Origin of the sequence: Stutzerimonas stutzeri (assembly GCF_002890915.1) — a bacterium.
GTDB classification, from domain to species: domain Bacteria; phylum Pseudomonadota; class Gammaproteobacteria; order Pseudomonadales; family Pseudomonadaceae; genus Stutzerimonas; species Stutzerimonas stutzeri_AF.
The window spans coordinates 1-52,098 of sequence record NZ_POUT01000019.1; the positions used below are offsets into that span (position 1 = coordinate 1).

Annotated in this window: 46 protein-coding genes; 28 read left to right on the plus strand and 18 right to left on the minus strand. The window is 66.5% G+C overall.

The window, feature by feature from the left end:
- Positions 1-225: 225 nt before the first annotated feature.
- Together CXK94_RS20970 and CXK94_RS20975 are read left to right on the plus strand one after the other, a co-directional pair.
- Complete coding sequence (locus tag CXK94_RS20970) at positions 226-1,491, plus strand: Hsp70 family protein (protein ID WP_102895756.1); 1,266 nt, start codon at positions 226-228, stop codon at positions 1,489-1,491.
- A 108-nt stretch (positions 1,492-1,599) separates the two neighbouring features.
- The gene (locus CXK94_RS20975; RefSeq protein ID WP_102895757.1) at positions 1,600-2,508 is read left to right on the plus strand and encodes a CHAD domain-containing protein; all 909 of its coding nucleotides are present in this window, start codon (positions 1,600-1,602) and stop codon (positions 2,506-2,508) included.
- A 248-nt stretch (positions 2,509-2,756) separates the two neighbouring features.
- On the opposite strand, the gene rapA is transcribed toward CXK94_RS20975, so the two are convergent.
- Positions 2,757-5,606, minus strand: a complete 2,850-nt coding sequence (gene rapA / locus CXK94_RS20980; protein ID WP_102895758.1) for an RNA polymerase-associated protein RapA — start codon at positions 5,604-5,606, stop codon at positions 2,757-2,759.
- 145 nt (positions 5,607-5,751) lie between these two features.
- On the opposite strand from rapA, the gene CXK94_RS20985 reads away from it, so the two are divergent.
- From CXK94_RS20985 to ccoM, 4 genes are all read left to right on the plus strand, one after another.
- Complete coding sequence (locus CXK94_RS20985) at positions 5,752-6,048, plus strand: hypothetical protein (RefSeq protein WP_037040395.1); 297 nt, start codon at positions 5,752-5,754, stop codon at positions 6,046-6,048.
- Positions 6,035-6,673 carry an alpha-ketoglutarate-dependent dioxygenase AlkB family protein gene (locus tag CXK94_RS20990; protein ID WP_102895759.1) on the plus strand — a complete coding sequence of 213 codons (639 nt, stop codon included), beginning with the start codon at positions 6,035-6,037 and terminating at the stop codon, positions 6,671-6,673. Before CXK94_RS20985 ends, CXK94_RS20990 begins: the two co-directional genes overlap by 14 nt.
- Positions 6,670-6,831, plus strand: coding sequence for a hypothetical protein (locus CXK94_RS22500; RefSeq protein WP_164838448.1), 162 nt, complete (start codon positions 6,670-6,672; stop codon positions 6,829-6,831). Before CXK94_RS20990 ends, CXK94_RS22500 begins: the two co-directional genes overlap by 4 nt.
- Positions 6,832-7,106: 275 nt before the next feature.
- The gene (ccoM, locus tag CXK94_RS22825; protein WP_037040421.1) at positions 7,107-7,220 is read left to right on the plus strand and encodes a cytochrome c oxidase subunit CcoM; all 114 of its coding nucleotides are present in this window, start codon (positions 7,107-7,109) and stop codon (positions 7,218-7,220) included.
- Positions 7,221-7,354: 134 nt separating this feature from the next.
- Here ccoM and CXK94_RS20995 read toward each other — a convergent pair whose 3' ends face one another.
- Entirely contained in the window at positions 7,355-7,825 is a 471-nt protein-coding gene (locus tag CXK94_RS20995; protein ID WP_037040401.1) for a MaoC family dehydratase, read from the minus strand.
- A gap of 286 nt (positions 7,826-8,111) precedes the next feature.
- Here CXK94_RS20995 and fadD2 point away from each other — a divergent pair, with 286 nt between their 5' ends.
- The 6 genes from fadD2 (at position 8,112) to rarD (ending at position 20,620) form a co-directional block, all read left to right on the plus strand.
- Positions 8,112-9,800 carry a long-chain-fatty-acid--CoA ligase FadD2 gene (fadD2, locus tag CXK94_RS21000; RefSeq protein WP_102895760.1) on the plus strand — a complete coding sequence of 563 codons (1,689 nt, stop codon included), beginning with the start codon at positions 8,112-8,114 and terminating at the stop codon, positions 9,798-9,800.
- 223 nt (positions 9,801-10,023) lie between these two features.
- A complete protein-coding gene (fadD1, locus tag CXK94_RS21005) occupies positions 10,024-11,715 on the plus strand; it encodes a long-chain-fatty-acid--CoA ligase FadD1 (protein WP_102895761.1) in 1,692 nt (563 codons plus the stop codon).
- Between the two features lie 193 nt (positions 11,716-11,908).
- Positions 11,909-13,594, plus strand: a complete 1,686-nt coding sequence (locus CXK94_RS21010; RefSeq protein WP_102895790.1) for a methyl-accepting chemotaxis protein — start codon at positions 11,909-11,911, stop codon at positions 13,592-13,594.
- Positions 13,595-13,779: 185 nt separating this feature from the next.
- Complete coding sequence (locus CXK94_RS21015; RefSeq protein ID WP_102895762.1) at positions 13,780-15,465, plus strand: methyl-accepting chemotaxis protein; 1,686 nt, start codon at positions 13,780-13,782, stop codon at positions 15,463-15,465.
- A gap of 127 nt (positions 15,466-15,592) precedes the next feature.
- Entirely contained in the window at positions 15,593-19,693 is a 4,101-nt protein-coding gene (gene hrpA, locus CXK94_RS21020) for an ATP-dependent RNA helicase HrpA (protein WP_102895763.1), read from the plus strand.
- A 39-nt stretch (positions 19,694-19,732) separates the two neighbouring features.
- Positions 19,733-20,620 carry an EamA family transporter RarD gene (rarD, locus tag CXK94_RS21025; protein WP_102895764.1) on the plus strand — a complete coding sequence of 296 codons (888 nt, stop codon included), beginning with the start codon at positions 19,733-19,735 and terminating at the stop codon, positions 20,618-20,620.
- Positions 20,621-20,639: 19 nt separating this feature from the next.
- Here the strand turns inward: rarD and CXK94_RS21030 are convergent, their stop codons facing one another.
- Positions 20,640-21,608, minus strand: coding sequence for a ribonuclease Z (locus tag CXK94_RS21030; protein ID WP_102895765.1), 969 nt, complete (start codon positions 21,606-21,608; stop codon positions 20,640-20,642).
- A gap of 106 nt (positions 21,609-21,714) precedes the next feature.
- On the opposite strand from CXK94_RS21030, the gene CXK94_RS21035 reads away from it, so the two are divergent.
- Positions 21,715-22,458: a Mut7-C RNAse domain-containing protein gene (locus CXK94_RS21035; protein WP_102895791.1), complete on the plus strand. Its 744-nt coding sequence runs from the start codon at positions 21,715-21,717 to the stop codon at positions 22,456-22,458.
- Positions 22,459-22,465: 7 nt separating this feature from the next.
- On the opposite strand, the gene CXK94_RS21040 is transcribed toward CXK94_RS21035, so the two are convergent.
- Positions 22,466-22,888 carry a VOC family protein gene (locus CXK94_RS21040; protein ID WP_102895766.1) on the minus strand — a complete coding sequence of 141 codons (423 nt, stop codon included), beginning with the start codon at positions 22,886-22,888 and terminating at the stop codon, positions 22,466-22,468.
- A gap of 247 nt (positions 22,889-23,135) precedes the next feature.
- Entirely contained in the window at positions 23,136-23,690 is a 555-nt protein-coding gene (locus CXK94_RS21045; protein ID WP_102895767.1) for a hypothetical protein, read from the minus strand.
- 201 nt (positions 23,691-23,891) lie between these two features.
- On the opposite strand from CXK94_RS21045, the gene CXK94_RS21050 reads away from it, so the two are divergent.
- Positions 23,892-25,259, plus strand: coding sequence for a GntP family permease (locus CXK94_RS21050; RefSeq protein ID WP_102895792.1), 1,368 nt, complete (start codon positions 23,892-23,894; stop codon positions 25,257-25,259).
- An 11-nt stretch (positions 25,260-25,270) separates the two neighbouring features.
- Here the strand turns inward: CXK94_RS21050 and CXK94_RS21055 are convergent, their stop codons facing one another.
- The 3 genes from CXK94_RS21055 to ccoN form a co-directional block, all read right to left on the minus strand.
- Entirely contained in the window at positions 25,271-25,966 is a 696-nt protein-coding gene (locus tag CXK94_RS21055; RefSeq protein ID WP_102895768.1) for an MOSC domain-containing protein, read from the minus strand.
- Positions 25,967-26,037: 71 nt separating this feature from the next.
- Positions 26,038-26,250: a hypothetical protein gene (locus CXK94_RS21060; protein WP_180984463.1), complete on the minus strand. Its 213-nt coding sequence runs from the start codon at positions 26,248-26,250 to the stop codon at positions 26,038-26,040.
- Between the two features lie 2 nt (positions 26,251-26,252).
- On the minus strand, positions 26,253-27,701 hold the full coding sequence (gene ccoN, locus CXK94_RS21065; protein WP_102895770.1) for a cytochrome-c oxidase, cbb3-type subunit I: 1,449 nt from the start codon (positions 27,699-27,701) through the stop codon (positions 26,253-26,255).
- A gap of 389 nt (positions 27,702-28,090) precedes the next feature.
- Here ccoN and CXK94_RS21070 point away from each other — a divergent pair, with 389 nt between their 5' ends.
- The 5 genes from CXK94_RS21070 to CXK94_RS21090 all read left to right on the plus strand — a co-directional run bounded on the left by CXK94_RS21070 (position 28,091) and on the right by CXK94_RS21090 (position 31,758).
- Positions 28,091-28,528 (plus strand): DUF6306 domain-containing protein, encoded by a 438-nt coding sequence (locus CXK94_RS21070; RefSeq protein WP_102895771.1) that lies wholly within the window; start codon positions 28,091-28,093, stop codon positions 28,526-28,528.
- 303 nt (positions 28,529-28,831) lie between these two features.
- Positions 28,832-29,275 carry an HIT family protein gene (locus CXK94_RS21075; RefSeq protein ID WP_037042504.1) on the plus strand — a complete coding sequence of 148 codons (444 nt, stop codon included), beginning with the start codon at positions 28,832-28,834 and terminating at the stop codon, positions 29,273-29,275.
- A gap of 98 nt (positions 29,276-29,373) precedes the next feature.
- Positions 29,374-30,384 carry an ABC transporter substrate-binding protein gene (locus tag CXK94_RS21080; protein ID WP_256046253.1) on the plus strand — a complete coding sequence of 337 codons (1,011 nt, stop codon included), beginning with the start codon at positions 29,374-29,376 and terminating at the stop codon, positions 30,382-30,384.
- Positions 30,381-31,142, plus strand: coding sequence for an ABC transporter permease (locus tag CXK94_RS21085; RefSeq protein WP_102895773.1), 762 nt, complete (start codon positions 30,381-30,383; stop codon positions 31,140-31,142). Before CXK94_RS21080 ends, CXK94_RS21085 begins: the two co-directional genes overlap by 4 nt.
- On the plus strand, positions 31,135-31,758 hold the full coding sequence (locus tag CXK94_RS21090; protein WP_102895774.1) for an ABC transporter ATP-binding protein: 624 nt from the start codon (positions 31,135-31,137) through the stop codon (positions 31,756-31,758). The genes CXK94_RS21085 and CXK94_RS21090 overlap by 8 nt, the downstream gene beginning before the upstream one ends.
- A gap of 9 nt (positions 31,759-31,767) precedes the next feature.
- Here CXK94_RS21090 and CXK94_RS21095 read toward each other — a convergent pair whose 3' ends face one another.
- Positions 31,768-33,033, minus strand: coding sequence for a DUF445 domain-containing protein (locus CXK94_RS21095; RefSeq protein ID WP_102895775.1), 1,266 nt, complete (start codon positions 33,031-33,033; stop codon positions 31,768-31,770).
- Between the two features lie 209 nt (positions 33,034-33,242).
- Positions 33,243-33,641, minus strand: a complete 399-nt coding sequence (locus CXK94_RS21100) for a hypothetical protein (RefSeq protein ID WP_102895776.1) — start codon at positions 33,639-33,641, stop codon at positions 33,243-33,245.
- Positions 33,642-33,969: 328 nt separating this feature from the next.
- On the opposite strand from CXK94_RS21100, the gene CXK94_RS21105 reads away from it, so the two are divergent.
- Entirely contained in the window at positions 33,970-34,557 is a 588-nt protein-coding gene (locus tag CXK94_RS21105) for a LysE family translocator (RefSeq protein ID WP_102895777.1), read from the plus strand.
- Here the strand turns inward: CXK94_RS21105 and CXK94_RS21110 are convergent.
- Positions 34,543-35,388 (minus strand): helix-turn-helix transcriptional regulator, encoded by an 846-nt coding sequence (locus CXK94_RS21110; protein WP_256046250.1) that lies wholly within the window; start codon positions 35,386-35,388, stop codon positions 34,543-34,545. The two genes, CXK94_RS21105 and CXK94_RS21110, sit on opposite strands and share 15 nt — an antisense overlap.
- Before the next feature lie 427 nt (positions 35,389-35,815).
- Here CXK94_RS21110 and CXK94_RS21115 point away from each other — a divergent pair, with 427 nt between their 5' ends.
- The 6 genes from CXK94_RS21115 (at position 35,816) to CXK94_RS21140 (ending at position 41,432) form a co-directional block, all read left to right on the plus strand.
- A complete protein-coding gene (locus CXK94_RS21115; protein WP_102895779.1) occupies positions 35,816-37,261 on the plus strand; it encodes a COG3014 family protein in 1,446 nt (481 codons plus the stop codon).
- Positions 37,262-37,276: 15 nt separating this feature from the next.
- Positions 37,277-37,693, plus strand: coding sequence for a DUF1425 domain-containing protein (locus CXK94_RS21120; protein ID WP_051497170.1), 417 nt, complete (start codon positions 37,277-37,279; stop codon positions 37,691-37,693).
- Positions 37,690-38,313, plus strand: coding sequence for a penicillin-binding protein activator LpoB (lpoB, locus tag CXK94_RS21125; RefSeq protein WP_218186678.1), 624 nt, complete (start codon positions 37,690-37,692; stop codon positions 38,311-38,313). The genes CXK94_RS21120 and lpoB overlap by 4 nt, the downstream gene beginning before the upstream one ends.
- A gap of 12 nt (positions 38,314-38,325) precedes the next feature.
- Entirely contained in the window at positions 38,326-39,744 is a 1,419-nt protein-coding gene (locus CXK94_RS21130; protein WP_102895780.1) for a DUF6844 domain-containing protein, read from the plus strand.
- Positions 39,745-39,754: 10 nt separating this feature from the next.
- Complete coding sequence (locus CXK94_RS21135) at positions 39,755-40,945, plus strand: hypothetical protein (protein WP_146032323.1); 1,191 nt, start codon at positions 39,755-39,757, stop codon at positions 40,943-40,945.
- A gap of 61 nt (positions 40,946-41,006) precedes the next feature.
- Positions 41,007-41,432, plus strand: a complete 426-nt coding sequence (locus CXK94_RS21140; protein ID WP_102895782.1) for a 3-isopropylmalate dehydratase — start codon at positions 41,007-41,009, stop codon at positions 41,430-41,432.
- Between the two features lie 53 nt (positions 41,433-41,485).
- Here CXK94_RS21140 and CXK94_RS21145 read toward each other — a convergent pair whose 3' ends face one another.
- Together CXK94_RS21145 and CXK94_RS21150 are read right to left on the minus strand one after the other, a co-directional pair.
- On the minus strand, positions 41,486-41,836 hold the full coding sequence (locus CXK94_RS21145) for a DUF6746 family protein (RefSeq protein WP_102895783.1): 351 nt from the start codon (positions 41,834-41,836) through the stop codon (positions 41,486-41,488).
- Positions 41,837-41,951: 115 nt separating this feature from the next.
- Positions 41,952-42,656, minus strand: coding sequence for a glutathione S-transferase N-terminal domain-containing protein (locus CXK94_RS21150; RefSeq protein ID WP_102895784.1), 705 nt, complete (start codon positions 42,654-42,656; stop codon positions 41,952-41,954).
- Between the two features lie 347 nt (positions 42,657-43,003).
- On the opposite strand from CXK94_RS21150, the gene CXK94_RS21155 reads away from it, so the two are divergent.
- Complete coding sequence (locus CXK94_RS21155; protein ID WP_102895785.1) at positions 43,004-44,623, plus strand: methyl-accepting chemotaxis protein; 1,620 nt, start codon at positions 43,004-43,006, stop codon at positions 44,621-44,623.
- Between the two features lie 115 nt (positions 44,624-44,738).
- Positions 44,739-45,746, plus strand: a complete 1,008-nt coding sequence (locus CXK94_RS21160) for an alpha/beta fold hydrolase (RefSeq protein WP_049326055.1) — start codon at positions 44,739-44,741, stop codon at positions 45,744-45,746.
- 26 nt (positions 45,747-45,772) lie between these two features.
- On the opposite strand, the gene chrA is transcribed toward CXK94_RS21160, so the two are convergent.
- The 5 genes from chrA to CXK94_RS21185 form a co-directional block, all read right to left on the minus strand.
- Positions 45,773-47,116: a chromate efflux transporter gene (chrA, locus tag CXK94_RS21165; protein ID WP_423835251.1), complete on the minus strand. Its 1,344-nt coding sequence runs from the start codon at positions 47,114-47,116 to the stop codon at positions 45,773-45,775.
- A gap of 7 nt (positions 47,117-47,123) precedes the next feature.
- Complete coding sequence (locus tag CXK94_RS21170; RefSeq protein ID WP_258005977.1) at positions 47,124-48,068, minus strand: chromate resistance protein; 945 nt, start codon at positions 48,066-48,068, stop codon at positions 47,124-47,126.
- Positions 48,069-48,137: 69 nt separating this feature from the next.
- Complete coding sequence (locus CXK94_RS21175; protein ID WP_102895788.1) at positions 48,138-49,064, minus strand: alpha/beta hydrolase; 927 nt, start codon at positions 49,062-49,064, stop codon at positions 48,138-48,140.
- A 302-nt stretch (positions 49,065-49,366) separates the two neighbouring features.
- Positions 49,367-51,049, minus strand: coding sequence for a methyl-accepting chemotaxis protein (locus CXK94_RS21180; RefSeq protein WP_102895789.1), 1,683 nt, complete (start codon positions 51,047-51,049; stop codon positions 49,367-49,369).
- Between the two features lie 76 nt (positions 51,050-51,125).
- Positions 51,126-52,098, minus strand: a 973-nt coding sequence (locus CXK94_RS21185) for an MFS transporter (protein WP_258005978.1), incomplete at its 5' end; no start/stop codon positions are given.

The following is a 52,098-nucleotide window of genomic DNA, read 5'->3' on the forward strand; positions in this document are numbered from 1 at the left end:
GTGCTGAAACCTGTCAAAAAGGCCTGAAGTCAGGCCTTGTTTGGACTCCGTTAGGCCAAAGCGCTTGAAAAAGCGCCAAACCGGACGGGTTGGGGCAGTTGAAGCCGAGTTTTTCAACGGCCTGCTAAGACCCACTTATCTCACCGGCAATACGACAACTGGCCTGCATCCGCGCGCGACCTCCATTACACTGCGCGGCCGTTTTTCGGCAGTCCGGTACCCTCCATGCAAAACGTCTCTCCCGCCCGCGCCTGCGGCATCGACTTCGGCACCTCCAATTCCACGGTCGGCTGGTGGCGGCCGGGCGTCGATCCGCTGATCGTGCTGGAAGGCGAACAGCCGACGTTGCCCTCGGTGGTGTTCTTCAATACCGAGGAGCGCCGGCCGGTCTATGGCCGCCAGGCGCTGGACGAATATCTGGAGGGCTACGAAGGCCGGCTGATGCGCTCGCTCAAGAGCCTGCTGGGTTCCAAGCTGCTGAAGAGCGAGACCACCGTGCTCGGCAGCGCCATGCCGTTCAAGGACATCCTCGGGCTGTTCCTCGGCACCCTCAAGCAACGCGCCGAGGCCGCAGCCGGGCGACCGTTCGAAGAGGTGGTGTTGGGACGGCCGGTGTTCTTCGTCGACGACGACCCGCAGGCCGACCGCGAGGCGGCCGATACTCTGGCTGCCGCGGCACGCAAGATCGGTTTCCGGGACGTCTCTTTCCAGTTCGAACCGATCGCCGCGGCGTTCGACTACGAGTCGCGCATCGAGCGGGAAGAGCGGGTGCTGATCGTCGACATCGGCGGCGGTACCTCGGATTTCTCGTTGGTGCGGCTGTCGCCCGAGCGGCGTAGCGTCGACGACCGCCAGGCGGACATCCTCGCGACCACCGGCGTGCACATCGGCGGCACCGATTTCGACAAGCAGCTCAGCCTCCAGGGCGTGATGCCGCTGTTCGGCTACGGCAGCCGGATGAAGAGCGATGCGCCGATGCCCACCAGCACCCACCTCAACCTGGCTACCTGGCACACCATCAACGCGGTCTACGCACCGGCTTCGCAGCGGGCGCTGCAGAGCATGCGCTACGACATCGTCGATCCCACCGGCATCGACCGGCTGTTCCGCCTGATCGAGCAGCGCGCCGGGCACTGGCTGGCGATGCAGGTGGAGCAGGGCAAGATCGAGTTGACCGAGCAGAGGTGCTATCCCATCGACTTCCAGCGCATCGAGCCGGGACTGCGCGTCGAGCTGAGCCGCAGCGCCTTCGAGGGCGCCATCGCGCCGCTGCTCGAGCGTATCGGGATCAGCGTCGGACAGCTGCTGGCCGATGCCGGCGTGCGCCACGACGCGGTCGACACGGTGTTCTTCACCGGCGGCTCGAGCGCCATCCCGGCGCTGCGTCAGAGTGTCGCCAGGCTGTTGCCACGGGCGCGGCATGTCGAGGGCAACCGCTTCGGCAGCATCGGTAGCGGCCTGGCCATCGAGGCGCGCAAGCGCTACGGTTGAGACGGCCAGCGGCGAAATCCGCTGTCACAAAGACTTCACATTGTCCCGTCGAAGGCGGGCTTAGCCTGTGAATCCCGGGCCGCAGCGACCTTCGTGCAGGGAGTCATCATGGCCTATCGAATTCGTCCCCGTCGCAACGCCGCCAAGGAGGTGCGCAAGGCGGCGCTGGACCGCATCAGCGAAGCGATGCGGGCCCTGGCGCTACCGGCTGCGGAGCGGGCCGAGGGTGTGCATCAGGCGCGCAAACGCTTCAAGGAACTGCGTGCGCTCTTGCGGCTGGTGCGCGAGCCGCTGGGCGCTACCTTCGTGCGCGAGAACCGCTGCGTGCGCGATCTTGGCCGTGCGCTGGCCGAATCGCGCGAAGCCGCTGCCATGCTGGAAAGCTGGGATGCGCTGGCCGAGGTGCACCACGGCTTCTTCGCCCGCGATCCGCTACAGCAGGCGCGCCAGCGTCTGGCCCAGCGAGCCGAGCCGGTCGTGGGCGGCTCGCTCGAAACGGACATCGAGCAGGTGCTGCTACGACTGCGCGAACTGGCCGTGCGGGTGGATGACTGGCCGCTCGATGGCAAGGGTTTCGCGCTGCTGGAGGCAGGGCTCGGGCGCAGCTATCGCGAGGGGCGCCGGGATCTCGCCCGAGCACAGCGCGAGCCCAGCGACGAATGCCTGCACGAATGGCGCAAGCGCGTGAAGGACCAGTGGTATCACAGCCAGTTGCTCGCGTCGTGCTGGCCGGGGATGTTCGACTGCCGCTGCAGGCTGCTCAAGCGCCTGGCCGACGACCTGGGCGACGATCACGACCTGGCGATGATGCACCGGCTGCTCGAAACCGAGCCGGCATTGTTCGGCGAGCCGGCGACGTGCGAACGGATCGCGTCGCTGATCGAGGCGCGTCGCGCCGAGCTGCAGGCGTCCGCCTTCGCCGGCGGCTGGCGGCTCTATGCCGAGCCGCCGAAGGCGCTGGTGGTGCGTATCGAGGCCTACTGGCGCATCGCCCGCGCCGAGCGGGGCTGCTTTTAAGCTCCGGGCTTCGGGCAGTCCTTCGGCCTGCAATCGCCGCGAGGGCGCGCCTCCCACAGGAGGGGCGGTATGCAGGCGCTGCTTTTGTGGGAGGCTCGCTCCCGGGGCAATGCTTTTTGAGCTTCAGGCTTCAAGCTAGCAGTCCTTCGGCCTGCATCGCCGCGGGGGCGCGCCCGCTGGGTTCGGTGTGCACCTGCCGCTTTTGTGGGAGGCCCGACCTCGGGGCGATGCTTTTGGGCTTTTTGGTGTCAGCCGGCGACCAGTACGCGGATCGCCTCCAGGCGCAGGGCCGCCTTGTCCAGCGCTGCCAGGCCTTCCTCACGCTGTTTGCGCAGGGCGTCGATCTCGCTGTCGCGCACGCTCGGGTTGACCGCCTGCAGGGCCACCAGGCGCGTCAGCTCTTCGTCCAGGTCGGCCTCGAGCCGGCGCTGGGCCTCGGCGACACGCTGGGCATGGCGCGGCGCGATCTTGGCTTCGGCGGCGGCAATCTGTGCCGTCAGCACGTCGCGCTGGGCCTGGACGAACTTGTTGGCGCTGGCGCGCGGCACGCTTTCGAGCTGGTCGTTGAGGGTCTCGAAGGCGACCTTGGCCGCCAGGTCGTTGCCGTTGCCGTCCAGCAGGCAACGCAGCGCCAGCGGCGGCAGGAAGCGGCTCAACTGCAGCGCGCGCGGGGCCACCACCTCGCTGACGAACAACAGTTCGAGCAGCACGGTGCCGGGCTTGAGCGCCTTGTTCTTGATCAGCGCCACCGCGGTGTTGCCCATCGAGCCGGACAGCACCAGGTCCATGCCGCCCTGCACCATGGGGTGTTCCCAGGTGAGGAACTGCATGTCTTCGCGGGCCAGGGCCTGCTCGCGGTCGTAGGTGATGGTCACCGCCTCGTCGTCGCCCAGCGGGAAGCTGGCGTCCAGCATCTTTTCGCTGGGGCGTAGCACCAGGGCGTTTTCCGAATGGTCCTCGCTGTCGATGCCGAAGGCGTCGAACAGTTGTTCCATATAGATCGGCAGGGCGAACTGGTCGTCCTGCTCCTCGATGGCGGCGACCAGCGCCTTGCCCTGCTCGCCACCGCCGGAATTGAGCTCCAGCAGGCGGTCGCGGCCGCTGTGCAACTCGCTCTCCAGGCGCTCGCGCTCGGCGCGGGCTTCGTCGATCAGCAGTTGGAAGGCGTCGTCGTCGCCTTCTTCCAGCTGCGCCAGCAGGCGTGGGCCGAACTGGTGCTGCAAGGCATTGCCGGTGGGGCAGGTGGCGAGGAAGGCATTCAGCGCCTGGTGGTACCACTGGAACAGGCGTTCCTGCGGGCTGGTTTCCAGATACGGTACGTGCAGCTGGATGCGGTGCTGCTGGCCGATGCGGTCGAGGCGGCCGATGCGCTGTTCGAGCAGGTCCGGGTGGGCCGGCAGGTCGAACAGGACCAAGTGGTGGCTGAACTGGAAGTTGCGCCCTTCGCTGCCGATCTCGGAGCAGATCAGCACCTGGGCGCCGAATTCCTCGTCGGCGAAGTAGGCGGCGGCGCGGTCGCGCTCGAGGATGCTCATGCCTTCGTGGAACACCGTGGCGGGGATGCCGGAGCGCACGCGCAGGGCGTCCTCGAGGTCCAGCGCGGTCTCGGCGTGGGCGCAGATCACCAGCACCTTGTACTTCTTCAGCATCTTCAGGGTGTCGATCAGCCATTCGACGCGTGGGTCGAACTGCCACCAGCGGTTGCCCGCCTCGCCGTCGTCCTGCTGGCTCTGGAAGGCCACTTCCGGATACAGCTCGGCATGCTCGCCCAGCGGCAGCTCGAGGTATTCGGCCGGGCAGGGCAGCGGGTAGGGATGCAGCTGGCGCTCAGGGAAGCCCTGCACGGCGGCGCGGGTGTTGCGAAACAGCAGGCGCCCGGTGCCGTGGCGGTCGAGCAGCTCGCGGATCAGCCGGCCGCTGGCCGCGGTGTCGCCGTCGGTGGCGGCGGCGAGCAGGGCTTCGCCTTCGGCGCCGAGGAAGCCGTGGATGATCTGGTGCGCTTCCTGCGACAGGCGGCCGTCGTCGAGCAGCTCCTGCACTGCGCGGGCCACCGGCTGGTAGCTGCTGCTCTCGGCACGGAAGGCTTCCAGGTCATGGAAACGGTTGGGATCGAGCAGGCGCAGGCGGGCGAAGTGGCTGTCCTGGCCGAGCTGCTCGGGCGTGGCGGTGAGCAGCAGCACGCCGGGGATGACCTCGGCCAGTTGCTCGACCAGGCGGTATTCGGCGCTGGCGTTTTCCGGATGCCAGACCAGATGATGCGCCTCGTCCACCACCAGCAGGTCCCAGCCGGCGGCGAAGGCGGCGTCCTGGGCGCGCTCGTCGTCCTTCAGCCAGTCCAGCGAGACCAGGGCGAGCTGGGCATCCTCGAAGGGGTTGCTGGCGTCGCTCTCGATGAAGCGTTCATCATCGAACAGCGCTACCTGCAGGTTGAAACGGCGGCGCATCTCCACCAGCCACTGGTGCTGGAGATTCTCCGGGACCAGGATCAGCACGCGGCTGGCACGGCCGGAAAGCAGCTGGCGGTGGATGATCAGGCCGGCCTCGATGGTCTTGCCCAGGCCCACTTCGTCGGCCAGCAGCACGCGCGGGGCGATGCGGTCGGCGACTTCCTTGGCGATGTGCAATTGATGGGAGATCGGTTGCGCCCGCGCCCCGCCCAGGCCCCACAGCATGGACTGCAGCTGGGCGCTCTGGTGCTGCAGGGTGTAGTAGCGCAGGCTGAACCAGTTGAGCGGATCGATCTGCCCGGCGAACAGGCGGTCGCTGGCCAGGCGGAACTGGATGAAGTTGGAAAGCTGGGTTTCCGGCAGGCTGCGGGCTTCGTTCTGCGCGGCCAGGCCGTGGTAGACCAGCAGGCCGTCGACGTCCTCGACCTCGCGCACGGTCATCTTCCAGCCTTCGAAGTGGGTGATCTCGTCGCCGGGGACGAAACGTACGCGGGTCAGCGGGGCGCTGCGCGTCGCGTATTGGCGGGTTTCACCGGTGGCGGGATAGAGCACGGTGAGCATTCGCCCATCCTGGGTCAGGATGGTTCCGAGGCCGAGTTCCGCCTCGCTGTCGCTGATCCAGCGTTGCCCCGGTAGATACTGCTGCGCCATGCTGCCTCCCGCTGTGAAAAAAGCCGGCTATGTTAACGGAACGTCGTGGCGAGAGCGACGTCCGATACGGGCCCGCTTGAAGTGTAGCGGCCCTGCTAAAGTTGAACGGTGTCCGGCCGATCAAGCGCTCAAGAGGGAAACGCGCATGCTGCCACCCATTCCATCAGGCGTTATCCAGGTCACTGCCCAGCAGGACGTGGTCAAGCCGCGCCCGGACATCGCCCCCGTGACGCCGGTGCAGCCGAGCTCCGGCGAAAGTGCCGTCAGCCTCGATCGACGCCACCCGCAGGAGGCCGAGCAGATGCTGCGCGACGAGCAGCGGCGGCGGCAGCGTCGCGGTTATACGCCCGAGGAGCTGGCCACGGGCGAGACGGCCGAGGACGATCAGGCGGAGCTGGACGAGCTGCCGCGCCAGGGGCTTTGGGTGGATGTCGAAGTCTGAGTCGTCGTTGCCCTCCAGGCTCACCGCGCAACCCGTTGCGATCGACCTGCCCGATGCCTGCCTGCGTTACCTGCCGCACTGGCTGGATCGCGCAACGGCCGACGTCTGGCTGCACCGCCTGATCGCCGAAACCCCCTGGGAGCAGCCGCAGGTGCGGGTCTACGGCCGTACCCTGGCGGTGCCGCGGCTGGTGGCCTGGTATGGCGATGCCGAGGCCCGTTATCGCTATTCCGGCCTGCTGCACGAGCCGCTGCCGTGGACGCCGCTGTTGGAGGAAATCCGCCGGCGCCTGCAGGCCGAAGTCGACGGGCGGTTCAATGGCGCGTTGCTCAATCTGTACCGTGACGGGCAGGATGCCATGGGCTGGCACAGCGATGACGAGCCGGAACTGGGGTGCGAACCGTTGCTGGCCTCGCTGAGCCTGGGGGCGGTGCGGCGTTTCGATCTGCGCCGCAAGGGCAGCAGCCGCATTGAGCATTCCCTCGCACTCGGCCATGGTTCGCTGCTGGTCATGGGCGGGGCGACCCAGCATCATTGGCAGCACCAGATCGCCCGCACGCGCCAGGTGCTGACGCCACGGCTGAACCTGACCTTTCGCCTGATCCACCCGAGTCCGAAACCATGAGCAGTGACGAAAAGCTGATCGACTTCAACGCCGAACGCAGCAAGCGCATCCACGACCTGAACGACAAGCGCCTCGACGAGATGCGCCAGGCCTTCGAGCAGGCGTTGCCATTGGGCAAGCCGAAGAAGAAAGGCAAGGGCAAGTCCAAGAAGCGCTGAATCCAGGCCTTATCGCGGTGAGCGGAGCACCCTTGCGGCGCCGCTTCATTCCTTTTCGCGATTGTTTTCTTTTCCCGTGAAGCGTTCTGCTTCTGAGCAGGCCGGCCCGCCTGCGTCAAACTGCCCCGAACAGCCCTGTTTCCTTGATCCAGATCAGTCGTTGGATGCCCTTGCAGCCGGCATTTTCCGGCCATTGACCCCGGTCAATTTTTTCAGGGCCGAGCAGGTTTAACTTGCAGCCATCGGACATTGAAATGGTTACGGAGGTAGGTCTCATGTTTGTCGATAGTGTAGTGCTCGCTGGGGTGGTCACGGTCGGCCTGATGATCGCCTTCTTCGGTGGTGTCGGTTATTTCATCTGGCGGGATTCGCACAAGAAGAAGGGTTGATCCCGACAGATACAAAGAGCACGCAAGGCATTTGGGCGACCTCTGGTCGCCTTTTTTTTGCCTTTTGTACAACTGTTTTGCCTTGTTCCTTCCTCGGACCGCCATGCCGGAAGGCATGGCGAGCGCACAGGGAATCAGCCGATGCTGATCGGTGGCAATTCCTTCAGTTCCACGGTTTCCTGCTTGCGCGGGGCGAGCACTTCCGCCTCGCCATCGACCACTTGCTCATCGTTCTGGTTGAACACCTGCGTGGCGATGCGCAGGCGATTCTTCGGCAGCTTCTCGAGGATTTCCAGGCGTACGGTGAGGGTGTCGCCGATCTTGACCGGGCGGGTGAACTTCATGGTCTGTCCCAGGTAGATGGTGCCCGGGCCCGGCAGGGTGCAGGCCACGGCGGCGCTTATCAGGGCTCCGCTGAACATGCCGTGGGCGATACGCTCCTTGAACAGGGTGCCGGCGGCGAACTCGGCATCCAGGTGCACCGGGTTGCGGTCGCCGGACATCGCTGCGAAAAGCTGGATGTCGCGCTCGCCGACGGTCTTCTCGAAGCTCGCTTTCTGGCCGACTTCCAGTGCGGAGTAGGGCGTATTGCTGATGGTGCTCATGGAGTTTCCTCGGGGCTGGTGCCGGATCGCTGGGCTGTGCGCCCGGCTGGTTCGAATGCGTGGTGCGCGGACATCCGTATCGCTTTGCCTGCGCGTTGCGGCTGCATTGTAGGGGCTGTTGCCGTTTCGCTGCGAGCGCATGCGGGCGGCGAGCCCCAACGGCGGACGCGGGCAGGCGTGGTGGAAGATTCACGTCAGTGATTACGCCGCCTCGCTGTTGCGCGGTAACGCCGAACTGATAAGTTCGTGACAGCCCGCCACTCTCAGGTAAAAGAGGCCAATAACAATGCAGCCTGAATTCTGGAACGACAAACGCCCCGCCGGCGTGCCCAACGATATCGACCTGGGCGCGTATCGCTCGGTGATCGAGGTGTTCGAGCGCGCCTGCAAGACCCACGCGGACCGGCCCGCCTTCAGCAACATGGGGGTCACCCTCAGCTACGCTGACCTGGAACGCTACTCCGCGGCGTTCGCCGCCTGGCTGCAGCATCATACCGACCTGCAGCCGGGCGATCGCATCGCGATCCAGATGCCCAATCTGCTGCAGTACCCCATCGCGGTGTTCGGCGCGCTGCGTGCCGGCCTCGTCGTGGTCAACACCAACCCGCTGTACACCGCCCGGGAGATGCGCCACCAGTTCCAGGATTCGGGCGCCCGCGCGCTGGTCTACCTCAATACCTTCGGGCATCACGTGCAGCAGGTGCTGGCCGATACCGAGATCGAACACCTGATCGAGGTCCGCATCGGCGACATGCTGCCGTCGCTCAAGGGGCTGCTGGTGAATGCGGCCGTCAAGCACGTGAAGAAGATGGTCCCGTCGTACAGCCTGCCGCAGGCGACCGCCTTCAGGGACCTGCTGCGCGAGGGCGCACGTTTCAGCCACCGGCCCGCCCCGCTGGGGCTCGATAACGTGGCGGTGCTGCAGTACACCGGCGGCACCACTGGCGTGGCCAAGGGCGCGATGCTGACCCACGGCAACCTGGTGGCGAACATGCTGCAGGTCCGCGCCAACATGCAGCAGCTCGACGAGCACGGCCACCCGATCATCCGTGAAGGGCAGGAGGTGATGATCGCGCCGCTGCCGCTGTATCACATCTATGCCTTCACGGTGAACTGCATGTGCATGCTGGCCACCGGCAACCACAACGTGCTGATCACCAACCCGCGTGACATCGACGGTTTCGTCAAGGAGCTGCAGCGCTGGCAGTTCTCCGCCTTCCTCGGCCTCAACACCCTGTTCGTCGCGTTGATGTCGCACCCGGACTTCAGGAAAATCGATTTTTCCCGGCTCAAGGGCACCAACTCCGGCGGCACGGCGCTGGTCTCGGCGGTGGCCGAGCGCTGGAAGAGCCTGACCGGTTGCACGGTGGTGGAGGGTTATGGCTTGACCGAAACCTCGCCGGTGGTCTGCGCCAACCCGCATGGCGAGCATTCGCGCCTGGGCACCGTCGGCCTGCCGGTGCCGGGCACCACGGTGAAGATCGTCGACGACGCCGGCAACGCCTTGCCGATCGGCGAGCGCGGCGAGCTGTGCGTCAAGGGGCCGCAGGTGATGAAGGGCTACTGGCAGCGTCCCGAGGCCACTGTCGAGGTGCTGGACGAGGATGGCTGGCTGAAGACCGGCGACATCGCGGTGATCGACGAGGACGGCTTCGTGCGGATCGTCGATCGCAAGAAGGACCTGATCATCGTCTCCGGTTTCAACGTCTATCCCAACGAGATCGAGGATGTCGTGATGGCGCACCCGAAGGTCGCCAGCTGCGCGGCCATCGGCGTGGCGGACGAGAAGTCCGGCGAGGCGGTCAAGCTCTTCGTCGTCGCGCGCGACCCGAGCCTGACCCAGGAAGAGCTGCAGGCCTACTGCCGGGAGAATTTCACCGGCTACAAGCTGCCCAGGCACTACGTGTTCAGGGATTCGCTGCCCATGACCCCGGTCGGCAAGATCCTGCGTCGAGAGCTGCGCGACATTGCCTGATGGCGCCGCCGCGTGGCCCTCGGCCGGGTGAAGGCATGGGGTGACCGCAAGTTTTATTTTGGTCACTTTATGTCGATTATTGCCTGTTCGGACTCTATTCGCTCCGGTGCAAAGCTGCTAACCTCGGATCGCTTTCTGCCCGGATAGCCGTACAAAAGTTAACAAATCACAACAAAACAGCTGCCATTTGCGCAGTAAAAGCTGTCGTTTAGGAGTGGGGTTCATGACCGATAACTTCTGGAAGGATAAATATCCTGTCGGGGTCGCACGCGAGATCGATCCCGACGAGTACCAGAACATCCAGGCTGTGTTGAAACAATCCTGCGAGCGTTTCGCGGACAAGCCGGCCTTCAGCAATCTCGGCAAGACCCTGACCTACGGTGAGCTGTACAAGCTTTCCGGCGATTTCGCGGCCTACCTGCAGCACAACACCGATCTTCAGCCCGGCGACCGTATCGCCGTGCAACTGCCCAACCTGATCCAGTACCCGATCGTGGTCTTCGGCGCCATGCGTGCCGGGCTCATCGTGGTCAACACCAACCCGCTGTACACCGCGCGGGAGATGGAGCACCAGTTCAACGATGCCGGCGCCAAGGCGCTGGTCTGCCTGGCCAACATGGCGCACCTGGCCGAGGAGGTGCTGCCCAGGACCGGCATCCGGCACGTGGTGGTCACCGAGGTCGGCGACATGCTGCCGCCGCTCAAGCGCATGCTGGTCAACGCCGTGGTCAAGCACGTGAAGAAGATGGTGCCGGCCTATAGCCTGCCGAAAGCCGTCGGCTTCAACGATGCCATGGCCCTGGGGCGTGGCAAGGCGGTACGGGAGGCGACGCCGAACGGCAGCGACGTCGCCGTGCTGCAATACACCGGTGGCACCACCGGCGTGGCCAAGGGCGCCATGCTGACCCACCGCAACATCGTCGCCAACATGCTGCAGAATCGTGCGCTGATGGGCAGCACCCTGAGCGAAGGCTCCGAGGTGATGGTGGCGCCGTTGCCGCTGTACCACATCTACGCCTTCACCTTTCATTGCATGGCGATGATGCTGATCGGCGCGCACAACGTACTGATCAGCAATCCGCGCGACCTGCCGGCCTTCATCAAGGACCTGGGCAAGTACCGCTTCACCGGCTTCGTCGGCCTCAACACCCTGTTTGTCGCCCTGTGCAACAACGAGGACTTCCGCAAGCTGGATTTCTCCGCACTGAAGCTCACCGTTTCCGGTGGCATGGCGTTGCAGCTGGCCACCGCCGAGCGCTGGAAGGCGGTTACCGGGTGCGACATCTGTGAAGGGTTCGGTATGACCGAAACCAGCCCGGTGGTCTCGGTGAACCCGGTCGGCAGGATCCAGATCGGCACCATCGGCATCCCGCTGCCTTCCACCGACTGCAAGGTCATCGACGATGACGGCAACGACCTGCCGATCGGCTCTATCGGCGAGCTGTGTGTGCGTGGCCCGCAGGTGATGAAAGGCTACTGGCAGCGCCCGGAAGCCACCGACGAGATTCTCAGCGCCGATGGCTGGCTGAAGACCGGCGACATCGGGGTGATCCAGGAGGATGGCTACCTGCGCATCGTCGATCGCAAGAAGGACATGATCCTGGTCTCCGGCTTCAATGTTTATCCGAACGAGCTGGAGGACGTGCTCGCCACGCTGCCCGGCGTGCTGCAGTGCGCGGCCATCGGCATCCCCGACGAGAAGTCCGGCGAGGCGATCAAGCTGTTCGTGGTGGTCAAGCCGGGCGAGAGCCTGACCAAGGAACAGGTGATGCAGCACATGCATGACAACCTGACCGGCTACAAGCGGCCGAAAACCGTCGAATTTCGCGACAGCCTGCCGACCACCAACGTCGGCAAGATCCTGCGGCGCGAGCTGCGTGACGAAGAGCTGCGCAAGCTGGGCCACAAGTCGTAAGCCATCCGCGTTCGTACCGCATGCGAAAAGCCCCGCTTCGGCGGGGCTTTTTCGTGGTGTCGAGTTCGTGGTGTCGAGCGGCTGGAGCGCGCTTCGCACCAGACTTTCGTCAGTGGGCTTAGCCTTTTAGGATTATGTAGTCAATGGCACAATGGCACTACTTATCCATGCATTAACAGGGGTTATGTCCATCATGTTGTCCTCCTTACGCCTGCGCGTGAAGCTGCTGTTGCTTGCTCTCGGACCGATTCTCTTGTTGGCCATCGTGCTCAGCAGCGTTGCGGTCGTCGAGTTGCAGGACCTGGCCGACCAGCAGGAAGCGCAGACACGGGCAAGCCTGATCCAGGACCGGCGCGCGGAGCTCGCGCACTACGTCGAACTGGCACGCAACGCGATTGCCCCCATCTACGAGCGCTCCGCAGCCAACGACAGCGACGCCCGCGACGAGGCGGTGGGGATTCTCGAGCGCTTGGCCTACGGTCGCGAAGGTTATTTCTGGGGCTATGACGACAGGTCGGTGCGCGTGTTCCAGGGCGATACCCGTGAGCGGATCGGCGAAAGCTTCGCCGACTTCCGCGACCCCGAGGGCGTCTATGCGATCCGCGAGCTGGTCAAGGCGGGGCAGAACGGCAGTCATTTCGTCGACTACAGCTTCGCCGTGCCCGGCAGCGACGCGCTGGTGCCCAAGGTCGGCTATGCCGAGTACCTGCCGAAGTGGAACCTGGCGTTCGGCACCTCGCTGAACCTGGACGACGTCGAGCGCGACGTGCAGGCAGCCCGCGTGGTCTTCCAGCAGCGCATCGACGGCCTCACCATGATCATGCTTGGCGCTGCGCTGTTGTTGCTGCTGCTCATGGCCGGCCTCGCCGTGTTGTTCAGCAACGCCATCCTGCGTCCGTTGCTGCGGATCAAGCACAATCTAGACGACATGGCCGAGGGCGACGGCGACCTGACCCAGCGCCTGCCGGTCACCAGCCGGGACGAGCTGGGCGAGCTGGCCGCCTCCTTCAACCGTTTCGTCGAGAAGATCCATTCGCTGGTACAGCAGGTCGCCGGCACCACCACCCAGCTCACCGGGTTGGTCGGCGCGGTAGCCAGCCAGGCGCAGCGTTCCGAGCAGGCCATGGCCGACCAGCGCCATGAGACCGACCAGGTCGCCACCGCGATCAACGAGATGTCCGCCGCCGCCAACGAGGTAGCGATGAGTGCCCAGCGTGCCGCCGAAGCCGCGCGGGAAACCGACCAGCAGGGGCTGGCCGCCAAGCAGGTGGTGGACCGTAGCATCGAGCAGATCCACGGGCTGGTGGGCGAGCTGCGCGACAGCGGCGAGTCGCTGGAGGGGCTGCAGCAGGACGTGCAGGGCATCGTCGGCGTGCTCGACGTAATCCGCGCCATCGCCGAGCAGACCAACCTGCTGGCGCTCAACGCGGCGATCGAGGCGGCGCGCGCCGGCGAGGCGGGGCGCGGCTTCGCCGTGGTCGCCGACGAGGTGCGCGCGCTGGCCAGCCGCACCCAGCAGAGCACCGGTGAGATCCAGAGCATGATCGATCGCCTGCAGAACGCCACCAGCCATACGGTCAGCACCATGCGCCGTGCCGGCGAGAAGGGCGAGAGCACCCGCGAGCAGGCCAACCAGGCCGGCGAATCGCTGGACGCCATCGCCGCGCTGATCGGCACCATCAATTCGATGAACGCGCAGATCGCCGCCGCCGCCGAGGAACAGACCGCGGTGGCCGAGGAGATCAACCGCAGCGTGCATCACATCGCCGATGCGGTGGATGGCGTCGCCAGCGATGCCGCCGAGGGCGCGCAGACCGCGCGCGAACTCAATGGCCTGGCCGAACGCCTGCAGCGCTTGGTGGGGCAGTTCCGCGTCTGAATCATTACCTGCGCTGACGGATGACAGGCCCCGCTTCGGCGGGGCCTTGTGTTTTCCGCAGGAAGTTTGCGGATGGCGGGTAAAGAAACCCCGCGAGCAGCCGAAATAGCTGTAACGATAAATTGACGCTGTAAAGGCGTCATCTGCCCTTGCTGCCCTCCAGTCTGCCCTTGAGGTATGAACACATGCTTGCGAATCTGCGTCTGCGATCCAAACTCCTGCTGCTTGCGTTGGGGCCGATCCTGCTTCTGGCCATCCTGCTGAGCGGAATCACCGTCTACAAGCTGCAAAACCTCGCCGAAGAACAGGAAGAGCAGACCCGACAGAGCCTGATCCGGGACCGCCGCGCCGAACTCCAGCATTACGTCGAGCTGGCGCGCAACGCCATCGGCCCGATCTACGAGCGTTCCGCCGAAGGCGATATGCAAGCGCGCGACGAGGCGGTCGCCATTCTCGAGCGGCTGTCCTACGGCAAGGACGGCTACTTCTGGGGATACGACACCCAGACCGTACGCATCCTGCAGGGCAACACCAAGGACAAGATCGGTCAGAGCTTCTATGACTACCGCGACCCCAACGGGGTCTATTCCATCCGCGAACTGGTCAGGGCCGGGCAGGATGGCAGTCACTACGTCTACTACAGCTTCGTCCTCGGCGACAGCAGCGAGCTGGTGCCCAAGGTCGGTTACGCCGACTTCCTGCCCAAGTGGAAGATGGTGTTCGGCACTTCGCTGAACCTCGATGGCGTCGAGCGCGACGTCCAGGCCGCCCGCCAGGAGTTCCAGAGCCGCATCGATGGCCTGGTGGCGATCATGATCGGTTCGGCGCTGGCCCTGCTGGTAGTGATCGCGCTGGCGGCAATGGTCATGAGCAATGCGCTGCTGCGGCCGCTGCTGCTGGTCAAGCGCAACCTCGACGATATGGCGCAGGGCGACGGCGACCTGACCCAGCGCCTGCCGGTCACCAGCCAGGACGAGCTGGGCGAACTGGCCGGCTCGTTCAACCGTTTCGTCGAGAAGATCCACTCGCTGGTGCAGCAGGTTGCCGGCACCACCACCCAGCTCACCGGACTGGTCGGCGCGGTAGCCAGCCAGGCGCAGCGTTCCGAACAGGCCATGGCCGACCAGCGCAGCGAGACCGACCAGGTTGCCACCGCGATCAACGAGATGTCCGCCGCCGCCCATGAGGTGGCGATGAGTGCCCAGCGTGCCGCCGAAGCCGCACGGGAAACCGACCAGCAGGGCGTGGCCGCCAAGCAGGTGGTGGACCGCAGCATCGAGCAGATCCACGGCCTGGTGGGCGAGTTGCGTGGTAGCGGCGAGTCGCTGGAAGGGTTGCAGCAGGATGTGAAGGGCATCGTCGGCGTGCTCGACGTGATCCGTGCCATCGCCGAACAGACCAACCTGCTGGCGCTCAACGCGGCGATCGAGGCGGCGCGTGCCGGCGAGGCGGGGCGCGGCTTCGCCGTGGTCGCCGACGAGGTCCGCGCGCTGGCCAGCCGCACCCAGCAGAGTACCGGCGAGATCCAGAGCATGATCGATCGCCTGCAAAGCGCCACCGCGAATACCGTCGAGACCATGCTGCGCGCCGGCGAGAAGGGCGAGAGCACCCGCGAGCAGGCCAACCAGGCCGGCGAGTCGCTGGATGCCATCTCCGCGCTGATCGGCACCATCAATTCGATGAACGCGCAGATCGCCGCCGCCGCCGAGGAACAGACCGCGGTGGCCGAGGAGATCAACCGCAGCGTGCACCACATCGCCGATGCGGTGGACGGGGTGGCCAGCGACGCGGCGCAGGGCGCGCAGACCTCGCGGGAACTCAACGGCCTGGCCGAACGCCTGCAGAAGCTGGTCGGCCAATTCCGTATCTGATGTGCAGCGTTGCGGCGGCGGGCGCAACGCCCGCGCCGCCGCGTCCGGTGCGTTGCGTCTCCCGCCTACGGCCAGCCGGGCAAATCTGCGACAATCGCGCTCTTCACGAATTTGCCCACGGCTGTCCATGACCGACGCAACGCCCGCTATCGACACCCTGCTGAAAAACCTCGACCAGGCTCTGTACGCCGATCGTCACCGCCTGCGCCGGCAGTTGCATGAGCTGCGCAAGAACCCCGACGAAGGCAAGCTCGGTCAGTGGCTGGAGCGTTTCCAGGCCTCGGCCGCCAAGGTCGAGGCGCGCCGGCGCAGCGTGCCCGCCGTCCGCTACGACGATGCCCTGCCGATTGCCGCCAAGCGCGACGAGATCAAGGCCGCGCTGGAAAAGCATCAGGTGCTGGTGATCGCTGGCGAGACCGGCTCGGGCAAGACCACCCAGCTGCCGAAGATCTGCCTGGAGATCGGTCGCGGCGTGCACGGGCTGATCGGCCATACCCAGCCGCGGCGCCTGGCCGCGCGCAGCGTCGCCACCCGGGTCGCCGAGGAACTCGGCGCGCCACTCGGTGAACTGGTCGGCTATCAGGTGCGCTTCGAGGACCAGAGCACCGAGCGCACGCTGATCAAGCTGATGACCGACGGCATCCTGCTGGCCGAGACGCAGCACGATCGCTTCCTGGAAAAGTACGACACGCTCATCGTCGACGAAGCCCACGAGCGTTCGCTGAACATCGACTTCCTGCTGGGCTTCCTCAAGACCCTGCTGCCGCGCCGGCCGGACCTGAAGGTGATCATCACCTCGGCGACCATCGACCTGGAGCGCTTCAGCAAACACTTCAATGGGGCCGGCCTTCCGGATGCACCGATCATCGAGGTCTCCGGGCGCACCTACCCGGTGGAGACCTGGTATCGCCCGCTGGCCGCCGAGACCGACGAGGACGGTAACCGCGTCGAGGACGACCTCACCGTCGACCAGGGCATCCTCGCCGCGCTGGACGAAATCGCCGCCCACGAGCGCAGCGTCGGAAAGCGCCCCGGTGACGTGCTGGTGTTCCTCCCCGGCGAGCGCGAGATCCGCGATGCCGCCGAGGTGCTGCGCAAGGCCAACCTGAAGTTCACCGAGGTGCTGCCGCTGTACGCACGGCTGACCCCGGCCGAGCAGCAGAAGATCTTCCAGCCGCGCCCGGGGCGCAAGATCGTGCTGGCCACCAACGTGGCGGAGACCTCGCTGACCGTGCCGGGCATCCGCTACGTGATCGATTCGGGCACCGCGCGCATCAGCCGCTACAGCTACCGCGCCAAGGTCCAGCGGCTGCCCATCGAGGCGGTGTCGCAGGCCAGCGCCAACCAGCGCAAGGGCCGCTGCGGGCGGGTCGAGCCGGGCATCTGCATTCGCCTGTACAGCGAGGAGGATTTCCTCGGCCGGCCGGAATTCACCGACCCGGAGATCCTGCGCACCAACCTCGCCGCGGTGATCCTGCAGATGCTGCATCTGCGCCTGGGCGACATCCAGGATTTCCCCTTCATCGAACCGCCGGACGGCAAGGCCATCAGCGACGGCTTCAACCTGCTGCAGGAGCTCTCGGCGGTCAACCGCGAGAACCAGCTGACGCCGCTGGGACGCCAGCTGGCGCGTCTGCCGATCGACCCGCGCCTCGGCCGCATGCTGCTCGAGGCCGCGCAGCAGGGCAGCCTGGCCGAGGTGCTGATCGTGGCCAGTGCGCTCTCGGTGCAGGACGTGCGCGAACGCCCGGCCGACCGCCAGCAGGCCGCCGACCAGGCCCATGCGCAATGGAAGGACCCGGACTCGGACTTCGCCGCACTGATCAACCTCTGGCGCGGCTTCGAGGAGCAACGCCAGGCGCTAGGCTCCAATGCGCTGCGCAGCTGGTGCCGAAAGAACTTCCTCAACTATCTGCGTCTTCGCGAGTGGCGCGATGCCCACCGCCAGCTGACGCTGATCGCCCGCGAACTCAAGCTGGGCGCGGGCAAGGCGGTGGATGGCTCCGGCCATCCGCCCTACGCAAAATCCGGCTCCCGTAGGGTGGAAGACGGCGAAGCCTCTTCCACGCGTTCGCCCGAGGCCGCCTCCCAACTCGCCCCCACCAAAGACACCAAGGTCAACGCCATCGTCCGCCAGCAGGCCGAAGCCAGCGAGGTGGCGCAGAAGGCCAAGGGCTACGCCGCGGTGCACAAGGCGATCCTCGCCGGCCTGCTCAGCCAGGTCGGCAACAAGACCGAGGAGGGCGATTTCCTCGGTGCGCGCCAGCGGCGTTTCTGGGTCCATCCCGGAAGTAGCATCGGGCGCAAGAAACCGAACTGGCTGATGGCGGCGGAACTGGTCGAGACCACCAAGCTGTTCGCGCGCATGGTCGCCAAGATCGAACCGGACTGGATCGAGCCGCTGGCCGGCCATCTGGTCAAGAAGAACCACTTCGAGCCGCACTGGGAGAAGAAGCGCGGCCAGGTGGTGGCCTACGAGCAGGTCACGCTCTACGGGCTGATCGTGGTCGGCCGCCGCCCGGTGCACTACGGGCCGATCGACCCGCCGGCGGCGCGCGAGCTGTTCATCCGCGAGGGCCTGGTGCGTGGCGAAATCAACAGCCGCGCCCAGGCGCTGACGGCCAACCGCGAGCTGCTCGAACGCATGGACGAGCTGGAGGCCAAGGCGCGGCGCCGCGACATCCTCGCCGACGAGGAAACCCTGTTCGGCTACTACGCCGCGCGCCTGCCGGCGGACATCTACCAGACCGCCAGCTTCGAGAACTGGTACAAGCGCGAGAGCCAGAAGAACCCGCAGCTCCTGATCATGCGCGAGGAGGATGTGCTCGCCCGCGAGGCCAGCGAGGTCACTGCCGCGCAGTACCCCGATCACCTGCGCATCGGTGAGCTGCAATTGCCGCTGGAATACCACTTCGAACCCAACCACCTGCGCGACGGCGTGACCCTGCGCGTGCCGGCGCCGCTGTTGCCGCAGCTGCGCAGCGAACGCCTCGATTGGCTGGTGCCGGGCCTGCTGGAAACCAAGGCGGTGGCGCTGGTGCGCAACCTGCCGAAGGCGATCCGCAAGAACTTCGTGCCGGTGCCGGATTTCGTCCGGGCCGCGCTTGCGAAGATCGTCTTCGGCGAGGGCGCGTTGCCCGAGGCGCTGGGGCGCGAGCTGCTGCGCATGACCGGCGCACGCGTGCCGGAGGAGGCCTGGCGCGAGGCGGCCAGCCAGCTCGACGCGCACCTGAGGATGAATATCGAGGTGGTCGACGCCCGTGGCACGTTCCTCGGCGAAGGCCGCGACCTGGCCGAACTCACCGCACGCTTCGCCGAGGCCAGTCAGGCCGCGCTGGCGCCACCGCAGCGCAAGGCCGAGCAGAAACCGGTGGAAGCCAAGGGCTTCGCCCAGGTCGCGGAAAAGGCCCAGGCGAAAATGGCCGGGTTGTCGATGACCGTCTACCCGGCGCTGGTGGAAGAGGCCGGGGTGGTCAAGGAAGGGCGCTTCCCGACCCAGGCCGAGGCCGACTGGCAGCACCGTCGCGCCTTGCAGCGGCTGCTCCTGCAGCAGCTGGCCGAGCCAGCCAAGTACCTGCGCAGCAAGCTGCCGGGTCTTACCGAGCTGGGCCTGCTCTACCGTGACATGGGCAAGGTCGATGCGCTGGTCGAGGACATCCTGCTGGCCAGCCTGGACAGCGGCATTCTCGATGGCGAGGCCGCACTGCCGCGTGACGGTGCGGCGCTGGCGTCGCTGGCCGAGCGCAAGCGTGGCGACTGGACTGCGCATGCCGAGCGCCTGGCGCGCCTGGTGCTGGAAATCCTCAAGCACTGGCACGGCCTGCAGAAGCGCTTCAAGGGCAAGATCGACCTGGCCCAGGCAGTGGCGCTCAACGACATCAAGGCGCAGCTAGGCAATCTGGTCTATCCGGGCTTCGTCCGCGAGACGCCGGCCGAGTGGCTGAAGGAATACCCGCGCTACCTCAAGGCCATCGAGCAGCGCTTCGACAAGATCGGCGCACAGCTGCAGCGCGACCGCGTCTGGTCCGGCGAGCTGGGCGGCTACTGGGAGCAGTATCGGGCGCGGCTGGACAAGCACCGGCAGGAGGGCAAGCGCGACCCCGAGCTCACGCTGTATCGCTGGATGCTCGAGGAATACCGCGTGTCGCTGTGGGCGCAGCAACTGGGCACCCGCATGCCGGTATCGGACAAGCGCCTGAACAAGCAATGGGCCCAGGTCGAGCCCTGAGGGCAGGCCTGCGGCATGCGTGATACAAGGAAAAAACCGATGGGCAGCCGCAACGGCCTGCCGGGCGTGGCCAGCTCGCTCGGAGCGTCGGCGTTGTTCGCCGCGCTGTACTACTACACCACGCTGCTCGAGCCGCTGAACGGCCAGCAGGTCTATGGCTGGCGCATCCTGCTCACCGCGCCCTGCCTGGCCCTGCTGCTGCTCGGCCTCGGGCGTTGGGACGAGGTGCGCCAGATCGCGGCGCGCCTGCGGGGCGAGCCGCGCCTGTGGCTGGCGCTGCCGGTTTCCTCGGCGCTGGTCGGTGTACAGCTCTGGCTGTTCATGTGGGCGCCGATCAATGGCTACGGGCTGGATGTGTCGCTGGGCTATTTCCTGTTGCCGCTGAGCATGGTGCTGGCCGGGCGCCTGCTCTTCCGCGAGGCGGTCAGCCGCCTGCAGCGGCTGGCCTGCCTGTGTGCGCTGGTCGGGGTCGGCAACGAACTGCTGCTGGCTGCGTCGCTGTCCTGGCCGGCCCTGGTGGTCGCCCTCGGCTATCCCTGCTATTTCTCCCTGCGGCGCTGGATCGGCACGGCGAACCTCGGCGGGCTGTGGTTCGATCTGGTCATCAGCCTGCCGGTCGCCGCGGCGTTCGCGCTGGCCGATGGCGACACCCTGCGCCTGCTGGGCGAGTGGCCGCGGCTCTTGCTGCTCATCGCCGGGCTGGGCGCGCTCAGCGCGCTGGCGCTGGCGCTGATGATCGTCGCCGGCAAGCGCCTGGAGATGGCCCTGTTCGGCCTGCTCAGCTACGTCGAGCCGGTGCTGCTGGTGGTGGTGGCGATTCTCCTGGGCGAGAGCATCGCCCGCGACCAGTGGCTGACCTACGGTGCGATCTGGCTGGCGATCGTCGTGCTGGTCGTCGAGGGCCTCGGCGCGTTGCACAGAGCTTAGCCGACGAAACGACAACCGCTCAGCGTGTCGTCTCGACCGGCTGCAGTTCGCCGTCCTTGCCGAGGCGCAGGCGAAGGAAGTCGTGGGCCAGGTACAGCCTGCCGTCGAAGCGCGCCGCCGCTTCCGCGCGGATGTCCTCAATGGATAGACCGCGGTTCGGCGTCGGCTGGTAGCGGGCGCTGAAATGGGTCAGCACCAGGTTCGGCACCCCGGCCGAATGGGCAAAGGCCGCCACGGATGCGGCGGTGCTGTGGCCGAAGTCATTGCGTGCGTCGTCGGCGATGGCCTGGGTGTAGGTGGCTTCGTGGACCAGCACCTGGGCGCCCCGGCAGGCTTCGGCGAGCAGTTCGGGGCGATCGTTGTCGCCACCGACGACGATGCGCCGGGGTGTGCGGGTGAAGTTCAGGTAGTCGTCGCTACGCAGCGTGCGGCCCTCGTGCTGCACATCGAAACCGCGCGCCAGCTGGCCCCACAGCGGGCCGCGGGGAACGCCGTCGCGATCGAGCCGGTCGATGTCCAGGCGCGGGTCGGGACGGGCCTCGGTGAAGGCGTAGCCGTAGCAGGGCACGCGATGGGAAAGGGCGCTGGCCTCGACCCTGACCTGGGGATTGCACCATTCGCCCAGGGCTTCGACGGCATGGAAGTCCAGTTCGTAACCCAGCCAGCTCTGGCTCATGCGCTGTGTCGCGCGCAGCCATGGCTCGATGCCGTTCGGGGCAACGATCGCCAGCGGCGCCTTGCGCCCCATCATGCCGGCGCTGGCGAGCAGGCCGGGCAGGCCGAAGCAGTGGTCGCCGTGCACATGGGTGATGAAGATCGCGCGCAGGTCATGCAGCGACAGCGGCGTGCGCAGCAGGCGGTGCTGGGTGCCCTCGCCGCAATCGATCAGGTACCAGCCCTTGCCGGTGTCCTCCAGCAGGGCCAGCCCGGTGACGTTGCGGGCCTTGGTGGGCGTACCGGAAGAGGTGCCGAGAAATAGCAGATCCACGCCTGTGCTCCCGATGATTCGTGTCGTACCAGTATGCCGTGCGGCGGTGGCTGCGAGGTGACGGATCGCGCGGCAGATCGACCGCATGGCTGCCATAGTCATGGCCATGACCACCGCGACCTTCCGCTTCTACCAGCAACTCAACGCCTTCCTGCCCGCCGACCGCCGTGGGCGGGGCATCACCTGTACCTGCGCCCGGGCGGCGACCACCAAGCACATGATCGAGGCGCTGGGCGTGCCGCATACCGAGATCGCGCTGCTGCTGGTCAATGGCGAGCCGGCCGGCTTCGAGCGGCTGATCGCCGACGGCGACCGGATCGCGGTGTATCCCAAGTTCGCGTCGCTGGATATCGCTGAAGCGCGGCTGCCGCCAGATCGGCCGCCCGGCAGGCCGCGCTTCGTCGCCGACGCCCACCTCGGCGGGCTAGCGCGGCTATTGCGCATGGCCGGCTTCGACACGCTCTACGACAACGCCTTCGAGGACGGGCCGATGGCCGAACTGGCGCGTCGCGAGGAGCGCATCCTGCTCAGCCGGGATCGCGAACTGCTCAAGCAGCGCAACGTCGTCCATGGCTGCTTCGTGCATGCGCTCAAGCCGGCGGCGCAGTTGCGCGAGCTCTACGAGCGGCTGGAACTGGCCGCCGATGCGCGGCCATTCAGCCTGTGCATGAACTGCAATGCCCCATTGCGCGAGGTGGACCGGCAGGCGGTGTTCGAGCGCCTGCCGCCGCGGGTGCGCGAGCGCTACCGGCGCTTCCTGATCTGCGAGCGCTGCCGGCAGCTCTACTGGGAGGGGTCGCACTGGCAGGCCATGAGCGCGTTGCTGGCTGCGCTGGAGCGGCCGCGCTGAAGCCGGCTCACGCCCGCTCGCAGTTGACCATCCAGGACACGCCGAAGCGGTCGGTGAGCATGCCGAAGCGTTCGGCCCAGAAGGTCTTTTCCATCGGCATGACCACCTGGCCGCCGTCGGCCAGCGCCGCGAACAGGCGTTCGCCTTCGGCCACGCTGTCCGGGCTGAGGGTGATCGAGCAGCCCTTGATGCCTTCATAGGGGCCGCCGCCACAGGTGTCGCCGGGCAGGGTGTCGGAGGCCATCAGCAGGTCGTCGCCCAGCTTCAGGCTGACGTGCATGATCCGTTCGCGGTGCTCGGCGGGAAACTGCTCGGCGTTCGGCGCCTGGGCGAAGGTCATCATCTCCAGCGTGCCGCCCAGCGCCTGTTGATAGAAGGTGAAGGCTTCGCGGGCCTGGCCGTCGAAGGTGAGGTAGGTGGAAATCTTCATGGGAGTCTCCGTGTCGGTTCTGTCGATGATTCGCCCGCACAACACAGCCTAGATGTGCTGTGAGGAATTTCCGTCGGTGCCGATCACTGGTCGAACGGGCGGGCGGCGAATCGACAGGGGAGGCGTTTTTCTGCCGGAAGCGGGTGGGCTGCGGCTGTTGCCGTTTCAACCTGATAGCGAGGCGGCCTGGAAGCGCTTGTGCGCCAGCCTGAAGGGACGCGTGGAAAAGGCTTCGCCGTTTTCCACCCTACTGCAGGCGATAGCGCGCCAGCTCCCGGGGCGTCAGGAGGTGCATCCGCCAGGGTTCGAAGCGCTGCATGTCCTTCGCCAGGCTGGGGTGCATGCCCATGTCGCGGAAGTAGGCCTGCGGTGTTCTTCGCGGCTGCTGGCCACCTGACAGGGCCGAGTCGCCATTGGCCAGGTAGGGACGGTGCAGGGCGACATGGCCGCGTACCGTCCGTTGCCGACCGGCCGCCAGCAGGTAGACGCAACTGCCCTGGCACACGGCCGAGCGCGGTACCAGGGCTTCGAAACCGGTCTCGCGCAGCAGGTAGCCCATGCGCATGGCCTCCGCGGCGCTGCCGCCGATGTTGTCGAGGATCAGCAATTTGCGGGCGTAGCGACCGGGGTGGGCGGTGATGCCCGCGAGCAGCGCTTCGTAATCGCCCGGTGCGATCTGTTCGGTCACGCGGGCCACCAGCATCCGGCCATGGGTGGCGTGCTGCATCTCCAGGACGGCTACATCCGCCTGCGAAAGGCAGGCATGGAGCGCCAGGGCGCAGCAAATGACGAAACGGAGCATCGGGCGGTCGGTCCTGCGGGAAAGAGCTGGCGAAGATAACCGCAGCGCGGCGTTTCGCCTACTGTCATCGTGCCGGCGGCTGCGGCAGGCCGGGCAGCGTGGAAAAGCTGCACTATGCTCAACGCCGTGGGGCGAGCCGCGCGGCGGCGCTGGCCGCAGCCGACGCTCGCCCGGCGTCCGAACGATCACAAGGAGCCCATCATGGGGTTGGTCCTGATTCTGCTGGTCCTGATCGCCTTCATCGTGTTTTCCACGGTGCGCTGGAAGTTGCATCCCTTCCTGGCGCTGCTGGCGGCCGCGATTCTCGCCGGCTTCGCCTACCGGGTACCGGTCGGGGAGATTCTCACCACGGTCGCCTCCGGTTTCGGCGGCATCCTCGGCTACATCGGCATCGTCATCGCCCTGGGCACCATCATCGGCGTGATTCTCGAGCGCTCCGGCGCGGCGATCACCATGGCCGAGAGCGTGATCCGGTTGCTGGGCGAGCGCTTCCCGACGCTGACGCTGTCGATTATCGGCTACCTGGTGTCGATCCCGGTGTTCTGCGATTCCGGCTACGTCATCCTGAACTCGCTGAAGAACGCCCTGGCGGCACGGATGAAGGTTTCGGTGGTGGCCATGAGCGTGGCACTGGCCACCGGCCTGTATGCCACCCATACCTTCGTCCCGCCAACCCCAGGGCCGATCGCCGCGGCCGGCAACCTGGGGCTGCAGGGTTCGCTGGGCCTGGTGATCGCCGTCGGCCTGGTGGTATCGGCGCTGGCGGCGCTGGCCGGGCTGTTCTGGGCCAACCGCTTCCTCAAGCGCGACGACCACGAACTGCTGGACGAAGCCCCCAGCGAACTGCTGGCCGAGGAGGTGGACTTCGACACCCTGCGGGCCCGCTACGGCATCCTGCCCAGCGCCTGGCAGGCCTTCGCGCCGATCTTCGTGCCGATCGCGCTGATCTGCATCGGCTCGGTCGCCGCGTTGCCCGGCCGGCCGCTGGGCGAGGGGATGGCGTTCACGCTGCTGAGCTTCATCGGCCAGCCGGTCGCCGCTCTGCTGGTCGGGCTGGGGTTCGCCTGCACCCTGCTCAGGGGCGAGAACAAGCGCCAGCAATTCCACGATCAGGTGGCGGCGGGCATCGCCTCCGCGGCGCCGATTCTGCTCATCACCGGTGCCGGCGGCGCCTTCGGCGCCATGCTCAAGATCACCCCGCTGGGTGATTACCTGGGCCAGAGCCTGTCGGCGCTGGGGATCGGCCTGTTCATGCCGTTCCTGGTCTCCGCCGCGCTGAAGACCGCGCAGGGCTCGACCACCGTCGCGCTGGTGACCACTTCGGCGATGGTCGCGCCGCTGCTCGGCAGCCTGGGGCTGGACAGCGAGATGGGCCGGGTGCTGACGGTCATGGCGATCGGCGCGGGCGGCATGACGGTGTCCCACGCCAACGACAGCTTCTTCTGGGTGGTGTCGCAGTTCAGCCGGATGAAGGTCTCCACCGCCTACCGTGCGCAGACCATGGCGACCCTGATCCAGGGTGTGACGGGCATGGCCGTGGTCTGGCTGCTGGGGCTGGTGCTGCTCTGAGAGCCCGCGTCTCAGCCTTGCGTGTCGATCCCGTACAGGCGCTTGTTCCAGTCCTCCACGCTGCGCTGGCCCAGGCGGCGTTCGACCAGCTTGCGCCAGGATGGCACCAGCGGCAGTTCGCTCAGTTCGTGCAACGCGGCCTGGTCCAGGGGGCGCCGATAGAGCACCTCCAGCACCCGCGTCAGCGGCCAGCGCGGATGGGGCCGGTGTTCGAGGACGAGCATCCGCCCGGCTTCCAGGCAGCCGGGTTCCAGCACCCGGTAGTACCAGCCGGTCATGCCACTCTGCTGCACCTGCAAGGCCATGTCCGGGATGCCGAAGCGATCGTTGAGCTTCCAGCAGGGCTGGCGGGTCTGCGCCACTTCCAGCAGCGCTTCGCCGCAGCGCAGTACGTCACCCAGGCACAGGTCCGCCTCGCCGAGCCCGAGGGTGCTGATGTTCTCGCCGAAGGCGCCGGGGCACGCCAGCAGCGCCGACGGGCCGAGCCGCTCGATCCACTGGCGATAGTGCTCGTACGGATAATGGTGCAGCGCCTTGTCCACGCCGCCATGCACCTTGCGGTCGCCCTGTTCGTCGCCCTCCAGCCCTTCGGGGCCGAGCGGGACCGGGCCGGCCACCGCCTGCTTGGCGATGGCGCTATGGGTGCCGGGACGGGTGTAGGGCACGGCTTTGCCAACGAGCAGTTGCTCGATTCTGGCCAGTTGCATCAGAGGACTCCGGAGGTATTCAGCGTTCGGGCGTGATTGTGCCTGATCGCCGGCCCCGGAGCCCGCCTTGCTCAGGCTTCGAGGACAAAGGCCGGCGACGGTTCGGCGGCGGGGCGCACCACCCGCTCGCAGGCCAGCCCGGTTTCGGCGCTCACTCGCCGGGCGGTCTCGGGGTCGTCGGCGAAGGGTTGCAGCGCCGCCTGCTGCGCATCGTGGCGGGACAGGTTCGCCAGGCTGAGGACGGCGCAGAACAGGGTTATCGCGGTGAGCAGAATCAGCAACATGGTCATCTCGCCGAGGCCAGGTGGGGGATCGGTGCCTGCACGGCGTGCTCGCCGGCACGCACGGTGCGCCAGGTATTGTAGGCCATCAGCAGCATGCCGAAGGCGAACAGCCCGCCGCCGGCCAAGCGCACCAGATAGCCCGGGTGGCTGGCCTCCAGCGCCTCGACGAAGGAGTAGGTGAGGGTGCCGTCCTCGTTGATCGCACGCCACATCAGGCCCTGGGTGATGCCGTTGACCCACATCGAGGCGATGTACAGCACCGTGCCGATGGTGCTCAGCCAGAAGTGCGCGTTGATCAGGCCGGTGCTGTGCATCCGCTCGCAGCCCCACAGCCGGGGGATCATGTGGTACAGCGTGCCGATGCTGATCATCGCCACCCAGCCGAGGGCGCCGGCGTGCACGTGGCCGATGGTCCAGTCGGTGTAGTGGGACAGCGCGTTGACGGTCTTGATCGCCATCATCGGGCCTTCGAAGGTGGACATGCCGTAGAACGCCAGCGAGACCACCAGAAAGCGCAGGATCGGGTCGCTGCGCAGCTTATGCCAGGCGCCGGAGAGGGTCATCATGCCGTTGATCATGCCGCCCCAGCTCGGCGCCAGGAGGATGACCGACATCACCATGCCCAGGCTCTGCGCCCAGTCCGGCAGGGCGGTGTAGTGCAGGTGGTGCGGGCCGGCCCAGATGTACAGGCTGATGATCGCCCAGAAGTGCACGATCGACAGCCGGTAGGAATAGATCGGCCGCTCGGCCTGCTTGGGTACGAAGTAGTACATCATCCCGAGAAAGCCCACCGAGAGGATGAACCCGACCACGCTGTGCCCGTACCACCACTGCACCATGGCATCGGTGGCGCCCGAAAACAGCGAGTAGGACTTGAACGGCGTGACCGGCACCAGCAGGTGGTTGACGATGTGCACCATCGCCGTGACGACGATGAACGCGCCGTAGAACCAGTTGCCGACGTAGATGTGGCTGACCCGGCGCCGGGCGATGGTGCCGAAGAACAGCCAGGCGTAGACCAGCCACACCAGCGTGACCAGCAGGGCGATGGGCCATTCCATCTCCGCGTACTCCTTGGACGTGGTATAGCCCAGCGGGTAGCTGACCAGCAGGGCGACGATCGCCGCCTGCCAGCCCCAGAACACGAAGCGGGCCAGGCCGTCGGAAACCAGCCGTGCGCGGCTGGTGCGCTGCACGACGTAGAAGGACGTGGCGAACAGCGCGTTGCCGCCGAAGGCGAAGATCACCAGGTTGGTGTGGATCGGCCGGATGCGGCCGAAACTGGTCCACGGCAGGTCGAAATTGAGTTGCGGGCAGACCAGCTGGGCGGCGATGAACACGCCCATGGCCATGCCGAGGATGCCCCAGATCAGGGTCATCAGGGTGAACTGGCGAACGATGGCGTAGTTGAAGGTTTCGCCGGCCGAGCCGGCGCGAATCACTCTGGACATGGAGATTACCGGTTGCACGCAAGGGATTTGCAAGGTTCCGCCCCACCTTGCACGGCCTCCTGGGGTTCCTCTGCCGGGATCTCTCTGCGAGTCGTGCCTGGGCGCCAGGCGAGCGCCGAGGTGGATCGCAGGCCAGTGTGGTCCTCCTGTTTGATTTGCACAAAGGAATAATAATGCACGTCTAGTTCATTTATTTTGAATCAATGGCTCGTCCATGCTGCGGTGATCGGCCACGATGCAAAAAGACTGCACTGTCGCGGCAGTATTTTTCATTTTCAGCCTCTGTCGGCGTGCGGCTAGCATGGCCGTCTGGCCTGCCGCTGCGGTGAATGACGCCCGGCCGCGCGGGGCATACTGGCACCGGCCATTGTCGAGACAAGGAGAACAACATGACTGTGGAATCGTTGGGGATCGAGCGGGAGCGGCTGATCGCGGCGCTCGATGAACTGCTGAGCGCGGAGCGGGCCGGGGCGCAGGTCGCCAATGCCAGCCTCCGCGAGGCCACGGGAGAGCTGCAGCGTAGCGTGCTGGCGCAGGTACATCGCGGCGAAGCCGACAGCTGCCGGCGGCTGCGCGACTGCCTGGTGCTGCTCGGCGCCGAGCCGGGGCGCGAACGCGGCGCCTTCTACGAGAAATGCATGGCGATCGCCGACCTGGGCGAGCGCCTGGCGCTGGTCGACCGTGGGCAGAAATGGGTGATTCGCAAGCTCCAGGCGCTGCTCGAGGAGGTCACCCATCCGCAGATCCGCCAGGAACTCGAAGCCGTGCTCGAGACCCACGAGATCAACAGCGACGATTACGCCGCCAAGGCGCAAGAGTTGCGTTAGTGCCGTCGCGATTAGGATTCCCAGCGGGACATGATCGCCCGCAAGCGGGCTCCTACATGTACCGTTGCATGCTTGGGTGAGCAGCGCGCGGTCATGGCCCTGCCGCGATCTCCTGTAGCCCGCTTGCGGGCGATCCGGGGCCAAACTGCACTCTGCGCAGCGGGGCTCCGCATTCACGGTGCGCGGAGCGCCACTGGCGCAGGCGCAACCGCTCGGTCGCGATCATTTCTCTTCCCTCCGTCTTGGCGCCCTAGCCAACCTCCGGCTATGGTGCCGCTTTCCTGTCCACCATGGAGACGCCCGGTGTCCCTGACCACGCCTTACGACCCGCAGAACATCTTCGCCCAGATCATCCGGGGCGATGCGCCGTGCTACAAGCTCTACGAGGACGACGACGTGCTCGCCTTCCTCGATCTGTTCCCGCAGTCCTTCGGCCATACGCTGGTGATCCCGAAGCGCTCGGCTGCCTGCAACATCCTCGACGTGGATAGCGAGGCGCTGTGCAAGGTGATGAAGGTGGTGCAGCGGCTCGCCCGGGTGCTCGTCGACGAGCTGCAACCCGATGGCGTGCAGGTCGCGCAGTTCAATGGTGCGCCGGCGGGGCAGTCGGTGTTCCACATCCACATGCATATCGTCCCGCGCTACGCCGGCGAGGGGCTGGCGGTGCATGCGGCGCACAAGGCCGACCCGGCGGAACTGGAGAAACTGCAGGCGCGGCTGCTGCGGCGCATCGAACAGCCGGCCTGACCCGCGCCGCGCCGGCTGCGCCCGGTGCGACCATCGCAGCAGGCAAGAGGCACCAAAGTACTATTCGTCACGGGCGGGGGGCTTCGTACCCTGCGGGCATGATGCCTTCATCGACCCTCCTCATCCGCTGTTTCAAACGTGCCCTCGGCTCCCGGCGCGGGGCCGGTCGTGGCATCGGGCTGGTGCTTGCGCTGGCGGCGATATCGCTGTCGGCGCAGGCACGGGATTTGCCGGTGCTGACGCTGAGCGTGCTGCAGTTCGGCACGCCGCACTGGGAGCTGGAACATCTCAAGCGCCAGCAACTGGATCACGGCAATGGCTTCGAACTGAAGATACGGCTGGCCGCCGACGTGCCGGCGTCGCGGCTGGCGCTGTCCAGCGGCAGCGTCGACGGGGCCGTGAGCGACCTGCTCTGGGCCCAGGCGCGCTACGAGGCCGGGACGGCCTATCGCTACGTGCCGTTCTCCTCGCAGATCGGCGAAGTGCTGGTGCCCGATGGCAGCGACATTCGCACGTTGGCCGATCTGCGCGGCAAGCGCATCGGCGTGGCGGGCGGCCCCGACGGGCTCGGCTGGCGGCTGTTGCAACGGGCGGCCGCCGCGCAGGGGCTCGACCTGGCGCGCGAGGCGACGGTGCAGTACGCCGCACCGCCGCTGCTCGGCCAGGCATTGCGACGCGGCCAGGTGGATGCGCTGCTGACCTTCTGGCATTTCTCTGCCCGCCTGCGCGGCGAGGGTGGGGTGCATGCCGCGTTCGGCCTGGCCGATCTGCTCCGGACACTGGACCTCGACCCCCGGCTGCCGGTGCTCGGCTATCTGTTCCCGGAAGCCTGGGCCGCCGGGCATGACGATCTGCTGCGGCGTTTCGCCGGCGCCTTGCGCCAGGCCAAGGACCAGCTGGCGAGCGAGCAGGGCCACTGGCAGGCGATCCGGCCACTGATGCGTGCCGAGGACGAGGCGGTGTTCGCCGCGTTGCGCGACAGCTTCGTCGAGGGCATTCCGCAACCCCTGGATGCCCCGCGCATCGCCGACCTGCAGCGCCTGCTGCTGCTGACCGCTGCCGATCCGACGAAGCCGATGCCGGCCACGCTGTTCCAGGCGGGCCGATGAGATCGGCACGCTGGGCCGGCTGGATCGCACTGCCGTTGGCGGTGGCGCTCTGGGCGGTCGCGGCGCAACTGGCGAAGACGTCCTTGCTGCCGGCACCGGCTGCCGTGCTGGAGACCTTCTGGCTGGCCGTGCAGAATGGCGAGCTGCCGCACCACCTGCTGGTCACCCTGCGCCGGGTGGCCAGCAGCTTCCTGCTGGCGATGGCGCTGGGGGCACTGCTCGGCGTGTGGATGGGGCGCTCGCGGCTGGTCGACGGCATCCTCGATCCGCTGCTGGTGCTGTTTCTCAACCTGCCGGCGCTGGTCACCATCATCCTGCTCTACGTCTGGTTCGGTCTGGTGGAGGCCGCGGCGGTGCTGGCGGTGGTGGTCAACAAGGTGCCGAACGTGGCGGTGACCCTGCGCGAGGGCGCACGCAGCCTCGACCCGAAGCTGGAGCAGATGGCCCTGGTGTATGGCTTCAGCCGCTGGCAGCGGGTAACGGAGGTCTGGCTGCCGCAGCTGTTCCCCTACCTGATGGCGGCCACCCGGGGCGGCCTGGCACTGATCTGGAAGATCGTCCTGGTGGTGGAACTGCTGGGCCGTTCGGACGGCATCGGCTTCCAGTTGCACATGGCCTTCCAGGTGTTCGATGTGGCGAGCATCCTGGCCTACAGCCTCGCCTTCATCGCGGTGGTGCAACTGATCGAGCTGACGCTGCTGCAGCCGCTGGAGCGGCGGGCATCGTACTGGCGCGAAGCGGGGGTGCGGCATGCTTGAGGTGCGGATCGATGGCGTCGCTGCCGGCCATGCGGTGCTGGGCATGATCGATGTGCGGGTGCGCGAAGGTGATCGCATCTGCCTGCTGGGGCCTTCCGGTGTCGGCAAGACCACGCTGCTCAATGCCATTGCCGGGCTCGACCGACGCCTGAGCCCGATGGTCCGGCGGCGTCATGGGCTGCGCATCGGCTACCTGTTCCAGGAGCACCGCCTGCTGCCCTGGCGCACGGTGCGGCAGAACCTGGCGCTGGTGGGCGCGCCCGCCGCCGACATCGAGCGCTTGCTGGGCGAGGTCGGTCTGGAGGGCGCCGGCGATCTCCTGCCCGACCAGCTCTCGCTGGGCATGGCGCGCCGCGCGGCGCTGGCGCGGAGCCTGGCGATACGCCCCGACCTGTTGCTGCTCGACGAGCCCTTCGCCTCGCTGGACGCGGGGCGCGCCGCCGAGCTGCGCACGCTGCTGGTTCGCCTGCTGAACGAGCAGCCAGGCATGGCGATGATCTGCGTGACCCACGATGCCCGCGATGCCGACACGCTGGCCAACCGCGTGTGGCACATGGACGGGCGGCCGGCAAGCGTGCGCGGCGACCAGCCGCTGGCGACCGGTCTCGGCGCCTGAGCCGGATTTTCAGCCGCCCAGCAGCCGGGTCAGCGCGTGCAGCAGCAGCCCGACCAGCCCCCCGACCAGGGTGCCGTTGATACGGATGTACTGCAGGTCCTTGCCGACGCTCTGCTCCAGCCGCTCGACCAGTTCGTGGCTTTCCCAGTTCTCCACCCGCTGGGCGATGTAGTGGCCGATCTGCCCGCGATAGCGCTCCAGCATCGCCGGGGCGGCGGCCATCAGTTGTTCGTTGATCCAGCCGCGCATGGCGTCGTCGGCGGCCAGCGCATCGCCGAGGCCGCGGCAGAGCGCGACGATGCGCCGGCCGATACGTGAGTCGTCGCTGGCCAGGTCCTGCTCCAGCCAGTCGGTGAGTTCCTGCCAGAGGGACTGGAAATAACGGCTGGTGGCCGGGTGTTCGAGCAACTGGGCGAGGATGCGCTCGACCTCCAGGGCGTATGTCGGATCGTGCCTGAGGCGTTCGATGTATTCGCCGACGTGCTCGTCGAAGCGCTGGCGGATCAGGTGCCCGGGATCGGCGGCGACTTCGGCGATCAGCGCCGAGAGGCCGTCGACGAACTTGTTGGCCGACCAGCCGCCCACCGGCCTGCTCAGGCCCAGGTAGCGCAGGGTACGGATTTCCGCGCTGATCGCGTCGGCGACCAGGGCGCGGGTCTGCTCGTCCTGCATGATCGAATCGAGGCGGACCAGCAGTTCGTCGAGCATCGCTTGGTGGCGGCCCTGGCTGGTCAGCACTTCCAGTGCCTGCGCCAGCGGTGGGGCGAGGTCGAACCTGCGCAGGCGGCCGAGGGCCTTTTCCTGCACGAAGGCGCGCACCCGCTCGTCATGCAGGGCGGCGACGCCGAAGTGCGCCACGCCGGCGAGCCGACGACCGACGGCTTCGGCATTGGCCGGATGGCGCAGCCAGCCGGCCAGGCGCCCGGCGAGATCGAGCTCCGCCAGCTTGGCCAGCACCAGCGGCGTGGCGAGGAAATGCGTGGTGATGAAGGTCGACAGGCTGCGGCCGATCCGCGCCTTGCTGCGCGGGATGATGGCGGTATGCGGGATCGGCAGGCCGAGCGGGCGGCGGAACAGCGCGGTGACGGCGAACCAGTCGGCGATGGCGCCGACCATGGCCGCTTCGGCGAAGGAGGCGACATAGCCCCAGGCCGGGTGCATGGCCTGCAGGCCGGTGGCGACGACGTACAGCAGGGCGGCGAACAGCAGCAGAAGGCCGGCGACCAGCTTCATGCGCGAAACCGGCGATTGCCAGGTGCTGGAGAGCGAGCGCATGGGCTTCCTCTTCGGCGGTGGTGAACGGTGTCGTGGCGGGGCTGCATACCTCCGCCCGGCATTGCACAGCGAAGCATCGCCCGGCGGTCGGGCCTTCGCAACGCAGCAGGCGAACAGCGAACCCAGTGGGAGGCTCGAAAGCATCACCCCGGGCTGGCCCACGGACTCCCCAGGGGCGGATGCCCTGGGAAGCCTGCCGGGTCTGTCGCTCAGAGGTCGTCTTCTTCCTCGCGGATCAGCACGTACTGCCCTTCGGCATCGTTCAGGCAATCCCAGACGTAGAACATCGAGACCTTGCCGGGCGCTTCCATCACGGCGGCATAGTCGCCCGGCACCGCGGTGAAATAGGCGCCGGAATCGGGCGTGGCCTCGCAGGCGATGCGCGCCGTGACGAAGGCGTCGGGCGGCGTGCCGTCGAAGTAGTCGTCACGATCCTTGGCGTCCCATTCCTGCGGTGGCTGGAAGGGGCCGGTGATGAGGATGCGTGCGTCTCCAAGGTCCTGCTCTTCCGCTTCCGCGTCGTATTCGTCGGGGCGGTAGAGGGTGCATTCCAGGGCGTCCGGGTTTTCGAGAATGGCCGCGCGGGATTGGGGGGTGAGTAGCTGCATGGAATCTCCGACTGCGGTTGGGTGAACCGGCAGTGTGGTGTAGGCGGCGAGCCTGTGCAAACGGCTTGTGCCTGCAACAGCCAAGCCCTGGCAAGAGAACGGCAGAAGATCATCCCGCCCAATCGGTCCGCCAGCGCTGTCGCGCAGGAAAGGCCTCCGTAGGAGCGGGCGATGGCGTGGGGCGCTGTTCTTGCAGGCGCGAGCATGGTCTGCGCGCCGCCGCGCAGGCCGCCCATGTCCGCGTCACCGACAGGGCAATTTCCTTCAATAATCCCCGCGTCGTGCGCCTTAGCCTGCTGCCGGTCTATCCACTGGAAGCAGAGCTCTTATGGACCCTTATCTTTCCATGGCCGCCTTCGCCCTGGCGTCTTCGATCACGCCCGGGCCGGTCAACCTGGTGGCACTGAACTGCGGCGCGCGTTTCGGCTTTCGTGCCAGCACGCGGCATGTCCTGGGGGCGACGGTCGGTTTCACCCTGCTGCTGCTATCGATCGGCCTCGGCCTGTACGCACTGCTGGAGCGCGCGCCCATCCTGATGCGCGGCATCCAGTGGGGTGGCGTCGCCTTCCTGCTGTACATGGCCTACCGCCTGGCAGTGGACGATGGCCGGCTCGAACCCGGCCAGGCGGACGGCGGTCCGTCGCTGCTCGACGGTGCGTTGATGCAGTGGCTCAATCCCAAGGCCTGGCTGGCATCCGTGGCGGGGATGGGATTGTTCGCGGCGAACGGCGATGTGCTGCGGGTGTGGCTGTTCGCCGGGCTGTACTTCCTCATCTGCTATGCCTCGATCGCCTGCTGGGCCTGGGCCGGGAGCTTCCTGAGCCGCTACCTGCAGCAGGCCGCGCGGGTACGCTGGCTGAACCGGACGATGGCACTGCTGCTGGCCGGCAGCGCCCTGTACCTACTGGCGGGGTGACCCCAGGCGGTACTGGCCGGGCGTCGCCGCCAGCTGGCGCTTGAAGGTGCGCTGGAAATGCGCCTGGTCGGCGAAGCCCGCGTCCAGCGCCACCTCGGCCAGCTCGCGGCCCTGCCTGAGCCAGTGCTGGCTGCGCTGGATGCGGCGGTTGAGCAGGTAGGCATGCGGCGTCATGCCGTAGTGCTGCTTGAACGCGCGGATCAGGTAGGACGGCGACAGCCCGGCGGCCTGGCAGATATCTTCCAGCCGCAGCGGGTGGGTGCAGTGCCCGGCGATGTAGTCGGCGGCGCGCTGCAACTGTTGCAGCGGCTCGGCGCCCGGCGTGGGCGCGGCCGGTGCCAGCGTCTGCTGAAGCTGGCTGAAATACTCGATGGCGGCGCTCTGCTTGTGCAGGGTTTCGGCCTCTGGATCGAGCAGCGTGGCATACAGCTGCGTCAGCCCGGCGAACAGCGCCGGGTCGCGGCTGAGGATCGGTGCGTAGGGGCTGAACCGGCCATCGGCGCTGGCGCCCAGTTCGTGCTGCAAGGCGCCGAGCCAGCCGGCATCGACGTAGAACATCAGGTAGGACCAGGGTTGGCCGTCGATGGGGTTGCAGGCGTGCACGGTCTGCGGATTGACGATCACCACGGCACCGCGTTCGAGCCGCTCGCGCGCCTCGCCATTGAAGTAGGTGCTGCGGCCCGCGGTGATCGCACCGATGGAGAACGTCTCGTGGCAATGCGGCGCATAGCAGACCTTGCGTCCGTCGGCGACCGCCCGCGCCTCGATGAAGGGCAGGGTGGCGTCGCGCCAGAAGCGCGGTCCGGCGCTGCGGTGTGCGGTGTCGTTCACGTCTGGTTCGCCATTGTCGAAAGTGCGTTCAGGCTCCCGCCATTGTTGGTGATCCACCTCGGCCGCGCGTCCCCCGGATTCGTGCCGGTGAAAATTCAGGGTGGACAGAAACATCCCGCAACGGGCAATATCAAAATGCCATCAGGTGGCGGGCTGTGTGAGCTGTACACGAAGTGCCTAGTCTCTTGTGCCAGCGAGCATCAGTCAAAGGAATGATTTGAGTCGTTCGGTTTGAACGCTCGTGCGTTGAATGGAAATGGCTGGATGCCGGGTTCGCTTGCTTCCCCTCGTCGTCGTCCCACCTCGCAATATCTCTCGTCAATCCTTTTCCCGCGCTGCCCCTGGCCTCCGGTCACTGGTTCGACAGGTCTTGCGCCTGCTTGCTCGAAGCTGCCCGGAGCCTTATGGATCAAGGGACTCGAGACGTATGAAAACCAGCTTCCCCCCATTGCGCAATCTGGCCCTGCTGGCTGGCATCGCGCTGGCCAGCGGCTGCCAGACGCTGGCGCCGACGGAAAAAATGGCCAGCTTCAACGACCTCTACCTGTCCGGTGAGTATCAGGCCGCAGCCGATGCCGCGCTGCAGCATGCCGGCGGCCTGGCCACCGAGAAAAAGCCGGAACTGTTGTGGTCCCTGCAGGCCGGCACGGCGCTGACCGCCAGTGGCCAGTTCCAGCTGAGCAACCAGGTCCTCGACACCGCCGAAACGCTGGCCAAGGAAGAGGATACCGAGCATCTCGCCCGCAAGGGGCTGGAAAAGGTGACCTCGACGTTGGTGAACAACAACCTCAACCGCTATTCACCGACCGTGTACGACGGCGTGATGGTCAACACCTACAAGGCGTTGAACAACATGTTCCTCGCCGACGCGCAGAACGCACGCATCGAATTCAACCGTGCCGCCGACCGCCAGCGGCGGGCCGAGGAGCACTTCCGCAGCAAGATCGAGGCGCAGAAGGAGAAACAGACCGAGGAGCTGGCCAAGACAGAGGCCCCGGTACAGGCGAGCGCGGGCAGCGTGGTGCCGAACCGGGCGCAGGCGGAACAGTCGGTGTACGAGGCCTACCCGGAGCTGAAGGACTGGGAGGTCTACCCGGACTTCGTCAACCCCTACACCGACTACCTGCATGGCCTGTACTTCATGCTTGGCAGCAGCGACCGCGACGATCTGGGCAAGGCCCGCGATTCGCTGCGCCGGGTGGCGGGCATGAACCCGGGCAATACCGCGGTGAAGACCGACCTGATGGTCGTCGACAAGCTCATTCGCGGTGAGTGGCGCAAGCAGAAGCTCAATCCGGCGGTCTGGGTGATCTTCGAGAACGGCCTGGGCCCGGAGATCGAGGAAGTGCTGGTGCCGATTCCGCTGTTCCTGGTCAACGACAAGGTGGAGTACTCGCAGCTGGCACTGCCGAAGCTGAAGCTGCGCGAGCAGGCCTATAGCCACCTGGAACTGTTCTCCGGCGGCAAGTCGCTGGGCAGGACTGAGCAACTGGCCAGCATCGACCGCGTCGTGCAGACCGAATTCAAGAAGGACTTCCCGCTGAAGGTCACCGAAGCGGTGATCAGCAGCATCACCAAGGGCTTCATCCAGTACAAGGCCAAGGAGCAGTTCGGCCTGGCCGGCAGCCTGGCCGCGGGAGTCTACCAGGCCACCACGACCCGCGCCGATACGCGCATGTGGACCGCGCTGCCGAAGGAAATCCAGGTCGCGCGCATCCGTCCGCCGGCCGATCGCAAGCTGCTCATCAAAGGGCCGGGCCTGCAGGCGCCGCTGGCCGTCGAGCTGCCGGACGAGCAGTTCTCGGTGGTGTACGTCAAGGCCAGCGCCCCCGGTACCCCGCCGGTCTTCCAGATCGCCGGTTATCAACCCTGAATTCGGAGCCTCTCCATGCATTTACGTACCCTGGGCCTGACAGCCGCAATGCTGCTGGCCGCCGGTTGCCAGACGCAACCGCAGCCTTCGCCCTATCCGCACCTGGTGATCGGCCCGCGGGCCGGCAGCTACCTGGAGATCGAGTCGGTTCAGGAGGGCAAGGCCTCCGGCGATCTGCTGCGCGCCGGCGTGCGCCTGCACAGTCGCAGCCTTGGCCGCCAGGAGCTGCGCTACCGCTTCGAATGGCTCGACAGCAGCGGCTTCGAGGTTCCTGGCCTGGCCTCGCGCTGGGAGCTGCTGGAGCTGCGCCCGCAGGTCAGCCACTCATTGGACCGCGTGGCGCCGTCGGCGCGCGCCGTGGCCTACCGCATCCATCTTTTCGATACCCACACACCACCTGCCAACGCCAATGCCTCAGGGAGCAATCAATGAATTTCGGGGATAAAACCAGGCTGTTTCGTGCGATGGGGCTGGCCGCCGTGCTCGGCCTGACTGTCGGCTGTACACCGCAGACCCAGCTGCTGTCCGGTCCGACCGTGGACCGTCCGGTGACCCTGGGCCTTTCCGCCGCCGATTTCGAACAGGCCGCTGCGGCCGCGACGCAATCCATGCTGCAGTCCGGTGCGGTCGATCGGAACGATGGCAAGAAGAACATCATGGTGGTCTCCACCGTGCTCAACGACACAATGCAGCGTATCGATACCGATCAGCTGGTGAAGAAGATCCGCGTCGAACTGCTGCGCAGCGGCAAGGTACAGGTCACCACCGCCATCGGCCTGCACGGTGCTGAAGACCAGATGAACACTGCGTTCTCCGAGCTGAGCCAGTCGCGCAAGGTCGATCGCGCCACGCTGGTCCAGCAGAAGCTGGCCGCGCCGAACATGAGCCTGTCCGGCAAGATCCTGCAGCGCAACAACCGTGTGGACCGCAACAAGGAACTGGTCGAGTACTACTTCCAGATGACCCTCAGCGACCTGCAGAACGGCCTGGCCGTGTGGGAAGGCGAAGAACAGATCAGCAAGCTTGGCAGCGCCAAGGGTACCTCCTGGTAAGGATACGCAACGATGAAGAAATTGATTGGCAAGACGCTGCTGGCGCTAGCCGTGGCCGGCTGCATCGTACCTGTGGTCAGCGCTCAGGAAGCGGTGGAGGCCGTCGCGACGGTCTCCGAGCAGGAATTGGACACCACCGCGGCGAACATCGCCCAGGCCGCCCGTCCGCAGGTGAGCGACCCCGGCATGGCGATCGAGGAACTGATCCAGGCCTTCGAGGAGTCGCCGGCCGGGCAGAGCTTCCGTGACCGCCCCGGCATTTTCTACACCACCGCCAGCACCGTGGTCATGGCCAAGCCGGAAAGTCGCGACTGGGGCAATGCGCGGGTCATGGCCTACAAGGAAGCGCTGCTCAAGGCGCAGGCCAAGTACGTCGAGCACCTGGGCGTCAGTGTGCGTACCGAGAGCATCAGTCGCCTGTTCAACGACAAGACCCAAATGCCGTCCTTCAGCGAGGCAGACCTGCGCGCCAGCAGCAAGCTGGGCGAACTGCTCGACAAGGCGATCGCCGTGGTCGGCGGCAAGCTGGACAGCGAGCTGCAGGAAATGGGCATCGACCCGGCTGAATTCCGCGCGGCACCGAAGGAAAAGCGTGCCAAGCTGTTCGAACGCTCGGTCGCGGAAACCACGATCACCCGCGCCCGCCAGACCCTGACCGGGGTCATCCCGGTGAAGACCTTCGAAGCCAACAACGAGGACGGCGACCATGCCGTGGCCGTGGCCATCGTCGCCTCCAGCAAGTTCCGCCAGTTCGTCCACGACATCGCCCAGAGCAAGGGCGACATCGCCGCCGATCCGGCGAAGGCCAGCAAGCAGCCGCTGCTGCAGATGCTGCGCAGCGACAAGGCGGCACTGATCAACGAGTTCGGCATTCGCCGCATGTACGACGAGCAGGGCTACCCGGTGCTGATCTCCTTCGGCCAGGCGAGCAATCCCTACCGTGGCGACGACTTCCAACAGCGTGCCGACAACCGCGAGCTGTCCTATGCCGTGGCGAAGGCATCCAGCTACGCCAACTTCGCCTACCTGTTCAACGCCACCGGCGCCTCGGAGCAGGCCACCAGCCAGAAGATGAGCCGCCAGACCACCGGCGTGGTGCGTGCCGAAGGGCAGAGCATTACCGAGTCGGAGGAGCAGACCCAGGAGTTCATCGAGACCGTCGACCGGGAAATCTCCGCGCGCGGCAACATCTCCAACCTGCCGGGCACGCGCGAGCTGTTCCGTTGGAGCGAGAAACACCCGCTGTACGGCCACGAGATCAACGGCGTCGTCTATATCTGGCATCCGCTGAGTGAACAGAACGCCCGCGCCATGCGCGACTTCAAGCCGACCCGCACCGCCCAGGGCGGCACCCAGCAGGCGCAGAACCGCAGCGGCGGCCAGGCCGCGACCAGCCAGAGCCGCGACCTGATGTCGGCCGATGACTTCTGAGGAGCGTCCCATGCGAATGATTGCCAGAACGCTGGGCCTGGCGCTGATGCTGCTCGGCTCGACCGTCGGGGCCGCCGAGCAGGCGGTCGATGCGGTCGGCTACGGTGCCAACCGCACCCTGGCCATCGCCGATGCGCTGGTGCAGGGCTTGCGCCAGGTCACCGGCGTCAGCGTCGAGAGCCGCGAGGTCATGCAGTCGATCTCCGGCCGCCAGAGCGTCAGCGAAGGCGACGAGGCCACTCACACCAGCAGCTTCGAGGTGGCCCGCCAGGGTGACCTCAAGCTGACCTCCGGTGGTGTGGTGTCGCGTTACGACGTGCATGATGTGGCGCAGGAAAGCGACGGCAGCTACCGCGCAGACATTACCCTGCACGTAGTCAAGTACGACAAGCCTGGGCTTCCGGCCGACAGCCGCCGCAGCCTGGCGGTGTTGCCGTTCCATGTCGATCGCGCCAGCTTCTCGCTGCTGGGCGATAACGTGCCGGCGGCCAAGGTGGAGTCGGAGCTGCGCAATCGTATCCTCGACCTGTTCACCCAGTCGCGGCGACTGAACGTGCTGGATCGCGAGTTCGGCGCTGAATTCCAGCAGGAGAAGGCCATCTGGGTAGGCGACGATGCGGCGCTGGCCGAGCAGGCCAGGGCTGGCAACGTGCTCGGTGCCGACTACATCGTGGTGGGCAATCTGCGCGCCCTGCGCAGTACGCGCAACGTGAAGACGCTGCAGTTGACCGGCGAGACCATTACCACCTACAGCGGCACCGCACAGCTGGACTACAAGATCATCCTGGCGGCGACCCGTCAGGTGAAGTGGTCCGACTCGGTCAGCATCAACTTCAGCGATGGTGGCATCCGTGGCTTGCTCGGTAAGTACGGCTCATCCCAGGCGGGCATGGCCGCCGAGCTGGCCTCGCGGCTGGTCGAGGGGGCGCTGTCGAATATCTATCCGATGCGCGTGGTCGCGATCAACGGCAAGACCGTGGTGCTCAACCAGGGCGGCAAGACCCTCAAGACTGGCGACAAGCTCAGCGTGTACTTCCTCGGCGAGGAGATGTTCGATCCCTATACCAAGGAGTCGCTGGGGCAGATGGAAGAGAAGGTGGCCGATATCCAGGTGGTGCGCGTCAACGCCAAGACCACCTACGCCAAGATCGTTGGTGGCGACGCCGAGCTGGTCGAGACCGGCGCCATCGTGCGTCGTTGAGCTGGTGGGCTAAGCTGAGCGCAACGCCGCATGCTTCCACGCGGCAGCTCAAGGAGTGCCCATGCGCCTGATTCTCGCCCTGACCTCGTTGCTGTCGCTCGCCGCCTGCTCCTCCTGGCAACCCGACCCCGAGGACATCGAAGCGGTACCGGCCGAGCGGCTGCTGGCCTATCAGCAGCCGCTGGAGAATGCCGGCGAGGTGGTGGTGACGCGGGATTTCGGCTGGCGCGGCGGCGGCTGCTACATCGCGGTGCTGATCGACCGCGAGCTGGCGGCGCGGATTCACGTCGGCGAGGAGGCCCGCTTCCAGGTGCCGGCCGGGGCGCGGATCGTCAGCATCGAGGCCGACCGGATGGACGACACGCTGTGCGGCAAGCTCAGCCTGCGCCGCGAGAAGCTGGCGCAGGTGGCGGCGGGGCAGACCCTGGCGTTTCGCATCATCAGCGACAACCGGATCGGCTTCGACATCCTGCCGCTCGAACCCTGAGCCGGAGGGGCGACGAAGCCCGCCGCGATGGCGGGCTTCGTCGTTTCGGGAGGCTAGCGGATCACCGTGCGCGCGGTTTTCAGGTAGTCGGCGCCGTAGGCTTTCAGCTCGTCGGCATCCTGCGCCTCCGAGCTGATATGGATCTCTTCCAGGGTATCGGTCAGCCCGTCCATCTCCTCGTTGATCCGTTCCAGAGCCACCTTGAGCGTGTAGGTGAGCTCATGGATGTGCGCCATGCGTTCGGCGGTCAGTTCCTGGCCGAGGGCCTGGTCGAGCTGCGCGTTGTATGCGGAGAAGTTGCTGACCGCCTCGGCCAGGGTGTTGGACGGTACGGCCTCGGCCGAGGCGCTGGTGGCGATGCTGGCGATCAGCGCCAGGGCGACGCTCTGGATAAGCAGTTTCACGACAGGTCCCTTGCTGGAAATGTGGGCCGCGAAGGTATCACCTGCCGCTCCAGGCGCTGTGCCGTAGCGCACAGTCTGCGCTGCGCCATTAGTCGCAAGCGCCGCGCCGTGGTGGCTAGGGTGCCTTGGGCACCGCCAGGCCGCGGATCACCGCCGGGCGTGCCAGGAAGTTTTGCAGCACGCGGTCGACGTTGGCGAAGTGCTTGAAGTTGACCAGTTCTCCGGCAGCGTAGAAGTCGATCAGGTTGCGCACCCAGGGAAAGACGGCGATGTCGGCGATGCTGTAGGCGTCGCCCATGATCCATTCCCGATGCTCCAGGCGCTGCTCGAGCACGCTGAGCAGGCGTTTGCATTCGGCGACGTAGCGGTCGCGCGGGCGCTTGTCCTCGTAGTCCTTGCCGGCGAATTTGTTGAAGAAGCCGAGCTGGCCGAACATCGGGCCGATGCCGCCCATCTGGAACATCAGCCACTGGATCGTCTGGTAGCGCCGTGCCGGGTCGTGCGGCAGCAGCTGGCCGGTCTTTTCCGCCAGATAGAGCAGGATCGCGCCGGACTCGAATAGCGGCAGCGGACGTCCGTCCGGGCCGTCGGGGTCGATGATCGCCGGAATCTTGTTGTTGGGGTTGAGCGAGAGAAACTCGGGCGACAGCTGGTCGTTGCGCTCGAAATCCACCCGGTGCACTTCGTAGGGCAGGCCGATCTCCTCGAGCATGATCGAGACCTTGACCCCGTTGGGCGTCGGCAGGGAATAGAGCTGCAGGCGCTCGGGATCGCGGGCGGGCCATTTGCGGGTAATCGGAAAGGCGGAAAGATCTGGCATCGGAAACTCCTTTGGAAAGCTGTTGCAAAAGGTTTGTGTTGGAGTCGTAGCGCGGGACGCAGTTTCCCGGCGCCATCTGCGCCGCGGGTGGCGTTGCCGCCTTTTTGCAGCCCGGACGCTCAAGAACGGGAGCTGCCGGCCGATAGCAAGGCGCTTGCCGAGACCAGGCCCGCACGGCCGCGCAAGCGCTTCTGCCGGGGATTCAAGAACAAGGCGCCCCTTCGCTCATCTCGACTGGCTGCATGCCGATCCGCAACGGGAGCGCATGCGGGAGCCTTCGAACGATACGCCTTTTAACTGCCCATTGCCGAACGTCGAACCCCGGCAAGCCATACGGAAAACGAACCATGATGCAGCAACTGACTATCCGAACCCGGCTTCTGATTCTGGTCGGAATGATGCTGGCCGCCTGCGTGGTCATCGGCATGACCGGCCTGCATGCCCAGCAGCGCAGCGTCGCAGGCCTCAACACCGTTTACCTGGATCGCGTGGTGCCCCTGCGCGACCTCAAGCTGATCGCTGACCTCTATGCGGTGAAGATCGTCGACGCCACGCACAAGACGCGCAGCGGGATGCTCAGCTACCAGCAGGCGCGTGATGACGTGCGGACCGCGCGGGCCGAGATCCGGCGGCTCTGGGGCGAGTACATGAACACCAGCCTGATCGACGCCGAGCGGCAGGCCTCCGCCCACATCGAAGTGCTGATGCAGAAGGCCGACGCACCGCTGGACGACCTCGAACGCATTCTCGACCGCCACAGCGAAAAGCGCTTGGCCGCGTTCGTCATCAACGATCTGTACCCGCTGATCGACCCGATCTCCGAGGGCTTCAGCGAGCTGATCGGCTTGCAACTGGGCGAAGCCAAGGGCGAGTACGAGCGCGCTCTGGCGCTCTACCAGCGCAATCGGGTGCTGAACATCGGTTTGCTGCTGGTCATGCTGATCGGCGGCGGGATTTTCGCCCTGGTCCTGCTGCGCAGCATCAGCCGGCCGCTGGAAGCGCTGAAGCAGGCGGCAGCCTCGGTCGCCGCAGGTGACCTGAGTCGTACCATCGAGTGCCGCGGGCGTGACGAGATCACCGAGGTGCAGCAGTCTATCCGGCAGATGCAGCAGACCCTGCGCGACACCCTGCAGGACATCCAGGGCTCGGCCACGCAACTGGCGTCCGCCGCCGAAGAGCTGCATGCGGTCACCCAGCACACTGCCCAGGGCATCCACCAGCAGAACGAGGAAGTGCAGATGGCCGCCACTGCGGTCACCGAGATGTCGGCGGCGGTGGACGAGGTGGCCGGCAACGCCAACCGCACCTCCGATGCCTCGCGCGAGGCCGAGCAGGTCGCCGTAGCCGGGCGCCGGCAGGTGACGGTCACCCGCGAGACCATCGACCAGCTCAGCGAGCGGCTGGGCGAGAGCGCCGGCACCGTGACCCGCCTGGCCGAGGAAGCGGCGGGCATCGGCCAGGTGATCGACGTGATCCGTTCCATCGCCGAGCAGACCAACCTGCTGGCACTCAACGCGGCCATCGAGGCGGCGCGCGCCGGTGAGGCCGGGCGAGGTTTCGCGGTGGTGGCTGACGAGGTGCGCAACCTGGCGCAGCGCACCCAGAGTTCGACCCAGGAAATCGAGCGCATGATCGGCGCGATCCAGAGCGCCACCGAGCAGTCGGTGCACGATATGCAGCAAAGCAGCGAATTCGCCGCGCGCAGCCAAGCCATGGCCGACGAGGCGGATCAGGCGCTGGGGCTGATCGCCGAGCGGGTCGGGCAGATCAACGAGATGAACCTGGTCATCGCCAGTGCCGCCGAGGAACAGGCACAGGTGGCCCGAGAGGTGGACCGCAACCTGGTAGCCATTCGCGACATTTCCGAGCAGAGCGCCACCGGCGCGCAGCAGACTTCGGTGGCAAGCGACGAGCTGGCGCGGCTGGCCACGCAGCTCAACCGGCTGGTGGGGCGCTTCCGCCTCTGAAGCAATTCGCCGCGGACGCGGCCGGGACATGCGCTGTCGCAATCCGGTCGCGAACCCGGCAGCACGAATGCATTCCTATGTACGGAGCTGTCTCACCGAACAGAGGAGTCGCCCCGTGAAAACTGCCGTGTCCGCTCTGGCGCTTGCCGCCGGCCTTACCCTGAGCCTGCCAGTACTGGCCGAAAGCCGGACCAGCTATGGCCCGCAGCTGGAAGGCTTCAGCTATCCGCATCCGCTCAAGCACTATCGTTTCGAGTCCCAGGGCAAGCCGATGCAGATGGCCTACATGGACGTTGCGCCGACCGGCCAGGCGAACGGCCGCACGGCGCTCCTGCTGCATGGCAAGAATTTCTGTGGCGCGACCTGGGAGCGCACCATCGAGGTGCTCAGCGAGGCCGGTTACCGCGTAATCGCCCCTGATCAGGTCGGTTTCTGCAGTTCGAGCAAGCCCGAAGGCTACCAGTTCAGCTTCGCCCAGCTGGCGCACAACACCCAGGCCCTGTTGCAGCAGGAGGGCATCGACCAGGTCAGCGTTATCGGTCATTCCATGGGCGGCATGCTGGCCGCGCGGCTGGCGCTGAACTATCCGCAGCTGGCCGAGCAGCTGGTGCTGGTGAACCCCATCGGACTGGAGGACTGGCAGGCCGAAGGCGTGCCCTATGCACCCATCGATCAGCTTTACCAGGCCGAGCTGAAAACCGATTTCGACAGCATCAAGGCCTACCAGCAGAAGTTCTACTACAACGGCAACTGGAAGCCGGAGTACGACCGCTGGGTCGCCATGTTGGCCGGCATGTACGCCGGCGAGGGCAAGGAGCGGGTGGCCTGGAACCAGGCGCAGACTTCGGAAATGGTCTTCACCCAGCCGGTGATCCACGAGTTTCCCCGTATCAGCACACCGACATTGCTGCTGATCGGCGGCCTGGACCGCACCGCGCCTGGCGCCAACCGGGCGCCGGACGAGGTCGCCAAACGCCTGGGCAACTACCCGGAACTGGGCCGCCAGGCCGCCGCCATGATTCCCCAGGCCAGGCTGGTGGCCTTCCCGGACCTGGGGCATTCACCCCAAGTCGAGGCGCCGGAAGAATTTCACCGTGCCTTGCTCGAAGGATTGCAGCGTTGAGCGATTCAGCTGAGTCGCCGGATGGCTTATCTCAGCAGATGCACTGCCAGGCCGGCCACAGCGCAGGCCAGCAACACCTGGATCACGCCACGCTTGTAGCGGAACAGCGCCACGGCTGCACCTAGCGCGATCATCGCCGAGGGCCAGTCGAATCTGCCGGCGAAGCCCTCTGGCCAGAGCACGTGGTAGCCGAAGAACAGCGCCAGGTTGACGATCACGCCGACCACCGCGGCCGTGATTGCGGTGAGTGGGGCGGTGAACTTGAGCTGGCCGTGAGTCGACTCCACCACGGGGCCTCCGGCCAGAATGAACAGGAACGACGGCAGAAAGGTGAACCAGGTGACCAGACACGCTGCGAGGGCGCCGGCGGCAAATGCCTGGTCGGCAGCGAAGACCGGCTGCACGTAGGCGCCGACGAAGCCGACGAAGGCCACCACCATGATCAGCGGGCCGGGCGTGGTTTCGCCCAGCGCCAAGCCATCGATCATCTGAGTCGGGGTCAGCCAGGCGTAGTGCCCGACTGCACCCTGGTAGACATAGGGCAGCACCGCATAGGCGCCACCGAAGGTCAGCAGCGCGGCCTTGGTGAAGAACCAGCTCATCTGGGTGAGTGTGCCGCCCCAGCCGAACAGCGCCATCAGCAGAGCCATCGGCAGTATCCAGAGCACGGCGCCGATGCCGAGCAGCGCGATCAGGCGAGGCCAACGAAAGCGCGCATGGGCAGGTGGTGGGGTGTCGTCATCGATCACCGCCGGGCCATAGGATTTGTCCGCCGTCGCATGGCCACCGCCAAGGTTGAACTGACCGGGCGCGAAGCGTCCGCCCAGGTAGCCGACCAGGGCAGCCCCCAGCACGATGAGCGGGAAGGGCACGTTGAGCGCGAAGATCGCCACGAACGAGGCGCCGGCGATAGCCCACAGCCAGCCGTTCTTCAGTGCGCGCGAGCCGATGCGGTGGGCTGCATGCAGCACGATGGCGGTCACGGCCGGTTTGATGCCGTAGAAGATCCCGGCGACCAGCGACACCTCACCGAAGACAAGGTAGATCCAGGACAGCAGGATGAGGATCAGCAGCGACGGCAATACGAACAGCGCACCGGCGACGATTCCGCCCCAGCTGCGGTGCAGCAGCCAACCGATATAGGTCGCCAGTTGCTGCGCCTCCGGGCCGGGCAGCAGCATGCAGTAGTTGAGTGCGTGGAGAAAGCGCCGTTCGGAGATCCAGCGACGCCGCTCCACCAACTCCTGATGCATGATCGCGATCTGCCCGGCCGGGCCACCGAAACTGATGAAGCCGAGCTTGAGCCAGAACAGCAGCGCCTGCCTGAAACTCACGGGCTCGCTACGCGGTTTTGCCGAGTCGGGTTGCATGCTGTTGTCATTCATCGGTCTGCGTTTCCACGGCAAAGGCCGCCAGCAATCCATCGAAGATGGCGCAGGCGGCGTCCAGTAATTCGTCGTCGCTTTCCAGGCTGGCGCGCAGGCCGGCCAGCACTCGCTCCACACCCGCGGCTTCGGCAGGCTGGGTGCCGCCGATGTCCAGGTAGTGCACAACAGCGGCCACTCGGTCGAGCCCGGGCGCCGCCAGGGAGAAGCTGGCCTGAATGGTTTCGAACGTGACGCGGTCACCGACATGGCTGAAGCGCGCGCCATCGAAATCAAAGCCCAGTGCCTCGCTCGGGCAGGCTTCGGGCGTCGGTAACCAGAGGATGCGCGCCGTGGGGTCGATAAAGCGCCTGATCAACCAGGCGCTGGCCAGGCGGTCGACCCAGGGTCGGCAGCGGGTGGCCCATGTGCGTCCCTTGAACTCGTGCAACGACAGCCGCTCCAGCGCCTGTTCCTGACTGCTCGGCTCGTCGCGTGAAAGCGCCCGGCTGATGGCCAGTTCTAGCTCGCGCAGTCTGGCGTCGGCCTGCTGCTGCGCCGCATCCGGGAAAAAGTCGATCTCCGTGAGTTGGGCGTAGGCCTTACGCAACTTGCGCGCCTGGCGCGTCAGCGACAGCGCGGTTTCCGGCGTGACCTGGATGAGCTGAGCATCGGCCTCGGCACGCAGACCGGCGTACTCCGACGCTCTGGAAAACAGCGAGACGAAGCGCTCGCCCTGGGGATCGCACACCGGCAAAACGCAGGCATAACCCTCGCCGCCGAGGATGTCGCGCTCGACACGGGACATGCTTTCGCGACAGGCCGGCTGATCCGGTAGTAGGTAGACGCCGTCGCGCAATACCGCAGCGCCGGCTGCCTTCAGTGCTCGCCAGGCGCGCATGCGTTCGGCGGCATTCGCTGTCGGCAAAGCCAATATCAAACAGAGCCAATGGGGCAATGTAGAGTTCTCACGTAGATTTGTGCGGACTCTACATTATCGATAAGCAGCAGGGTATTGCTGCCGAATCTAATCGCGCCTGGATATCTCCACCGACGGCTGACTGGCGGACTTGAGCAACGCCTGCAGTGCCCTGGCGTAGGCGCTGGGTGCTACGCGCAGGCTGTTGTTGTGCGTGGCGCCCTCCACCAGCAGCAGCTCCTTGGGCGGGCGTGCGGCCTGGTAGAGCTGTTCGCTGAAGCGTGCCGGCACGTAGCGGTCGTCGGTGCCATGCACCACCAGCAACGGCATGCCGATCCGGTCGATCTTCTCCAGCGAATCGAACTTCTGCGACAGCAGCCAGCGCACCGGCAGCGTGGTGTCGGCCACCACCGTGGCGACATCGGCGAGCGAGGTGAAGGTGGATTCGATGATCAGCGCGCGGGCTTCGGTCGGCGTGTCGTCGCGTTCGGCGTTGCGTCCGAGTTCGGCCGCCAGGTCGACCGCCACCGCGCCGCCAAGGGAGTGGCCATAGATGAAGCGCTTGCCGGCATCGGGCTGCAGGGTTTTCAGATGCTCCCAGGCGATGCGCGCATCCTCGTAGACGCTGCGCTCCGAGGGCAGGTCGCCGAGGCTCTGGCCGAAGCCGCGGTAGTCGATGGCCAGCACCGAGAAGCCCAGCGCGCGCAGTTGTTCCAGGCGGAACAGATGGCCGGTGAGGTTCCAGCGCACCCCGTGCAGGTAGAGCAGCGCCGGAGCGTCGGCGCGGGCGGCGGGCCACCACCAGGCGTGGATGTTCTGGTCCTCGCCGAAGGCCGGCGCGGTGAACTGCAGCTCCTCGATGCCACTCGGCAAGCCGCTGAACCAGGTCGCGGTGCCGGGTTCGATGCGAAATACCAGTTCGCGCTCCTTCTGCTCGAGCACGGAACAGCCGACCGGCAGCCCGGCCAACAGTGCGGCGACGAGCAGCAGGCACAGCCGTCGTGCGCGGCTGCGGAACAGAGGGAAGCGCGGCATGCTGTCATGAACCTCGCAGATGAAAAGGGGGGCTCCGTCGAGCCGTATAGCATCGCCGCCCGACGCACATCGAGGCGCTATCAGGCATTTCGGGGGCTGGGCTTCTTGTAGGGGGCGCGCTCTGTGTACCGCCGGGCTCCGGCGTATGCGATGCGCGGAGCGCACCCTACGGGGGCCGTGCAGGCGACGTTTCATGGAACCTGTCCGCGTGCCCGTTCGCAAGGCCAGCCGCCGAATGACTGGTTACTGCATATTGCGCGCCAGCGCCTACGGCCAGGGAGGCGTTGGCGACGGGAGGACGGTCAGATACGGAACTGCTGGGCCAGTGCGCCCAGACGCTGGCCCAACTGCTCCAGGTCGCGTGCGGTCTGCGCACCCTGCTGGGTCTGGTCGGCGACCTGGTCGACGGAAACGGCGATCTGGTGAACGCTGCGGCTGATTTCCTCGGAGACGCTGGTCTGCTCCTCGGCGGCGCTGGCGATCTGCGCGTTCATCGCGTTGATGGTGCCGATCAGCCGGGCGATCGCATCCAGCGAGGCGCCGGCGCGGTTGGCCTGCTCGCTGCTGCTTTCGCCGGCTTCGCTGGAGCGGCTCATGGCGCCCACCACGGTGGCCGTGCCCTGTTGCAGGCGGTCGATCATGCCCTGGATTTCCTGGGTGCTTTGCTGGGTGCGCCCGGCCAGCGCGCGTACCTCGTCGGCGACCACGGCGAAGCCACGCCCGGCCTCGCCGGCGCGCGCCGCCTCGATGGCGGCATTGAGCGCCAGCAGGTTGGTCTGCTCGGCTATCGAACGGATCACGCCGAGCACGCCGACGATGGCGTCGACGTCCTGGCGCAGGCTGTCCATGGAGGTGCCGCTGGCGCGGATGTCGGCCACCAGTGCGTGGATGCGCTGGATGCTCAGCTCCACCACCTGCCTGGCCTGCTGGCCTTCGGTGTCGGTCTGGCGCGCGGCGTCCGCGGCGTTCTGCGCGCTCTGGGCGACCTCCTGGGCGGCGGCGGACATTTCGTGGATGGCGGTGGCCACCTGGTCGGTCTCGTGGCGCTGCTCGGCCATGGCGGCTTCCGAGCGTTGCGCCTGGGCCGCTACTTCGCCGACCAGGCCGGTCAGCTGGGTGGTGAGCTCCACCACCTGCCGCACCATGCCGTGGATCTTCTCGACGAAGCGGTTGAACGAGGTGGCCAGTTCGCCGATCTCGTCGCGGCTGGCGATCGCCAGGCGGTGGGTGAGGTCGCCGTCGCCGGCGGCGATGTCGTCGAGGTTGTCCTTCATCTGCTGCAGCGGGCGCAGGATCGAGTTGCTCAGCGCCAGGCCGGCGACCCCGAGCACGCCGAGCATGATCGCCGCCAGCACCAGGGTGCTGGTGACGATGGCGCGGATGCGCGCCTGGATCTGCGCCTCGACCTCGGCGACCTCGGCATCGATGTTGTCGATGTTGATCGAGGTGCCGATGGCCAGGTCCCACTTGGGCAGGTAGTGGTTGTAGGACAGCTTGGGGATCAGCACGGCGTCGTTGCCGGGCATCGACGAGTAGTACTGCAGGTAGTGGCTGCCGTCCTTGGCGGCGCGCACCAGGTCGGCGTTGATCGGCCGGCCCTGCTGGTCGCGGCGCTCCTTCATGCTGGTGCCGACGCCGTCGGGGTTGCTGCCGCGAAACAGCCGGACGATCTCGGAGTCATGGCCGTAGAAATAGCCATCGCTGCCGAAGCGGATGCGCGACAGCCGCTCGATGGCCTCGGCGCGGGCGGCCAGGTCGCCCTCGGCGGAGCGCTGGTAGAGGTCGTCGATGGCGCTCAGCGCGAGATCGACATAGTGCTGCAGCTCCTTGCGACTCTGCTCCAGCAGGTGTTCGCGAGCGGTGGCGATTTCCTGCTCGGCGCGGTCGGAGAGGATTTTCGCCGTACCGCCGCAGAGGACCAGGGCAAGCAGCAGTACCGGCATGAGTGCCAGCAGGATCACTTTCTTTTTCAGGGAAATGGGCATCGCAGGGACCGTTGGTTGTAACGAGTCCCTGTAGAGCGGCCGCTCGGCGAAAAAACTTAACCTTTTGGTCGGATTTTTACGCTCGATCGCAGCCGGCGATGCCGGCGCCGAGCGTGTCGCTTTCGGTCTCGCGCAGTTTCCAGGCCCAGGCGAACACCAGCAGACCGCCGATGGCGGTGGCCGCGCCGATGTAGCCGGTGGAGGTCCAGCCGAAACCGGCGCTGATCGCCAGGCCGCCGAGCCAGGGGCCGAGGGCGTTGGCGATGTTGAAGGCGGCATGGTTGGAGGCGGCGGCAAGGGTCTGGGCATCGCTGGCGACGTCCATCAGGTGCGTCTGCAAGGCCGGCGACAGCGAGACCATGGTGCCCACCGCGAACACCGCCGGGAAGATCGTCCAGGCCGATTGCGCCGCCAGCGGGAAGACCAGCAGCACCAGTGTGCTCCACAGCAGCAGCCAGGCGACGGCCTGCAGGCGCAGCCGGTCGAACAGCCAGCCGCCGGCCATGTTGCCGACGATGCCGCCCAGGCCGAAGGCGGCGAGGGCGAAGGGAATCCAGCCGGAATTGACGCCGGTGACCTCCAGCAGGGTCGGTGCCATGTAGCTGAACACGCAGAACATCCCGGCGAAGCCGATCGAGCTGATCGCCAGCGCCAGCCACACCTGCGGCCGGTTGAAGGCGCGCATCTCGTGCAGCGGGCTGTTGCGTGGCTCGTTCTGGCTGCGCGGCAGGTACAGGGCGACCAGCAGCACGGTCAGCAGCGCGATGGCACCGACCAGGGCGAAGGCGTAGCGCCAGCTCAGCCACTGGCCGAGCCAGGTGGCGAGCGGGTTGCCGATCAGGATCGCCACGGTCAGCCCCATCAGCACGCGGGCGACCGCCTGGGCGCGCTTGTCGGGCGCCACCATCGACGCGGCCACTAGCAGGCCGTTGAAAAAAGCCAGAGCCCGCGTGGCTCTGGCAAAATGGCGGCCATCCTCTTCTGCCGAAGCCAGCCCAAGCCGATGCGTGGACTCGACCTCAAACAAAACGAGCTGTTCAGTTATACGA

Coding starts and splice junctions, on each gene's coding strand:
- CXK94_RS21080 (WP_256046253.1), top strand. CDS start 29,374: ATGATGCCTTCATCGACCCTCCTCATCCGCTGTTTCAAACGTGCCCTC.
- fadD2 (WP_102895760.1), top strand. CDS start 8,112: ATGCAGCCTGAATTCTGGAACGACAAACGCCCCGCCGGCGTGCCCAAC.
- CXK94_RS20995 (WP_037040401.1), bottom strand. CDS start 7,825: ATGAGCACCATCAGCAATACGCCCTACTCCGCACTGGAAGTCGGCCAG.
- CXK94_RS20990 (WP_102895759.1), top strand. CDS start 6,035: ATGTCGAAGTCTGAGTCGTCGTTGCCCTCCAGGCTCACCGCGCAACCC.
- ccoN (WP_102895770.1), bottom strand. CDS start 27,701: ATGTCCAGAGTGATTCGCGCCGGCTCGGCCGGCGAAACCTTCAACTAC.
- CXK94_RS21040 (WP_102895766.1), bottom strand. CDS start 22,888: ATGAAGATTTCCACCTACCTCACCTTCGACGGCCAGGCCCGCGAAGCC.
- CXK94_RS21115 (WP_102895779.1), top strand. CDS start 35,816: ATGAAAACCAGCTTCCCCCCATTGCGCAATCTGGCCCTGCTGGCTGGC.
- CXK94_RS20975 (WP_102895757.1), top strand. CDS start 1,600: ATGGCCTATCGAATTCGTCCCCGTCGCAACGCCGCCAAGGAGGTGCGC.
- CXK94_RS21175 (WP_102895788.1), bottom strand. CDS start 49,064: ATGCCGCGCTTCCCTCTGTTCCGCAGCCGCGCACGACGGCTGTGCCTG.
- CXK94_RS21120 (WP_051497170.1), top strand. CDS start 37,277: ATGCATTTACGTACCCTGGGCCTGACAGCCGCAATGCTGCTGGCCGCC.
- CXK94_RS21150 (WP_102895784.1), bottom strand. CDS start 42,656: ATGCCAGATCTTTCCGCCTTTCCGATTACCCGCAAATGGCCCGCCCGC.
- fadD1 (WP_102895761.1), top strand. CDS start 10,024: ATGACCGATAACTTCTGGAAGGATAAATATCCTGTCGGGGTCGCACGC.
- rarD (WP_102895764.1), top strand. CDS start 19,733: ATGGGCAGCCGCAACGGCCTGCCGGGCGTGGCCAGCTCGCTCGGAGCG.
- CXK94_RS21070 (WP_102895771.1), top strand. CDS start 28,091: ATGACTGTGGAATCGTTGGGGATCGAGCGGGAGCGGCTGATCGCGGCG.
- CXK94_RS21085 (WP_102895773.1), top strand. CDS start 30,381: ATGAGATCGGCACGCTGGGCCGGCTGGATCGCACTGCCGTTGGCGGTG.
- CXK94_RS21100 (WP_102895776.1), bottom strand. CDS start 33,641: ATGCAGCTACTCACCCCCCAATCCCGCGCGGCCATTCTCGAAAACCCG.
- CXK94_RS21015 (WP_102895762.1), top strand. CDS start 13,780: ATGCTTGCGAATCTGCGTCTGCGATCCAAACTCCTGCTGCTTGCGTTG.
- ccoM (WP_037040421.1), top strand. CDS start 7,107: ATGTTTGTCGATAGTGTAGTGCTCGCTGGGGTGGTCACGGTCGGCCTG.
- chrA (WP_423835251.1), bottom strand. CDS start 47,116: ATGCAACCCGACTCGGCAAAACCGCGTAGCGAGCCCGTGAGTTTCAGG.
- CXK94_RS21130 (WP_102895780.1), top strand. CDS start 38,326: ATGAAGAAATTGATTGGCAAGACGCTGCTGGCGCTAGCCGTGGCCGGC.
- CXK94_RS22500 (WP_164838448.1), top strand. CDS start 6,670: ATGAGCAGTGACGAAAAGCTGATCGACTTCAACGCCGAACGCAGCAAG.
- CXK94_RS21010 (WP_102895790.1), top strand. CDS start 11,909: ATGTTGTCCTCCTTACGCCTGCGCGTGAAGCTGCTGTTGCTTGCTCTC.
- CXK94_RS21055 (WP_102895768.1), bottom strand. CDS start 25,966: ATGCAACTGGCCAGAATCGAGCAACTGCTCGTTGGCAAAGCCGTGCCC.
- CXK94_RS20985 (WP_037040395.1), top strand. CDS start 5,752: ATGCTGCCACCCATTCCATCAGGCGTTATCCAGGTCACTGCCCAGCAG.
- CXK94_RS21090 (WP_102895774.1), top strand. CDS start 31,135: ATGCTTGAGGTGCGGATCGATGGCGTCGCTGCCGGCCATGCGGTGCTG.
- hrpA (WP_102895763.1), top strand. CDS start 15,593: ATGACCGACGCAACGCCCGCTATCGACACCCTGCTGAAAAACCTCGAC.
- CXK94_RS21105 (WP_102895777.1), top strand. CDS start 33,970: ATGGACCCTTATCTTTCCATGGCCGCCTTCGCCCTGGCGTCTTCGATC.
- CXK94_RS21155 (WP_102895785.1), top strand. CDS start 43,004: ATGATGCAGCAACTGACTATCCGAACCCGGCTTCTGATTCTGGTCGGA.
- CXK94_RS21035 (WP_102895791.1), top strand. CDS start 21,715: ATGACCACCGCGACCTTCCGCTTCTACCAGCAACTCAACGCCTTCCTG.
- lpoB (WP_218186678.1), top strand. CDS start 37,690: ATGAATTTCGGGGATAAAACCAGGCTGTTTCGTGCGATGGGGCTGGCC.
- CXK94_RS21095 (WP_102895775.1), bottom strand. CDS start 33,033: ATGCGCTCGCTCTCCAGCACCTGGCAATCGCCGGTTTCGCGCATGAAG.
- CXK94_RS21140 (WP_102895782.1), top strand. CDS start 41,007: ATGCGCCTGATTCTCGCCCTGACCTCGTTGCTGTCGCTCGCCGCCTGC.
- CXK94_RS20970 (WP_102895756.1), top strand. CDS start 226: ATGCAAAACGTCTCTCCCGCCCGCGCCTGCGGCATCGACTTCGGCACC.
- CXK94_RS21135 (WP_146032323.1), top strand. CDS start 39,755: ATGCGAATGATTGCCAGAACGCTGGGCCTGGCGCTGATGCTGCTCGGC.
- CXK94_RS21180 (WP_102895789.1), bottom strand. CDS start 51,049: ATGCCCATTTCCCTGAAAAAGAAAGTGATCCTGCTGGCACTCATGCCG.
- CXK94_RS21050 (WP_102895792.1), top strand. CDS start 23,892: ATGGGGTTGGTCCTGATTCTGCTGGTCCTGATCGCCTTCATCGTGTTT.
- CXK94_RS21060 (WP_180984463.1), bottom strand. CDS start 26,250: ATGTTGCTGATTCTGCTCACCGCGATAACCCTGTTCTGCGCCGTCCTC.
- CXK94_RS21045 (WP_102895767.1), bottom strand. CDS start 23,690: ATGCTCCGTTTCGTCATTTGCTGCGCCCTGGCGCTCCATGCCTGCCTT.
- rapA (WP_102895758.1), bottom strand. CDS start 5,606: ATGGCGCAGCAGTATCTACCGGGGCAACGCTGGATCAGCGACAGCGAG.